Annotated in this window: 34 protein-coding genes and 3 pseudogenes (1 of these 37 cut by a window edge); 19 read left to right on the top strand and 18 right to left on the bottom strand. The window is 71.9% G+C overall.

What is annotated here, in order from left to right; all coding sequences use genetic code 11:
* A protein-coding gene (locus ABT300_RS09335; RefSeq protein WP_502977903.1) for a DUF4129 domain-containing protein crosses the window boundary here: on the bottom strand, window positions 1–367 show its 5' end (the start). 464 nt of this gene lie to the left of the window's left edge; only the first 367 of its 831 coding nucleotides appear in the window; the start codon lies at window positions 365–367; the stop codon falls past the left edge of the window.
* Between the two features lie 4 nt (window positions 368–371).
* Window positions 372–1742 carry a DUF7847 domain-containing protein gene (locus ABT300_RS09330; protein WP_351673672.1) on the bottom strand — a complete coding sequence of 457 codons (1371 nt, stop codon included), beginning with the start codon at window positions 1740–1742 and terminating at the stop codon, window positions 372–374.
* 140 nt (window positions 1743–1882) lie between these two features.
* Here ABT300_RS09330 and mtnA point away from each other — a divergent pair.
* A pseudogene (mtnA, locus tag ABT300_RS09325) lies at window positions 1883–3004 on the top strand (S-methyl-5-thioribose-1-phosphate isomerase); the annotation flags it as partial.
* Window positions 3005–3297: 293 nt separating this feature from the next.
* Here the strand turns inward: mtnA and ABT300_RS09320 are convergent.
* Complete coding sequence (locus tag ABT300_RS09320) at window positions 3298–3828, bottom strand: hypothetical protein (protein ID WP_351673671.1); 531 nt, start codon at window positions 3826–3828, stop codon at window positions 3298–3300.
* 250 nt (window positions 3829–4078) lie between these two features.
* On the opposite strand from ABT300_RS09320, the gene mtrA reads away from it, so the two are divergent.
* From mtrA to ABT300_RS09290, 6 genes and pseudogenes are all read left to right on the top strand, one after another.
* Window positions 4079–4768 (top strand): two-component system response regulator MtrA, encoded by a 690-nt coding sequence (gene mtrA / locus ABT300_RS09315; RefSeq protein ID WP_187281934.1) that lies wholly within the window; start codon window positions 4079–4081, stop codon window positions 4766–4768.
* A gap of 1 nt (window position 4769) precedes the next feature.
* Entirely contained in the window at window positions 4770–6932 is a 2163-nt protein-coding gene (gene mtrB, locus ABT300_RS09310) for an MtrAB system histidine kinase MtrB (protein ID WP_502977902.1), read from the top strand.
* Window positions 6922–8751 carry an LpqB family beta-propeller domain-containing protein gene (locus tag ABT300_RS09305; protein ID WP_351673670.1) on the top strand — a complete coding sequence of 610 codons (1830 nt, stop codon included), beginning with the start codon at window positions 6922–6924 and terminating at the stop codon, window positions 8749–8751. Before mtrB ends, ABT300_RS09305 begins: the two co-directional genes overlap by 11 nt.
* Window positions 8752–9121: 370 nt before the next feature.
* Window positions 9122–9779 (top strand): annotated as a pseudogene (locus tag ABT300_RS09300) (ComF family protein); the annotation flags it as partial.
* Window positions 9780–10629: 850 nt separating this feature from the next.
* Entirely contained in the window at window positions 10630–11322 is a 693-nt protein-coding gene (gene hpf / locus ABT300_RS09295) for a ribosome hibernation-promoting factor, HPF/YfiA family (RefSeq protein WP_319280232.1), read from the top strand.
* A 207-nt stretch (window positions 11323–11529) separates the two neighbouring features.
* Window positions 11530–12285 carry a response regulator gene (locus tag ABT300_RS09290; RefSeq protein ID WP_351673669.1) on the top strand — a complete coding sequence of 252 codons (756 nt, stop codon included), beginning with the start codon at window positions 11530–11532 and terminating at the stop codon, window positions 12283–12285.
* 88 nt (window positions 12286–12373) lie between these two features.
* Here the strand turns inward: ABT300_RS09290 and ABT300_RS09285 are convergent, their stop codons facing one another.
* Complete coding sequence (locus tag ABT300_RS09285; RefSeq protein ID WP_351673668.1) at window positions 12374–13546, bottom strand: winged helix-turn-helix domain-containing protein; 1173 nt, start codon at window positions 13544–13546, stop codon at window positions 12374–12376.
* 219 nt (window positions 13547–13765) lie between these two features.
* Window positions 13766–14347 carry a GNAT family N-acetyltransferase gene (locus ABT300_RS09280; RefSeq protein ID WP_351673667.1) on the bottom strand — a complete coding sequence of 194 codons (582 nt, stop codon included), beginning with the start codon at window positions 14345–14347 and terminating at the stop codon, window positions 13766–13768.
* 279 nt (window positions 14348–14626) lie between these two features.
* Between ABT300_RS09280 and secA the strand changes: the two genes are divergently transcribed.
* Window positions 14627–17467, top strand: coding sequence for a preprotein translocase subunit SecA (gene secA, locus ABT300_RS09275; protein ID WP_351673666.1), 2841 nt, complete (start codon window positions 14627–14629; stop codon window positions 17465–17467).
* Window positions 17468–17619: 152 nt separating this feature from the next.
* On the opposite strand, the gene ABT300_RS09270 is transcribed toward secA, so the two are convergent.
* Window positions 17620–18210 carry an Rv3235 family protein gene (locus ABT300_RS09270; RefSeq protein WP_502977901.1) on the bottom strand — a complete coding sequence of 197 codons (591 nt, stop codon included), beginning with the start codon at window positions 18208–18210 and terminating at the stop codon, window positions 17620–17622.
* Window positions 18211–18566: 356 nt separating this feature from the next.
* Here ABT300_RS09270 and ABT300_RS09265 point away from each other — a divergent pair, with 356 nt between their 5' ends.
* From ABT300_RS09265 to ABT300_RS09255, 3 genes are all read left to right on the top strand, one after another.
* A complete protein-coding gene (locus ABT300_RS09265) occupies window positions 18567–19127 on the top strand; it encodes a DUF6912 family protein (protein WP_351673664.1) in 561 nt (186 codons plus the stop codon).
* Window positions 19128–19302: 175 nt separating this feature from the next.
* On the top strand, window positions 19303–19968 hold the full coding sequence (locus ABT300_RS09260; RefSeq protein WP_351673663.1) for an HAD family hydrolase: 666 nt from the start codon (window positions 19303–19305) through the stop codon (window positions 19966–19968).
* A gap of 763 nt (window positions 19969–20731) precedes the next feature.
* A complete protein-coding gene (locus ABT300_RS09255; RefSeq protein ID WP_351673662.1) occupies window positions 20732–25678 on the top strand; it encodes an NAD-glutamate dehydrogenase in 4947 nt (1648 codons plus the stop codon).
* Window positions 25679–25782: 104 nt separating this feature from the next.
* Here the strand turns inward: ABT300_RS09255 and ABT300_RS09250 are convergent, their stop codons facing one another.
* Together ABT300_RS09250 and ABT300_RS09245 are read right to left on the bottom strand one after the other, a co-directional pair.
* On the bottom strand, window positions 25783–26556 hold the full coding sequence (locus ABT300_RS09250; RefSeq protein ID WP_351673677.1) for an ABC transporter ATP-binding protein: 774 nt from the start codon (window positions 26554–26556) through the stop codon (window positions 25783–25785).
* 82 nt (window positions 26557–26638) lie between these two features.
* On the bottom strand, window positions 26639–27556 hold the full coding sequence (locus ABT300_RS09245; protein ID WP_351673661.1) for an ABC transporter permease: 918 nt from the start codon (window positions 27554–27556) through the stop codon (window positions 26639–26641).
* Between the two features lie 173 nt (window positions 27557–27729).
* On the opposite strand from ABT300_RS09245, the gene ABT300_RS09240 reads away from it, so the two are divergent.
* Entirely contained in the window at window positions 27730–28377 is a 648-nt protein-coding gene (locus ABT300_RS09240) for a TetR/AcrR family transcriptional regulator (protein WP_351673660.1), read from the top strand.
* Window positions 28378–28518: 141 nt separating this feature from the next.
* On the opposite strand, the gene ABT300_RS09235 is transcribed toward ABT300_RS09240, so the two are convergent.
* Window positions 28519–29790, bottom strand: coding sequence for a glycosyltransferase 87 family protein (locus ABT300_RS09235; RefSeq protein WP_351673659.1), 1272 nt, complete (start codon window positions 29788–29790; stop codon window positions 28519–28521).
* 103 nt (window positions 29791–29893) lie between these two features.
* Here ABT300_RS09235 and ABT300_RS09230 point away from each other — a divergent pair, with 103 nt between their 5' ends.
* Window positions 29894–31579 carry a glycosyltransferase family 39 protein gene (locus ABT300_RS09230; protein WP_351673658.1) on the top strand — a complete coding sequence of 562 codons (1686 nt, stop codon included), beginning with the start codon at window positions 29894–29896 and terminating at the stop codon, window positions 31577–31579.
* Here the strand turns inward: ABT300_RS09230 and ABT300_RS09225 are convergent.
* Window positions 31524–32024, bottom strand: a complete 501-nt coding sequence (locus tag ABT300_RS09225; RefSeq protein WP_351673656.1) for a MarR family winged helix-turn-helix transcriptional regulator — start codon at window positions 32022–32024, stop codon at window positions 31524–31526. The genes ABT300_RS09230 and ABT300_RS09225 overlap by 56 nt on opposite strands.
* 115 nt (window positions 32025–32139) lie before the next feature.
* Here ABT300_RS09225 and ABT300_RS09220 point away from each other — a divergent pair, with 115 nt between their 5' ends.
* Window positions 32140–32553 (top strand): organic hydroperoxide resistance protein, encoded by a 414-nt coding sequence (locus ABT300_RS09220; protein WP_351673654.1) that lies wholly within the window; start codon window positions 32140–32142, stop codon window positions 32551–32553.
* 155 nt (window positions 32554–32708) lie between these two features.
* Here the strand turns inward: ABT300_RS09220 and ABT300_RS09215 are convergent, their stop codons facing one another.
* The 8 genes from ABT300_RS09215 to ABT300_RS09180 all read right to left on the bottom strand — a co-directional run bounded on the left by ABT300_RS09215 (window position 32709) and on the right by ABT300_RS09180 (window position 48032).
* Window positions 32709–33317 carry a hypothetical protein gene (locus ABT300_RS09215; protein ID WP_351673652.1) on the bottom strand — a complete coding sequence of 203 codons (609 nt, stop codon included), beginning with the start codon at window positions 33315–33317 and terminating at the stop codon, window positions 32709–32711.
* 105 nt (window positions 33318–33422) lie between these two features.
* Window positions 33423–35711: a bifunctional glycosyltransferase/CDP-glycerol:glycerophosphate glycerophosphotransferase gene (locus ABT300_RS09210; protein ID WP_351673650.1), complete on the bottom strand. Its 2289-nt coding sequence runs from the start codon at window positions 35709–35711 to the stop codon at window positions 33423–33425.
* Window positions 35712–35716: 5 nt separating this feature from the next.
* On the bottom strand, window positions 35717–37963 hold the full coding sequence (locus ABT300_RS09205; RefSeq protein WP_351673648.1) for a bifunctional glycosyltransferase/CDP-glycerol:glycerophosphate glycerophosphotransferase: 2247 nt from the start codon (window positions 37961–37963) through the stop codon (window positions 35717–35719).
* A gap of 154 nt (window positions 37964–38117) precedes the next feature.
* Window positions 38118–40394 (bottom strand): bifunctional glycosyltransferase/CDP-glycerol:glycerophosphate glycerophosphotransferase, encoded by a 2277-nt coding sequence (locus tag ABT300_RS09200; RefSeq protein ID WP_351673646.1) that lies wholly within the window; start codon window positions 40392–40394, stop codon window positions 38118–38120.
* 152 nt (window positions 40395–40546) lie between these two features.
* On the bottom strand, window positions 40547–41374 hold the full coding sequence (locus ABT300_RS09195) for a carbohydrate ABC transporter permease (RefSeq protein ID WP_351673676.1): 828 nt from the start codon (window positions 41372–41374) through the stop codon (window positions 40547–40549).
* Between the two features lie 20 nt (window positions 41375–41394).
* Window positions 41395–42678 (bottom strand): carbohydrate ABC transporter permease, encoded by a 1284-nt coding sequence (locus ABT300_RS09190; protein ID WP_351673644.1) that lies wholly within the window; start codon window positions 42676–42678, stop codon window positions 41395–41397.
* 69 nt (window positions 42679–42747) lie between these two features.
* Complete coding sequence (locus ABT300_RS09185; protein WP_351673642.1) at window positions 42748–44124, bottom strand: ABC transporter substrate-binding protein; 1377 nt, start codon at window positions 44122–44124, stop codon at window positions 42748–42750.
* 170 nt (window positions 44125–44294) lie between these two features.
* On the bottom strand, window positions 44295–48032 hold the full coding sequence (locus tag ABT300_RS09180) for an FHA domain-containing protein (RefSeq protein WP_351673675.1): 3738 nt from the start codon (window positions 48030–48032) through the stop codon (window positions 44295–44297).
* A gap of 385 nt (window positions 48033–48417) precedes the next feature.
* Between ABT300_RS09180 and ABT300_RS09175 the strand changes: the two genes are divergently transcribed.
* The 5 genes and pseudogenes from ABT300_RS09175 to ABT300_RS09155 form a co-directional block, all read left to right on the top strand.
* Window positions 48418–50112 carry a serine/threonine-protein kinase gene (locus ABT300_RS09175; protein WP_351673640.1) on the top strand — a complete coding sequence of 565 codons (1695 nt, stop codon included), beginning with the start codon at window positions 48418–48420 and terminating at the stop codon, window positions 50110–50112.
* A 145-nt stretch (window positions 50113–50257) separates the two neighbouring features.
* Entirely contained in the window at window positions 50258–51508 is a 1251-nt protein-coding gene (locus tag ABT300_RS09170) for a serine/threonine-protein kinase (RefSeq protein WP_351673638.1), read from the top strand.
* 519 nt (window positions 51509–52027) lie between these two features.
* Window positions 52028–55567: a laminin G domain-containing protein gene (locus ABT300_RS09165; protein WP_351673636.1), complete on the top strand. Its 3540-nt coding sequence runs from the start codon at window positions 52028–52030 to the stop codon at window positions 55565–55567.
* A gap of 399 nt (window positions 55568–55966) precedes the next feature.
* Window positions 55967–57070, top strand: a complete 1104-nt coding sequence (prfB, locus tag ABT300_RS09160) for a peptide chain release factor 2 (RefSeq protein ID WP_351673634.1) — start codon at window positions 55967–55969, stop codon at window positions 57068–57070.
* A gap of 271 nt (window positions 57071–57341) precedes the next feature.
* Window positions 57342–57671, top strand: a pseudogene (locus ABT300_RS09155) (hypothetical protein); the annotation flags it as partial.

Raw genomic sequence — 57671 nt, 5'->3', positions numbered from 1 at the left:
CCAGCAGGCCGAGGGTGCCGCCGGGAGTGGCGGTCGAGGCGGTGTCGAACAGGTCGCCGATCCAGTCCCAGAGGGTGTCCAGGGCGCGCTGGATCAGGCCGGGGTCGTTCTGGTGGTACAGGTCCTTGGACAGCTCGCGGCGGGCCGCTTCCCGCGCGGGGTCGCGCGGGACGGTCAGCGGCGGTTCGTCGCCCGAGCGGGCCAGGGACAGCGCCGTGCCGTCGCCTGTCCGCAGCAGGGCCCGCACCGCCTTGTCGGCGGCGCGGCACAGCGTTGCCGGGGCTGCGTCGGTGAGGCCGGACAGTGCCCGCAGGGGCAGGCCGTCCGTGTGCGGTGGCGCTGTGAGAACTCCCCCCGTCGCTCTCACCGCATCAGCCCCCCGGAGTGGCGCCAGGGGCGGGGGAACCGTAGTCCTGGAGGCCTGCGGCGCGGGCCAGGTCGAGGTCGAGGGCTTCGCGGCGGATGCGCTGGTCGATGTAGAGGAGCACGATGACGCCGGCCGCGATCGGGAAGGTGATCATCGAGCCGATGACCGAGCCGACGCCGCTGACGATCAGGTACGTCCACCCGTAGTCGTTGCTCGCTTCGACCATGCCGCCGATGCCGCCGTCGCTCAGGGAGGCCCCGAGGAGCGCGAACGGCACGACGACGATCATCGCGATGATGTTCGCGATGAGCAGGGCGAGCAGCTGGATGCCGAAGACGCGCCACCAGGAGCCGCGGGTGAGCTTCGCGGAGCGGCTGAGGGCCTTCTTGATGCCCTGCTTCTCCAGCATCAGCGCGGGGGAGGCCAGGCAGAAGCGGATGAGCAGCCAGAGCACGAGGACGATCGAGCCGAGGATGCCGAAGGCTTTCAGCGCGGCGCCCCCGTCGGTGTTTCCGGCTGCGCTCGCGAGGATGCCCGGCAGCAGGCAGACGAGGACGATGCCGGCGGCGATCAGCATCAGCAGGAAGATCAGGCCGAACAGCCGGGGCAGCTGCGGGCGGGCCTCGCGCCATGCCTCTTTGAGGGTGACGGACTTCCCGAGCACCGCGCGGCTGGTCACGGTGGTGAGCAGGGCGGTCGCGACCACGGTGCCGATGAGGCTGATGAGGAGGACCGGGCCGGAGGCGCGCATGGCGTCGCCCATGGCGTTGAGCTGTTCGTCGGCGGTGGCGCTCGGGTCGCCGAGGGCCGCGGTGTCCGTGGCGTCGTTGAGGATCAGGCCCTGCAGCAGGACGATGAACACCTCGATGACGATCGCGACGGTCAGGGAGATGCCCAGGACCGTGCGCCAGTGGGCGCGCATGGTGGCGACGGCGCCGTCGAGGATCTCGCCCACGCCGAGCGGGCGCAGCGGGATCACGCCGGGCTTGGCGGCGGGCGGCGGGCCGCCCCAGCCGCCGGGAGGGCCGTAACCGCCGTAGCCTCCGGGGCCGCCGTAGCCGCCCGGGCCTCCGGGGTGCCCGCCCGGGCCGGCGGGCGGGTAGGGGCCCCAGTGGTGAACGGGCGGGGGCGGAGGAGGGGGCGGCGGGGGCTGGGCCGGGTTCTGGGGGCCTGCCGGCGCGGACCACTGGCCCGCAGGCGGCTGTTCCTTGGACCACTTCGTGCCGGGGCTCTGCGGGTTCTCGCTCGCGTCCGGGTGCTCCGCGGACTGATCGTCGGCGGGCCGGGCCGCGGGCTCGGCGGGATGGGACGCGCCGGGCTCCTGTCCGTCGGACGGGGCGGATCCGGGCGAGGCCCAGCCCGGAGTGTCTTTCATCGTCGCTCCTTCACGGTGCCCGACCGCGGGCGCGGCGGCAGGTTGGGAGCCATCGTGCCATGGGGTGCTCACCGGGTGACCGGCCGCGGTACGGGCCGGACACCTTCAATGGTCCGTCGGATAGGGGGCAGACTGAGTTCATGGCTGATCAGTACGCGCAATCCGGCGAGGACAAGCGGCCGGCCGAGATACCTGCGATCCGTTGGGAGGAGCTGCCGGAAGGCCCCGTGCTGGTCCTTCTCGACCAGACGAGACTTCCCGCTGAAGAGGTCGAAACGGTGTGCACGGACGCGTCCGCGCTGGTGGAGGCGATCCGGACGCTCGCCGTGCGCGGGGCGCCCTTGCTGGGGATCGCCGGGGCGTACGGCGTCGCGCTCGCCGCCGCCCGCGGCTTCGACGTGGACGAGGCCGCGAACGCGCTCGCGTCGGCCCGCCCCACCGCGGTGAACCTGTCCCTGGGCGTGCGCCGGGCTCGTGGCGCGTACCGGGCGGAGCTCGCCGGGGGCGGCGACCAGGGCGAGGCAGCACGGGCCGCGCTGGCGGCCGCACGGCAGCTGCACCGGGAGGACGCCGAGGCCAGCGCCCGGATGGCCGCGCACGGACTGGCGCTGCTCGACGAACTCCTGCCCGGCGGCGGGCACCGGGTCCTCACCCACTGCAACACCGGGGCGCTGGTGTCGGGCGGCGAGGGGACGGCGTTCGCGGTGGCGCTCGCGGCGCACCGGGTGGGTCGGCTGCGCCGCCTGTGGGTGGACGAGACACGTCCGCTGCTGCAGGGCGCCCGTCTCACCGCGTACGAGGCGGCGCGCAGCGGCATGGCGTACACCCTGCTGACGGACAACGCCGCGGGTTCGCTGTTCGCGGCGGGCGAGGTGGACGCGGTGCTGATCGGGGCGGACCGCATCGCGGGGGACGGGTCGGTGGCGAACAAGGTGGGGAGCTATCCGCTCGCGGTCCTGGCCCGCTACCACCATGTGCCGTTCATCGTGGTGGCGCCGGTGACGACGGTCGATCTCACGACGCCGGACGGGGCGTCGATAGAGGTGGAGCAGCGTCCGGGGTACGAGGTGACGGAGACCGCGGCGCCGCAGGCGCCGGTGACGGGGGCGGGCGCGGGGATGCCGGTGGCGCCGCTGGGGACGCAGGCGTACAACCCGGCGTTCGACGTGACGCCGCCCGAGCTGGTGACGGCGATCGTCACGGAGGAGGGAGTGATCTCACCCGTGACGGCCGAAGCGCTCGCGGAGCTGTGCGCCAAGGCGGGCAGGGGCGCCGCCGGGACAGAGGCCGAGGTCGAGGCGACGGCCGTGGCCGGGAATGAGGCCGAGGCTCAGGTCGGAGGCGGGGGACTCGGGCAGTCCTGACTCGGGTGGTTCCGACTCGGGCGGTCCTGGCGCGGGCGGCTCTGACTCGGGTTGTTCTGGCCCGGGGGTCCCGATCGGAGCGGTCTGGCCTCGCCCGGGTGATCCGCCGGGTGGGCGGGGCGCCGGTGCGGGCCGTCAGTGTCGGGCGTCGGGGCCGGTTCGTGAGCGGGAAACCGGCGCTCCCTGTCTCGTCAGTCCCATGCGTTGAAGACCGCCCCGCCCCAGGTGGTGATGCCGTAGAGGCGGATCGCGCGCCACTCGGCCTGGGACAGGCCGGAGGTGTCCACGTCGGCAAGAGGCGTGGTGAGCTGCTCTCGGTCGAGCACCACGAACCCGGCGTGCGCGAAGACGTCGGCCCAGGTCGGCGGCGGGGCGAACTCCTCGCCGTACCAGTTCCTGCGCATCCGGGCGAACGCGATCCAGGGGTGGTGGGCGTGGCACAGGACGATGCGCTCGCCTGCGCCTGCGCCTGCGCCTGCGCCTGCGCCTGCGCCTGCGCCTGCGCCTGCGCCTGCGCCTTCGACGACCGACGCGGTGTGGAACGTGGACGGGTATGCCTGTTCCTCGACCTCGCCCACCGTCCCTCCGGCAGCGCGAGCGGCCGCATGCAGAGCGCCCCTGAAGGCCCGTAGGTCGGTCTCGGGGAGGGGGCCGTCCTTCGGCGGACGAAAGCCCGTCGCGCCGCGCGGCAGGCTGGAGCCGGTGTTCTCGTCGTCCGCCATGCAGTCATCTTGCCGCCAGAGCTCCGACGCGCGTCCCACGCCTGGGCACGGCTCCTCGGGGTCCAGGCAAGCGGCGAGGGTCGGGGCACTGCATGCTGGTGCTGCCGAGATCGTCTGGTGGGAGGCGGGCCGACATCTGTGCTGACATCGACGTCTGCGGACCGGGGCAGACAGTGACCGCCCCGTACGACTATCGTCACTGGCCGGTGAGCCTTCTCACCTGCGCCTCCTTCACCGTTATGAGAATGGGATGATGTCGTTTATGAAGGGACGAGTCCTTGTCGTCGACGACGACACCGCACTGGCCGAGATGCTCGGCATTGTGCTGCGTGGTGAAGGTTTCGAGCCGTCTTTCGTGGCCGACGGCGACAAGGCGCTGGCTGCGTTCCGTGAGGCGAAACCCGATCTGGTGCTGCTGGACCTGATGCTGCCCGGCCGGGACGGCATCGAGGTGTGCCGCCTGATCAGGGCGGAGTCCGGCGTGCCGATCGTGATGCTCACGGCGAAGAGCGACACCGTCGATGTGGTCGTCGGACTGGAGTCCGGCGCCGACGACTACATCGTGAAGCCGTTCAAGCCGAAGGAGCTGGTCGCCCGCATCCGCGCCCGGCTGCGGAGGTCGGAGGAGCCGGCGCCCGAACAGCTCGCCATAGGCGACCTCGTCATCGACGTGGCCGGCCACTCCGTCAAGCGGGAGGGCCAGTCGATCGCGCTGACCCCGCTGGAGTTCGACCTGCTGGTCGCCCTGGCGCGCAAGCCCTGGCAGGTGTTCACCCGCGAGGTCCTCCTCGAGCAGGTGTGGGGCTACCGGCACGCCGCCGACACCCGCCTGGTCAACGTACATGTGCAGAGGCTGCGCTCGAAGGTCGAGAAGGACCCGGAGCGGCCGGAGATCGTGGTGACCGTCCGTGGCGTCGGATACAAGGCAGGACCCAGCTGACATGTCGCAGGACAGTGCCGCTTCGGCCCCCGGCCGGTCCGGGGCCCGTCCGGAGCGGCCTGTCGGCCGTGGGACAGCGGGTTCACGCTTCGCGCGCCTCCTCGAAGGCGGGCTGCTGCAGGGCGGGGTGAAGGGCAGCCCCGTCCTCAGGCTGCTGATGCGCTGGATACGCCGGCCGCTGCTGCCGGTCATGCGGCTGTGGCGGCGCAACATCCAGCTGAAGGTGGTCGCCACCACCCTGCTGATGTCGCTCGGGGTCGTCCTGCTGCTGGGCTTCGTCGTGATCGGGCAGGTGCGCAACGGCCTGCTGGACGCCAAGGTCAAGGCATCGCAGAGCCAGGCCACGGGCGGGTTCGCCGTGGCCAAGCAGAAGGCCGACGAGGCCGCGGGCACGCCCGCCGACGGAGGGACCCCGGCGGACGGCCGCACCTCGCAGAACGTCATCGAATGGATGAGCGAGCTCGTGCTGTCGCTGTCCAGCGGCGGCCAGGGCGCCTTCGACGTGGTGACCCTGCCCCCCGGCTTCGACAACGGCGGCGGATACGGACCGCGCGCCTCCGGATACGTCGACCCCAACAAGAGCGTTCCCGAGAACCTCCGCGCGCGGGTCAACACCGGCGCCGGCGCCTTCCAGAGCTACTCCCGCATCGACTACCTCAACGACAAGGAATCCCAGCCCGCCCTCGTCATCGGCAAGCAGGTCAACGACCCCAACGGCGACCCGTACGAGCTGTACTACCTCTTCCCGCTCACCCAGGAGGAGAAGTCGCTCAGCCTGGTCAAGGGCACGCTGGCGACCGCCGGACTCTTCGTCGTCGTCCTCCTCGGAGCCATCGCCTGGCTCGTCGTACGGCAGGTCGTCACCCCCGTGCGGATGGCCGCCGGGATCGCCGAGCGGCTGTCCGCCGGGCGGCTCCAGGAACGGATGAAGGTCACCGGCGAGGACGACATCGCACGGCTCGGCGAGGCCTTCAACAAGATGGCCCAGAACCTCCAACTGAAGATCCAGCAGCTGGAGGACCTGTCGCGGATGCAGCGGCGGTTCGTGTCCGACGTCTCGCACGAGCTGCGGACACCGCTGACCACCGTGCGCATGGCCGCAGACGTCATCCACGACGCCCGGGTCGACTTCGACCCCGTCACCGCGCGGTCCGCGGAACTCCTCGCCGACCAGCTCGACCGCTTCGAGACGCTCCTCGCCGACCTGCTCGAGATCAGCCGCTTCGACGCCGGCGCCGCCGCCCTCGAGGCTGAGCCGATCGACCTCAGGGAGGTCGTGCGGCGCGTCGTCAGCGGGGCCGCGCCGCTCGCCGAACGCAAGGGGACGACCGTCCGCGTCATCGGCGACCAGCAGCCCGTCGTCGCCGAGGCCGACGCCCGGCGCGTGGAACGCGTGCTGCGCAACCTGGTCGTCAACGCCGTCGAACACGGCGAGGGCAAGGACGTCGTCGTCAAACTGGCATCCGCGGGCGGAGCCGTCGCGATCGCCGTGCGCGACTACGGCGTCGGACTCAAGCCCGGCGAGGCCACCCGCGTCTTCAGCCGGTTCTGGCGCGCCGACCCGGCACGCGCGCGTACCACCGGCGGCACCGGCCTCGGGCTGTCCATCGCCCTGGAGGACGCGCGACTGCACGGCGGCTGGCTGCAGGCCTGGGGAGAGCCCGGCGGCGGGTCCCAGTTCCGGCTGACGCTGCCCAGGACCGCCGACGAACCACTGCGAGGCTCGCCGATACCGCTCGAGCCCAAGGACTCCCGCCGCAACCGCGGCGAACTCGACGACGCCGGCCAGCCGCGCCGCGGCGGTGAGAAGAGCGCCACCGTGCCGGTGCAGCCCGCGGGCGAGCAGCAGTCGGCCGCCCGTACACCGCTCGCCCCCCGCACCTCCGCCCCCACCGTCGACCCCACGGCACTGCCCGGCAACGGCGCGCGCGTGGTGCCCCGTACGGGCGCTGCGCCGGGGACGCACACGGGTGGCGGAACACGACACGACGACTCGTCCGGTGACGGGACGACGTCGGCGGGCGGGGCGACAGGCGCCGACGGGCGCGACCGGCACGAGCAGCGGCACGGGCACGGGCACGGACAGAGCGGGACTGCTGCGGACCGGCCGGACTCCGCGGCCGAGAGCGCGGACAAGCAAGGGGAGGCATCTCGTGGGCGCTGAGAAGCGCGAAGGGGGAACCCGGCGCACGCCGGGGCGCGCGACGGCGTACGCCGTCTGCGGAGTCGTCCTGCTGGCCGGGTGCGCCTCGATGCCCGACAGCGGCGACCTGCGCGGAGTCGAGTCCACCCCGGGACAGGACACCCAGGTCCGGGTGTTCGCCATGCCGCCCCGCGACGACGCACAGCCCCTGGAGATCCTCCAGGGCTTCCTGGAAGCGCTCACCAGCGACGACCCCAGCTACTCCACGGCACGCCAGTACCTGACCGGGAAAGCCGCCCAGAAATGGCAGCCCGAACGGTCCACGACCGTCCTCGCGGACGGTCCGGCGACCATGACCGGACCCGCCGGGAACCGGGAGGGCGACGACCGCTCGTACATCCTCTCCGGCTCCAGGGTCGCCGTCGTGGACGCCCAGCAGGCGTACACGCCCGCCTCGGGCGACTACGGCCAGACCATCCACCTCGTCCGTGACAACAAGAACGGGCAGTGGCGCATCGACGCCCTCCCCGACGGCGTCGTCATGGGCAAGTCGGACTTCCAGCGCAACTACGTGTCCGTCAACAAGTACTACTTCGCCTCCGACACCGCCGTCGAGGGATCCGGGCAGCCCGTGGCCGTCGCCGACCCCGTCTACGTCCGCGGACGGGTCGACCCCATGACCCAGATGGTGCGCTCGGTGCTCAGCGGCCCCACCAGCTGGCTGCGCCCCGTCGTCAGATCCGGATTCCCCACCGGAACCGCACTCGCCAAGGGCGTCACCTCGCTGACCCCGGACGACCAGAACAAACTCACCGTCCCGCTGAACGACAAGGCCGCCCACATCGGACAGGCCAAGTGCGACGAGATGGCGGCCCAGCTGCTGTTCTCCCTCCAGAGCCTGACCCCCACCGTCGGCGGGATCGCCCTGCGCGCGGGCGGCAGCCAACTGTGCTCCCTGTCCGAGGACCAGGCCAAGACCGTCGCCGCACGCGGCTCCCGGAGCGACCCCGGCTACCTGTACTTCATCGACGGCCAGCACCGTCTCGTCCGGATGGCGGCCGGCAGCGGCGACACCAAGGCCGACCCCGTCCCCGGAGCCCTCGGCGCCGGCGCCACCGCCCTGCGCTCCGTGGCGGTGGCCCGCGACGAACGCAGCGCGGCAGGAGTGGCCCTGGACGGCAAGGCGCTCTACGTCACCTCCACCCTCTCCGGCAGCGCCGTCGGCAACCCCGTCCTGCAGAGCACCGGCAAGACGGAGTCCGACCGGCTCACCACCCCCAGCTGGGACGCCGAGGGCAACCTCTGGGTGGCCGACCGCAACCCCGCCGACCCGCGGCTGCTCCTGCTGCAGAAGGGCGGAGGGGAGCCGCTGAAGGTCCTCACCCCGGGGCTCGACGGCCGTGTCGACGCCGTGCGCGTGGCGGCCGACGGGGTGCGCATCGCCCTCGTCGTGGACAAGGGCGGCAAGCAGTCGCTGCTCATCGGGCGCATCGAGCGCACCGGCGGCACCGAACCGCCGTCCCTCTCGGTCCAGGAACTGCGTTCCGCGACACCCGAGTTGGAACAGGTCCGGGCGGTGTCCTGGGCCGGGGACAGCCGGCTCGTGGTCGTCGGACGGGAAGCCGGCGGCGTCGAGCAGGTGCAGTACGTGCAGAGCGACGGCTCGATCCCCGAGGCGGGCACACTGCCCGGACTCACCGAGGTCACCAGCATCGCCGCCTCCGAGGACAGCGACGCCCCGCTCTTCGCCACCTCCAAGAACGGGCTGCTGTGGCTGCCCGGCGGAAGCGGATGGCGGACGCTGAAGGAAACCGCCTCGATGGCGCTCTACCCGGGATAGATCTTTTTCGGCTCTCCACGCCTGTCTCGGCTTGCCCTTCGCCCGGGCGTGGAGTTGCGCTTCGAGTTCACCGATCGGCTCCTCGCCTTCGCGTTCCCCGGGTTTCGGCGGTCGCATCCGTTGGACGCCGTCACTGTGCGCTGCTCCGAGGCGAAGGCGAGAGGGCGCCGTTTTCGGCCGCTGTTTTTCGTTTGCGTTGGCCAATTGCGCCGGCCGTCGCCTTCCGCGGAGTTGTCCACGGAGTTGTCCACAGGACTGTCGGACGGTTTTCCACAGGGGTTTTCCACAGGGGTGGTGAATCTCTTCCCGAGTCGGCACAGTGATCCACGTGGAAGGCGTTCGCGGGTGGTGGCAGGAACTGGCCGGCCTGATGCTGCCCGCCGAGTGCGGAGGCTGCGGAAGGGCACGCACAGTGATCTGCCCGCGATGCTGTGCCGCACTGTGCGACACCGCGCCGTTCCGGGTGCGCCCTGCGCCGCAGCCCCCCGGGCTGCCCTCCGTGCACGCGGCCGCCCGGTACGCCGACGAGGTCCGTGCGGTGCTGCTCGCCCACAAGGAACGCGGCGCGCTGCCACTCGCACGACCGCTCGGAGCGGCGCTGGCGGGGGCGGTACGGGCGGGGATGAGGGAGGCGGGGGTGGGGTGGGGGGAGGGGGAGGGGGCCCCGCCCCCAGGAGACGTTCTGCTGGTCCCCGTCCCCTCCGCCCCTGCCGCCGTCCGGGCCCGTGGTCATGATCCGGCGCGGCGGATCGCGCTGGCGGCGGCCGGTGAGTTGCGGCGGGCCGGGGTTCCGGCGCGGGTGGCGGCGGTGCTGCGGCAGCGGCGGGCCGTGGCCGACCAGTCGGGGCTCGACGCCCGGCGGCGGTGGGACAACCTGGTGGGTGCGCTGGCGGTGGCGCCCGGCGGGGCGCGGTTGTTGTGCGGCGGTCCGGTGGTCCTCGTCGACGATCTGGTGACGACCGGTGCTTCGCTGGCGGAGGCTGCCCGGGCCGTCCGGGAGGCGGTTCGGGCGGTCGCACGGGCGGGGCAGACCGGGACCGAGCGCTCGCCGGGGGCGACGGGTCGGCCGGACACGGCTGCGGGAGCGGGGCAGCCGGGGGTCAGGGCGGCTACCGGGGTGGATGTGCCGTCGGGGCTGGGCCCTGGACGACGGGCGAACGTGAGGCCGAGGCAGGGGGCGGGGTCGGGGCCGGGGCTGGGACGACGGGCGGAGCCGGGGTATCGGGTGGAGGGTGGAGGGGACGGGGAGGAGATGGCGAGGGAGGTGTGTGGTGGAGGCGCGGGGGCCGTGTATGCGGGGTTCGCGAGGGAAGGCAGAAGGGAAGAGTCGTCCGGAGCGAGGGAGGAAGCCATCGACGGGACGGACGGGACGTGCGGGGCGTCGGTGCGACCGGCCGGTGCGGCGGGCGTCCGGGGGCCCTCGGGGGCCGCTGGAGGCGCGGGGGCCGCGAGACCCATGGGTCCGTCCGGCGCCGCTCCGTGGCATGCCGGGGGCGCCGGCGTTGTCCTCTGCGCGGCCGTGGTCGCGGCTTCGCCGACTCTTTAGAAATAAACCGGAACTGACTCAGATCTTGCGTCGTTGCAGGTAATGAGAGAGTCAATTCACCTGAACGGAGGTACGCCGCAGTAGAGGGTGACGACATCCGTCCGGGCGAGATATGTTCGGTTGTGAGGGAAAGCCGCAGGCCACACCCTCTCAAATCCGAATGCCGTGCTGCGGTTTTGGTCATCGCCCGCAGCACCTGGGGTGTAGATCTCGTCGATGGGGGAGGAGGAGGTGGAAGTCGCCAAGTCGGAGGTTCCGGTGCTCGCCGGAGCCTGGTGCAAAAGGGAGACGCTCCGCGGGAGAAGCGGAGTGATCCGGGAACGGAGTTCTGCGTGGACATCGTCGTCAAGGGCCGCAAGACCGAGGTGCCCGAGCGGTTCCGCAAGCACGTGGCCGAGAAGCTGAACCTGGAGAAGATCCAGAAGCTCGACGGCAAGGTGATCAGCCTCGACGTCGAGGTGTCCAAGGAGCCCAACCCCCGACAAGCCGACCGGTGCGACCGAGTGGAGATCACGCTTCGCTCGCGCGGCCCGGTGATCCGGGCGGAGGCGGCCGCCAGCGACGCTTACGCGGCACTCGACCTGGCGGCGGAGAAGCTGGACGCCCAGCTGCGCAAGCAGCACGACAAGCGATACACGCGCCGTGGGGCCCGCAGGCTGTCCGCGGCTGAGGTTCCCGACCATGTTCCGGGTGTGGCGACGCTCAACGGCAACGGCCGTCCCGTCCCCTCCGAGGAGTCGGAGAGCGTGCCGACGAAGCGCATCGGATCGATCGAGGTGCAGGGCGACGGCCCCCTCGTGGTCCGTGAGAAGACGCACGTCGCAGCTCCGATGACGCTCGACCAGGCCCTCTACGAGATGGAACTGGTCGGACACGACTTCTATCTGTTCGTCGACTCCGAGACGAAGCAGCCCAGCGTCGTCTACCGACGGCACGCCTACGACTACGGCGTGATCTACCTCGACACCGACCCGATGGTGGCCCAGGCGCACTCACCCGAGGCGGGTGGCGCGCTGGGCGGCTGACGCCCCCGGGTGACGGTTGAGCGGTGTGCCCCTGGAGAGCGCGTGTGCGCCCCCGGGGGCACCCGTGTGCGACCCCTTGGTCGAGTCGCTCTGTCACCGCGTTGTCGTCCGGGCATGGAATCATGGCAGGGCGGCCCAACCGATGGGTCGTTGCCTTGGGTTGGCGATGGCTCAGGACCACGGCCGCAGCCTTCAGGGGGAGGAACGATGGCGGACAGCTTCGGACCGATGCGTGACGAGGGCGCCCACGAGGGTGTCGTCGGCATGGGCCCGGACGCGGGTGATGACGGCACTTCAGGCAAGGAGCCGATCAGAGTCCTTGTCGTGGACGACCACGCCCTGTTCCGCCGCGGCCTGGAGATCGTGCTCGCGGCCGAGGAGGACATCCAGGTCGTCGGTGAGGCGGGTGACGGCGCCGAGGCCGTGGACAAGGCGGCCGACCTGCTGCCCGACATCGTGCTGATGGACGTGCGAATGCCCAAGCGCGGCGGCATCGAGGCGTGCACCTCCATCAAGGAGGTCGCTCCCAGCGCGAAGATCATCATGTTGACGATCAGCGACGAGGAGGCCGACCTCTACGAGGCGATCAAGGCGGGCGCGACCGGTTACCTCCTCAAGGAGATCTCCACGGACGAGGTCGCCACCGCGATCCGCGCGGTCGCCGACGGGCAGTCGCAGATCAGCCCCTCGATGGCGTCGAAGCTGCTCACCGAGTTCAAGTCGATGATCCAGCGGACCGACGAGCGCCGGCTCGTCCCCGCGCCGCGGCTGACGGACCGGGAGCTGGAGGTGCTCAAGCTGGTCGCCACGGGCATGAACAACCGTGACATCGCCAAGGAGTTGTTCATCTCCGAGAACACCGTGAAGAACCATGTGCGCAACATCCTGGAGAAGCTGCAGCTGCACTCCAGGATGGAGGCGGTGGTGTACGCGATGCGGGAGAAGATCCTCGAGATCCGCTGACGACTGCCCCCGCCCGCCCGCCCGCCTGGCCGGCCGAATCGATGCGATTCGTCGGACGCGGCCCCTCGGCCGTCGTGATGCGGTGGGGTCAGGCGAGTGCGCGGGCGAGTTCCGCGGCGAGCGGTTCGCGTAGCTCCGGGGAGTCCACGCGCTCGACGCGCACGTCCGTGCAGTCCACCCAGGTCGCGGCTTCGAGCAGGGCCTGAGCGACCGCCGGGACCGCTTTCCGGCCGTCCAGGGTGACCTGCTTGGCGACGAGGGTGCGGCCCTCGCGGGCCGGATCCACGCGGCCGACGAGCCGGCCGCCGGACAGGACCGGCATCGCGAAGTAGCCGTGGATCCGCTTCGGCTTGGGGACGTAGGCCTCCAGGCGGTGGGTGAAGCCGAAGATCCGCTCGGTGCGTGCCCGCTCCCAGATCAGGGAGTCGAAGGGGGACAGGAGCGTGGTGCGGTGGCGGCCGCGCGGAGCCGTCTCCACCGCGGCCGGATCGGCCCATGCGGGCTTGCCCCAGCCCTCGACCGTGACCGGGACCAGACCGGAGTCGGCGATCACCGCGTCGACCTGTTCGCCCTTGAGGCGGTGGTAGTCGGCGATGTCCGCGCGCGTGCCGACGCCGAGGGACTGGCCGGCCAGGAGGACGAGGCGGCGCAGGCATTCGGCGTCGTCGAGCTCGTCGTGCAGCAGGGCGGCGGGTACGGCGCGTTCGGCGAGGTCGTACACGCGCTTCCAGCCGCGGCGCTCGACGCAGACCACCTCGCCGTACATCAGTGCGCGTTCCACGGCGACCTTGGTGCCGGACCAGTCCCACCACTCGCTGGTCTTCTTCGCTCCGCCCAGGTCCGTGGCGGTGAGGGGGCCCTCGGCGCGGAGCTGCTTGAGGACCTGGTCGTAGGTGCCTTCGGGGAGGTCGTGGTTCCAGTGCGGCCTGTTGCGGTAGGCGCGGCGGCGGAAGGCGAAGTGCGGCCATTCCTCGATGGGGAGGATGCAGGCGGCGTGGGACCAGTACTCGAAGGCGTGGGTGTCGTGCCAGTAGGCGTGTTCCACCGTCTTGCGGCCCACGGCGCCCAGGCGGGCGTAGGGGATCAGCTCGTGGGAGCGGGCCAGGACCGAGATGGTGTCGAGCTGGACCGCGCCGAGGTGGCGGAGCACGCCACGGACGCCGGCCTTGCGGTCGGGCGTGCCGAGGAAGCCCTGTGCGCGCAGGGCGATGCGGCGGGCTTCGTCTGCGGAGAGCTCGGCGGCGGGGCGCGGGGTCGTCATGGTGCGCACGATAGGCGGTGGGTCTGACAGAGGCCGGTGAGCTGGGGTTTTGCGGGGCGGCGGTCGTGCGGCGGTGGCGTGGCGGTCGCGCGGTGCTGGTTCGGGTGCGGCGGTGGCGTGGCGGTCGTGTTGTGCTGTTTTCGGGTGCGGCGGGCGGATCGGGGTTCGGCGGTCGGTGCGGGGTGTGGGCGTTCGTCGGCCCGACGGGATGGGCGGGCGTCAGTCGTCCGACGGGGCGGGTATGTACGGGGCGGTGGACGGGAGTCCCAGGTCCGAGGGGAGCAGGGAGGCGATCCAGCAGTCCCGTCGTACGCCCTTGTTGTCGATGGCTGAGCGCAGGGCGCCCTCCGGGGTGAAGCCGGCGTGCTCCGCCACGGCGAGGGAGGGGGCGTTGCCGACTTCCGCCCGCCATTCGACGCGGTCGACGCCGAGGGCGGTGAAGGCCCAGCGGGTCGCGGTGCGGGCGGCCTCGGTGGTGTAGCCGCGGCCTCGGTGTTCCTTGACGGCCCAGAAGCCGATCTCTGCGGTGCCCGGGGAGCGCATGGTGAGGCTGAGGACGCCGGTGAGGGCTCCGCCTGGGAGGAAGACGCCGAAGGTGAACATCGCGCCGGTGGTCCAGCCCTCCGGTGCGATCAGCTCGACGAAGCTTCGCGCGTGTTCGGGGAGGTAGGGGGACGGGATGGTCGTCCAGCGCTGGATGTCGGGGTCCTGGGCCGCCGTGTAGACGGCTTCGGTGTCCTCGGGTCCGAGGGGGCGCAGGACGAGGCGGGCGCTGGTGAGGGTGACGGGCGGTTGCTCCATCGGCCGATTCTGCGGGGAGGGCGCGGCGGCCGCCATCGGATTGCCTCGTGTGAGCGGGTGATCACAATTCGCGCACTTCGTTTGGCGGACGCGGCACCATCGGCGGCGCCCGGCCGTTGTCCTCTTTGAAGAAGATTTGGGTGAAGCCGCGCAGCGGTTGCAGTCGTCGTCACGGCAGGCCTCCCGGCGTGGTGGGGTCCTCGCATACGATGGCCGTTGCTCAGTGAGTCAAATGGAAACCGTCCGTCCTAGGCCCGACCGGCAAGGAGACCAACCCCCGTGTCCGTCCTCTCGAAGATCATGCGTGCAGGCGAAGGCAAGATCCTGCGCAAGCTGCACCGCATCGCGGACCAGGTCAACTCCATCGAAGAGGACTTCGTCGACCTCTCCGACGCCGAGCTGCGGGCCCTCACCGAGGAGTACAAGCAGCGGTACGCCGACGGTGAGAGCCTGGACGACCTGCTGCCCGAGGCGTTCGCCACCGTGCGCGAGGCCGCCAAGCGCGTTCTGGGTCAGCGTCACTACGACGTGCAGATCATGGGCGGCGCGGCCCTGCACCTCGGCTATGTGGCGGAGATGAAGACCGGTGAGGGCAAGACCCTCGTCGGCACGCTGCCCGCGTATCTGAACGCGCTGTCCGGCAAGGGCGTCCACCTGATCACGGTGAACGACTACCTGGCCGAGCGCGACTCCGAGATGATGGGCCGCGTCCACAAGTTCCTGGGTCTCGAGGTCGGCTGCATCCTGGCCAACATGACGCCGGCCCAGCGGCGCGAGCAGTACGCGTGCGACATCACCTACGGCACGAACAACGAGTTCGGCTTCGACTACCTGCGCGACAACATGGCGTGGGCGCAGGACGAGCTGGTCCAGCGCGGCCACAACTTCGCCATCGTGGACGAGGTCGACTCCATCCTGGTCGACGAGGCGCGCACGCCGCTGATCATCTCCGGTCCGGCCGACCAGGCCACCAAGTGGTACGGCGACTTCGCGAAGCTGGTGACCCGCCTGAAGAGGGGCGAGGCGGGCAACCCGCTCAAGGGCATCGAGGAGACCGGCGACTACGAGGTCGACGAGAAGAAGCGCACGGTCGCCATCCACGAGAGCGGTGTCAGCAAGGTCGAGGACTGGCTGGGCATCGACAACCTCTACGAGTCGGTGAACACGCCTCTGGTGGGCTACCTGAACAACGCCATCAAGGCGAAGGAGCTCTTCAAGAAGGACAAGGACTACGTCGTCATGGACGGCGAAGTCATGATCGTCGACGAGCACACCGGTCGTATCCTCGCCGGTCGCCGTTACAACGAGGGCATGCACCAGGCGATCGAGGCGAAGGAAGGGGTGGACATCAAGGACGAGAACCAGACGCTCGCCACGATCACCCTTCAGAACTTCTTCCGTCTCTACAAGCGCCACAACCACGACGGCAAGGAACAGCCCGGTCTGTGCGGCATGACCGGTACGGCGATGACCGAGGCCGCCGAGTTCCACCAGATCTACAAGCTCGGCGTGGTGCCGATCCCGACGAACCGGCCGATGGTCCGCAAGGACCAGTCGGACCTGATCTACCGCACCGAGGTCGCGAAGTTCGAGGCGGTCGTCGACGACATCGCGGAGAAGCACGAGAAGGGTCAGCCGATCCTCGTCGGCACGACGTCGGTCGAGAAGTCCGAGTACCTGTCGCAGCAGTTGTCCAAGCGGGGCATCCAGCACGAGGTGCTGAACGCCAAGCACCACGAGCGTGAGGCGTCGATCGTCGCCCAGGCCGGCCGTCGGGGCGCGGTCACGGTGGCGACGAACATGGCCGGCCGTGGCACGGACATCAAGCTCGGCGGCAACCCCGACGACCTCGCCGAGGCGGAGCTGCGTCAGCGCGGCCTCGACCCGGAGGAGCACATCGAGGAGTGGGCGGCCGCGCTGCCGGCCGCTCTGGAGAAGGCCGAGCAGGCCGTCAAGGCCGAGTTCGACGAGGTCAAGGAGCTGGGCGGCCTCTATGTGCTCGGCACCGAGCGGCACGAGTCGCGTCGTATCGACAACCAGCTGCGCGGTCGTTCCGGCCGTCAGGGCGACCCGGGCGAGTCCCGGTTCTACCTGTCGCTGGGCGACGACCTGATGCGGCTGTTCAAGGCGCAGATGGTCGAGCGCGTGATGTCGATGGCGAACGTGCCGGACGACGTGCCGATCGAGAACAAGATGGTCACGCGTGCGATCGCGTCCGCGCAGTCGCAGGTGGAGCAGCAGAACTTCGAGACGCGTAAGAACGTCCTGAAGTACGACGAGGTGCTCAACCGTCAGCGTGAGGTCATCTACGGCGAGCGGCGTCGTGTGCTGGAGGGTGAGGACCTGCAGGAGCAGATCCAGCACTTCATGGACGACACGATCGACGCGTACGTCGGCGCGGAGACCGCCGAGGGCTTCCCGGAGGACTGGGACCTGGACCGGCTGTGGGGCGCCTTCAAGCAGCTCTACCCGGTGAAGGTGACGGTGGAGGAGCTGGAGGAGGCGGCCGGCGACCGGGCCGGTCTGACGGCCGAGTTCATCTCCGAGTCCATCAAGGACGACATCCGCGAGCAGTACGAGTCGCGTGAGTCGCAGCTCGGCTCGGAGATCATGCGTGAGCTGGAGCGCCGGGTCGTGCTGTCGGTCCTGGACCGCAAGTGGCGTGAGCACCTCTATGAGATGGACTACCTCCAGGAGGGCATCGGTCTGCGCGCGATGGCGCAGAAGGACCCGCTGGTGGAGTACCAGCGTGAGGGCTTCGACATGTTCTCCGCGATGATGGACGGCATCAAGGAGGAGTCCGTCGGCTACCTGTTCAACCTGGAGGTCCAGGTCGAGCAGCAGGTCGAGGAGGTCCCGGTGGAGGACGCGGCCGACAAGGACAAGCAGGACGTGGTGCCGGCGCAGGCGGGTTCGCGTCCGGAGATCCGCGCGAAGGGGCTGGACGCTCCGCAGCGTCGTCAGCTGCACTTCTCGGCGCCCACGGTGGACGGCGAGGGCGGCACGATCGAGGGTGACTTCGACAGCGACGACGACGAGCCGGTCCGTTCCGCGGCTGACGGTCTCACGCGCGCGGAGCGCCGCAAGCAGGCGAAGGCCGGGCGGCGCCGCAAGAAGTAAGCAGCGCGGTGCGCGGTCGCTGCGGCGGCTGTGCGGCGGTTGTGCAGCGGTTTGAGGGCCGGGTCACCTTTGGGTGGCCCGGCCCTTCCGTGCGCCCAGGGCCGTGTGTCTGTCGGGGCGGGACCAGGGCCGGGGTCGGGGGCGGGGTCGTTTCAGCCGTCGTGGGTGAGGGGCGTGCGGGGGCCGCCGAGTTCCACGGCGGTGCAGCGCCAGCGGCGGTCCGTGCCGAGTTCCAGGCGGAAGGCCATCGCGCGCAGGCGGTCGCCGGCGCCGATGCGGGCGAAGGCCTCGATGGCGCCGGGGCGTGGGACGTAGTAGCCGATGTCGCGGACGACGGCACGGGCGCCGTGAGCGGTGCGCAGGGGGCCGCTTTCGGCGAGGTGGGCGAGGTCGTCGTAGGCCCGGCCGAGGGTGTGCCGGAGCATGTAGTGGACGGGGCGGCGGCCGGTCAGGACGGCGAGGAGGCGGTCCGCGAAGAGGTCGGTGGGGCGGGGCTGGGCGAGAGGGCGGCGCGGGGCCTGGGAAGGGGCCGCGGGGGAGTCGTCGGTGGGCGGGACGGGCGGGCGGTGGCCGGCCGGGGTGCGGGGCGGGGCGGTGCGCGGGGCGCCGCCGTCGGGAGTGCGGGGCGGGGCGCCGGCGGGGCGGCGGGTGTCGCGGCGGCCCGGAGGGCGGGCGCCGGGAGGGCGGGAGCCGCTGGGGCGGGCGCCGGGGTGGTGCGGTGTCCTCGTCATGACCTTGTCCATGGGGGTCCCCGTTCGCTGGGCTCTTGGAGCTGTGCTTCTACCGAGCGGTAACTTGCTGCTGTGGATCTTGTACGGGGTCGTGGCCCGCGGGGGCAAGGAAGCGGCGGGGTGGGTGGCAGGGGCTGGAAGGTTCACCTATCAGGGGTGCGGCAGGACGTCCGGGGCCCGGTGTCATGGGCCTTGGCCGGGTGAATCCGGGGTGCGGGGTTGACGCCTGGAGGGGTGTGGGCGGGGACTCGAAAGGGGACGCCCGCACGTATCCTGAAGGCCCTCCGGAAGGTGCGGAACCGTGCCGCCCGGGGCACCGAGCCCGAGTCGGCGATCCGAGCCGGCGACCACGAGAAGAGCGGCCAGCCATGCGCGTCTACGTCCCCCTGACCCTCCCCGGCCTCGCCGAGGCGCACAAGACGGGTGAGCTGGGAGCCGGGCCGCTCGTCGCGTACGCCGTCACGCCCGCGTTGCGCGAGTGGTACCTCTCCGACGACACCGAGGAGCTGGAGTACGCGGCGCTCGGCAGGGCGGCGCTCGCCTCACTGCGGCTCATGGACGTGGACCCGGGCGCGCCGCGGCGGCGGGTCGTGGTCGCCGTCGACGTGCCGGACCGGACGGTCGTCGTCGGCCCGGGGCGCGGGTCCGACCTTGACGCGTCGGATGCGTCGGGCGCGTCGGGCGCGTCGGAGACGCCTGGCGGGCCGGGCGAGGTGCGGGTGAGCGGCGTCGTGCGGCTGGCCAAGGCGGCCGCGGTGCACCTCGACGCGCCGGAGGCCGAGGCGGACGTGACCGCGGCCGTGCGGGCGCTCGCCGCGGCGGACGGCGGGGACGACGACGCGCAGGCCGTCGTGGACGCGGCCGAGGACCACGAGCTGCTCTGGTTCGCCCCGCAGGAGATCGCGAGCCTCCTGGGCTCCGGAGCCTGAGCGCGGCGCCACCCCGAGCGCCGAGGCCCGCCGGACGTACCTCGGCCCATAGGCGCCTGCGGGCGTGCCAGGCGGCCTCGGCCTGCCCGGCCCCTCCGAACCACACCTCGGTGCGCCCGTACCTCCGGGGCCGGGGCTCACTTGGCTGTCGGTGGCGGCGGGTACTTTTGCAGACATGGGGAAGCAGCAAGCGGCGCACATCGTCTGGGACTGGAACGGCACGCTGTTCCACGACAACGACGCGATCATCGGGGCGACGAACGCGGCGTTCGTCGAGTTGGGGCTGGAGCCGATCACGCTGGAGCAGTACCGGGCGCTGTACTGCGTGCCGGTGCCGAAGTTCTACGAGCGGCTGATGGGCAGACTGCCCACCGACGCCGAGTGGGAGCTGATGGACGGGGTCTTCCACCGGTACTACGCCGAGCACCGGGTGCGGTGCGGGCTCACCGAGGGCGCGGCGGAGCTGCTCGCGGGGTGGCGGTCGGCGGGGCACAGTCAGTCGCTGCTGAGCATGTACGTGCACGACGAACTCGTGCCGCTGGTCCGGGGGTTCGGGATCGAGCCGCACTTCGTCCGGGTCGACGGGCGGATCGGCCCATCCGGGGGCAGCAAGGCCGAGCACATGGTGCGGCATCTGGCGGCGCTCGCCGGTGTGGAGCCGGCGCGCACGGTGGTGATCGGGGACGCGGCCGACGACGCGGTGGCCGCGCTGCATGCGGGGGCGAAGGCGGTGCTGTACACCGGTGGGTCGCACAGCCGGGCCAGCCTGGAGGGGGTCGGGGCGCCGGTGGTGGACACGCTGGCGGAGGCGGTGGAGACGGCGGGGCGTATCGCCGCGTAGGCCTCCGGCGGTGGGGCGGATCCTGCGGGGGCTCGGGTGAGCGGGGTGGGGTGGGGGTGGGGGCCCAGGGTGTCTCGCCCCCGCCGCCCCTACCCGTCCCGTCCAGGGGCTCCGCCCCTGCGCCCCGGGGGCTGGCTGCGTCGCGGTGCACCCCTGGTGGGCTGCGTCCGGGGCGGGGTTGCACCTCCGGGCGGGGCTTCGCCCCTGCGCCCCGGGCGGGGACTGCGTCCCTCCCCAGTGGGGACTGCGTCCCCTGCGCCCCTCCCCAGTGGGGACTGTGTCCCCTGTGGGACCTTTCTCGATCTGGCCGGGGTCCGGGTGGGGCTGTTGGTTCTGTGCAGAACGTCAAAGTTCTGGTCCTAGATTTGTACACATACGGCTCATGACGGGGGGCCCGTGGGGAGCGATAGCCTTGGTGGCGTGATCAGCGCGATATCTCGCGGGGGCGCTGTTGCCCCTGCCCTGCGCCCGGTGTGTGCGGACCATCTCCGCGACCGGGCGGCGGTCGCTGGTCGGCGCGGGCGGGAGAGGGGCGCGAGGCGCCCCGGGACGCCGTACACACCCGGTGGGACAGGCGTGACGTGGAGAGCAGCGTCACACGCCGGAGTGGTGTCGAGAATGGCCGATAACCCCCCGCTCATCTCACCTTGCGGCATAGCGTCGGAGCAGACCGGAGACCCCGGCCCGTGGCGTCGAGCCGCAGGGGAAGAGCCCGTACTTCCTTCTACGTCACGCAACGGCGCGCGACAGGAGTCAGAGGACAATGCAGACCAAGCTGGACGAAGCCAAGGCCGAGCTGCTCGACAGGGCGGCGCGGGTCGCTGAGAACAGCCCGGTCGGGGGGCATCTACCGACTGGGACGACGGGCGAGGGCACTCCGGGCACCCCGGACCACGCCGCTCTGCTCGCGTTCCTCCAGCGCTACTACCTGCACACCGCCCAGGAGGACCTGAGCGACCGCGACCCGGTCGACGTCTTCGGGGCGGCGCTCTCCCACTACCGGCTGGCCGAGAACCGGCCGCAGGGCACCGCGAACGTGCGGGTGCACACGCCCACCGTCGAGGAGAACGGCTGGACGTGCAGCCACTCCGTCGTCGAGGTGGTCACCGACGACATGCCGTTCCTGGTCGACTCCGTCACCAACGAGCTGACCCGGCAGGGGCGGGGCATCCACCTGGTCATCCACCCGCAGGTCATGGTGCGGCGCGATGTGACCGGCAAGCTGATCGAGGTGCTGAGCGTCCCGCCGGCCGCCGGGAAGCTCCCGCACGACGGGCACGTCGAGTCCTGGATCCACGTCGAGATCGACCGTGAGACGGACCGTGCCGACCTCAAGCAGATCACCGCCGATCTGCTGCGCGTCCTGTCCGACGTCCGGGAGGCCGTCGAGGACTGGGAGAAGATGCGGGAGACGGCGCTGCGCGTCGCCGACGGGCTCCCCGAGGAGCATGTGCCCGGCGATCTGGCGCGGCCCGAGGTCGACGAGGCCCGCGAGCTGCTGCGCTGGCTGGCCGCCGACCACTTCACCTTCCTCGGCTACCGGGAGTACCAGCTGCGGGGGGACGACTCGCTGGCCGCCGTCCCCGGGACCGGGCTCGGCATCCTGCGCTCCGACCCGCATCACGCCGACGGTGACGACCACCCCGTCAGCCCGTCCTTCGAGCGGCTGCCGGCCGACGCCCGGGCCAAGGCGCGGGAGCACAAGCTGCTGGTGCTGACCAAGGCGAACAGCCGGGCCACCGTGCACCGGCCCTCCTACCTCGACTACGTCGGCGTGAAGAAGTTCGACGAGGCGGGCAACGTCATCGGCGAGCGGCGTTTCCTCGGCCTGTTCTCGTCCGCCGCCTACACCGAGTCGGTGGCGCGGGTGCCGGTCGTGCGGCGCAAGGTCGCGGCGGTGCTGGAGGGCGCCGGGTTCTCGCCCAACAGCCACGACGGACGCGACCTGCTTCAGATCATGGAGACCTACCCGCGCGACGAGATCTTCCAGACGCCGGTGGACGAGCTGAGGTCCATCGTCACCAGCGTCCTCTACCTGCAGGAGCGGCGGCGGCTGCGGCTGTACCTGCGGCAGGACGAGTACGGGCGCTACTACTCGGCGCTGGTCTACCTGCCCCGTGACCGGTACACGACGGGCGTGCGGCTGCGGATCATCGACATCCTCAAGGAGGAGCTGGGCGGGACGAGCGTCGACTTCACCGCCTGGAACACCGAGTCGATCCTGTCCCGGCTGCACTTCGTGGTCCGCGTCCCGCAGGGCACGGAGCTGCCGGAGCTGTCGGACGCCGACAAGGAGCGCATCGAGGCGCGGCTGGTCGAGGCGGCGCGCTCCTGGGCCGACGCGTTCCAGGAGGCGCTCAACGCCGAACTCGGCGAGGAGAAGGCCGCGGAGCTGCTGCGGCGCTACAGTCACGCCTTCCCCGAGGGGTACAAGGCCGACCACACGCCGCGTGCCGCGGTCGCCGACCTCGTCCACCTGGAGCGGCTGACGGAGGAGCGGAACTTCTCGCTGAGCCTGTACGAGCCGGTGGGCGCCGCGCCCGGCGAGCGCCGCTTCAAGATCTACCGCAAGGGTGACGCGATCTCGCTGTCGGCGGTGCTGCCGGTGCTGAGCCGGCTCGGCGTCGAGGTGATCGACGAGCGGCCGTACGAACTGCGCTGCGCGGACCGCACGCACGCCTGGATCTACGACTTCGGTCTGCGCATCCCCAAGGCGCTGGCCGGTCCCGGCGGCGACTTCCTCGGCGACGACGGGCGCGAGCGGTTCCAGGAGGCGTTCTCGGCGACCTGGACGGGCCAGGCGGAGAACGACGGGTTCAACGCGCTGGTGCTGGGCGCGGGGCTGAGCTGGCGGCAGGCGGTGGTGCTGCGCGCGTACGCCAAGTACCTGCGGCAGGCCGGGTCGACGTTCAGCCAGGACTACATGGAGGACACCCTCCGCACCAACGTGCACACCACCCGGCTGCTGGTGTCGCTGTTCGAGGCGCGGATGTCGCCCGACCGGCAGCGCGCCGGGCTCGAGATCGTCGACGCCCTGCTCGAGGAGCTCGACGCGGCGCTCGACCAGGTGGCCTCGCTGGACGAGGACCGCATCCTGCGTTCCTTCCTGACCGTCATCAAGGCGACCCTGCGCACCAACTTCTTCCAGAAGCGCGCGGACGGCCGGCCGCACGACTACGTGTCGATGAAGTTCGACCCGCAGGCCATCCCGGATCTGCCGGCGCCGCGGCCCGCGTTCGAGATCTGGGTGTACTCGCCGCAGGTGGAGGGCGTGCACCTGCGGTTCGGGAAGGTCGCGCGCGGCGGTCTGCGCTGGTCCGACCGGCGTGAGGACTTCCGTACCGAGGTGCTCGGGCTGGTGAAGGCGCAGATGGTGAAGAACACCGTCATCGTGCCGGTGGGCGCCAAGGGCGGGTTCGTCGCCAAGCAGCTGCCCGACCCGGCGGCAGACCGTGACGCGTGGCTCGCCGAGGGCATCTCCAGCTACAGGACGTTCATCTCGGCGCTGCTCGACATCACCGACAACATGGTCGGCGGGGAGGTCGTGCCGCCGGCCGACGTCGTGCGGCACGACGAGGACGACACGTATCTGGTGGTGGCCGCCGACAAGGGCACGGCGACGTTCTCCGACATCGCCAACCAGGTCGCCGAGTCGTACGACTTCTGGCTCGGGGACGCCTTCGCCTCCGGCGGCTCGGCCGGCTACGACCACAAGGGCATGGGCATCACGGCCCGCGGCGCCTGGGAGTCCGTGAAGCGGCACTTCCGGGAGCTGGGCGTGGACACGCAGACCGAGGACTTCACGGTCGTCGGCATCGGTGACATGTCCGGTGACGTGTTCGGCAACGGCATGCTGCTCAGCGAGCACATCCGGCTGGTCGCCGCCTTCGACCACCGGCACATCTTCATCGACCCGAAGCCGGAGGCGGCGACCTCGTACGCCGAGCGCCGCCGGCTGTTCGAACTGCCGCGTTCCAGCTGGGCCGACTACAACGCCGAACTGCTCTCCGCGGGCGGCGGGATCTTCCCCCGTACGGCCAAGGCGATCCCGGTCAACTCCCACATCCGGGAGGCCCTCGGCATCGACGCGGGCGTCGCCAAGCTGACCCCGGCCGACCTGATGAAGGCGATCCTGCGGGCGCCGGTGGACCTGCTGTGGAACGGCGGCATCGGCACGTACGTGAAGTCCGCCGCGGAGTCGAACGCGGACGTCGGCGACAAGGCCAACGACCCGATCCGGGTGGACGGCGCCGATCTGCGCGTCAAGGTCGTCGGCGAGGGCGGCAACCTGGGTCTGACCCAGCTGGGCCGGATCGAGTTCGCGCTGCACGGCGGACGCATCAACACGGACGCCATCGACAACAGCGCCGGCGTGGACACCTCCGACCACGAGGTGAACATCAAGATCCTGCTCAACGGCCTGGTCGGCGAGGGCGACATGACCGTCAAGCAGCGCAACAAGCTGCTCGCGGAGATGACCGACGAGGTCGGCGCGCTCGTCCTGCGCAACAACTACGCGCAGAACACGGCGATCGCCAACGCCCTCGCGCAGTCCAAGGACATGCTCCACGCCCAGCAGCGCTTCATGCGGCACCTGGTGCGGGAGGGGCATCTGGACCGGGCCCTGGAGTTCCTGCCCACCGACCGGCAGATCCGCGAGCGTCTCGGCGCCGGCCAGGGTCTGACCAGCCCGGAGACGGCCGTCCTGCTGGCGTACACCAAGATCACGGTGTCGGACGAGCTGTTGCACACCTCGCTGCCCGACGACCCGTATCTGCGGTCGCTGTTGCACGCGTACTTCCCGACGGCGTTGCGCGAGCGGTTCCCCGAGGGCGTCGACAGTCACCCGCTGCGCCGTGAGATCACCACGACCGTCCTGGTCAACGACACGGTCAACACGGGCGGTACGACGTATCTGCACCGGCTGCGCGAGGAGACGGGCGCTTCGCTGGAGGAGATCGTGCGGGCCCAGACCGTGGCCCGGGCGATCTTCAGCTCGGCGCCGGTGTGGGACGCGGTGGAGGAGCTCGACAACCGGGTCGAGGCCGAGGTGCAGACCCGGATCCGGCTGCACTCGCGGCGGCTCATCGAGCGCGGCACCCGCTGGCTGCTGAACAACCGGCCGCAGCCGCTGCAGCTCGCCGAGACGGTCGACTTCTTCGCCGAGCGCGTCGAGCAGGTGTGGTCGCAGCTGACGAAGCTGCTGCGGGGCGCGGACCTGGAGTGGTGGCAGCGCATCCACGACGAGCTGACCGCGTCCGGCGTCCCGGACGAGCTGGCGACGCGGGTGGCCGGGTTCTCCTCGGCGTTCCCGGCGCTGGACATCGTGTCGGTGGCCGACCGCATGGGCAAGGACCCGCTGGACGTCGCCGAGGTGTACTACGACCTCGCCGACCGTCTGCAGATCAGCCGGCTGATGGACCGGATCATCGAGCTGCCGCGCGCCGATCGCTGGCAGTCGATGGCCCGCGCCTCGATCCGCGAGGACCTGTACGCGGCGCACGCGGCGCTGACCGCGGACGTCCTGGCGGTCGGCAACGGCACGTCGACGCCCGCGCAGCGGTTCACGGCGTGGGAGGAGAAGAACGCGGCGATCCTGGGCCGGGCGCGCACCACGCTGGAGGAGATCCAGAGTTCGGAGACGTTCGACCTGGCCAACCTGTCGGTGGCCATGCGGACGATGCGCACCTTGCTGCGGACGCATTCGTAGCCGGTGAGCGGCACGCCGTAGGCGGTGAGCGGCAGCCGTGGGCATGCGCGAAGGGCGCCCCCGAGTCGATCGGGGGCGCCCTTCCCGTGGGTGCTCGGGGGCGGTTACTTCGCCGCGGGCTTCTTCTTGCCGTCCCCGGTGAAGGCCTCGTACGCCTTGATGACGTCCTCCGCGGGGCCGTCCATGCGCAGTTCGCCGCGCTCCAGCCACAGGGCCCGTTCGCAGGTCTCCAGGATCGAGCTGTTGCTGTGGCTGACCAGGAACACCGTGCCGGCGTGCTCGCGCATCTGGCGGATGCGCTCCGCGGAGCGGCCGCGGAACTTGGCGTCGCCGGTGGACAGCGCCTCGTCGATGAGCAGGACGTCGTGGTCCTTGGCGGCGGCGATGGAGAACCGCAGCCGGGCGCCCATGCCGGAGGAGTACGTGCGCATCGGCAGGGAGATGAAGTCGCCCTTCTCGTTGATGCCGGAGAAGTCGACGATCTCCTGGTAGCGCGCCTTGATCTGTTCGCGCGTCATGCCCATGGCCAGGCCGCCGAGGTAGACGTTGCGCTCGCCGGTCAGGTCGCTCATCAGGGCCGCGTTGACGCCGAGGAGGGAGGGCTGGCCGTCGGTGTAGATCCGGCCGCGCTCCACCGGGAGCAGGCCGGCGATCGCCTTGAGCAGGGTGGACTTGCCGGAGCCGTTGGTGCCGATCAGGCCGATGGCCTCGCCCTTGTAGGCGACGAAGGAGACGCTCTTCACGGCGTGCACGGTGCGCACGCCGGCCGCCTTGTCGGCCTGCTTGCGGCGCACGATGCGGTTGAGGGCGGCCGTCGCGCTGCCCTTGCCGCCGACCGTGCCGTTGACCCGGTAGACGATGTCGACGCTGTCTGCGATGACCGTGGGGGTGCGCTCGTCGGCGACGGCCTCGGGGGCCCGCTCGTCGGCGGGGGCGCGGGTGTCGGTGCGGTTTGCGATGTCAGCCACGTCCGTACGTCTCCTCGGCCTTCCAGAAGTAGATGAACCCGCCGACGCCGGCGACCAGCGCCCAGCCGGTGGCGACCAGCCACACGTGCGGCGGCAGCTGACTCGCGTGGAAGGTGTCGATCAGCGCGAAGCGCATCAGGTCGATGTAGACGGCGGCGGGGTTGGCCCGCAGCAGCTCGGCGGCCCAGGAGGGCATGCCGTGGTGGGCCTTGACCAGGTTGTCGAGGCTCCACATCACGCCGGACATGTACATCCAGGTGCGCAGGACGAACGGCATGAGCTGCGCGATGTCCGGTGTCTTGGCGCCCAGCCTGGCCATGATCATGGAGACGCCGGCGTTGAAGACGAACTGGAGCGTCAGGGCCGGGATGACCAGGAACCAGGAGAAGGCCGGCGGGACGCCGACGCCGAGCAGGATGAACACCAGGGCGGCCATCGAGAACAGCAGCTGCTGCAGTTGCTGCAGGCAGAACGAGATCGGCAGCGCGGCCCGCGGGAAGTGCAGGGCGCGCACCAGGCCGATGTTGCCGGAGATGGCGCGGGTGCCGGTCATGATCGAGGTCTGGGTGAACGTCCAGACGAACACGCCGGTGACCAGGAACGGGATGAAGTCCGCCACGCCCCGCTTGGTGTTCAGCAGCACACCGAAGATGAAGTAGTAGACCGCCGCGTTCAGCAGGGGGGTCATCACCTGCCAGACCTGGCCCAGCTTGGCCTGGCTGTAGGTGGTGGTGAGCTTGGCGGTGGCGAACGCGGTGATGAAGTGGCGGCGTGCCCACAGCTGGCGGATGTACTCCGGCAGCGTGGGCCGGGCGCCACTGACCGTGAGGCCGTGTCGGGCCGCCAGGGCCGCGAGGTCGCCGTGGGGCGCGGCCTCCGTGCGGGGCGGTGTGTGGAGGACCTGACTCACATCCGCTGCTTTCACTCGGGGAGGGGGGCTCGGGCGGCGGCGCTCCCGTGGTCGTCCGATCGTTTCCTTACGCTTTTCTTCACGTTTTCTTACGTCGGGACGGGACCGTATCGTCGCAACGTGAGAGTAGGCCGATTGGACGTCGGAACGCAACCGTTTCGTCGTAACGCCCTATGCTGGGTCGCATGACGACGAACGCGACGAACGCCGACGGACCGGGGGCGCGCCCGCGCCGCCGGGCCCCCGCGGGCGCGGCCGTGCTCCGCGAGGATGTGACGGAAGCCATCCGGGCAGCCGTCTTCGAGGAGTTGGCGTCCGTCGGGTACGCCCGGATGTCCATCGAGGGCATCGCCCGCCGGGCCGGCGTGGGCAAGACCGCGGTCTACCGGCGCTGGCGTTCCAAGCTGCACCTGGTCCTCGACATCGTCTCGGTGATCGCCGTGCAGGGCCTGCCGGCCCCGGAGACGGGCAGCCTCGAGGGCGACCTGCGCATGCTGTACGAGGTGACCTCGCGGGCGCTGCGCCACCCGGTGGCCTCGCAGATCATCCCCGACCTGCAGGCCGAGGCGGCCCGCAATCCCGACATCGCCGAGGCCCTGCAGAAGGCGCTGAAGGAGGGCCAGGAGGGCGTCGCGCTGAAGATCGTGGCGGCGGCGGCGGGGCGCGGTGAGATCCGTGCCGGGCTGAACGAGGAGCTGGCGCTCGACCTGATCTCGGGCCCGCTCTACTGGCGTTCGGTGGTGATCCGCAGCCCGAAGCTGCCCAAGGGGTATCTGGGGTCGCTGGCCCGGGCGACCGCCGAGGCGATCAAGGCGCTGTGACGCCGGAAGGCGGCACGGCCCCCGGCCCCGAGGCCGGTAGGTCCGAGGCCGGGGGGTCCGAGCCGACCGGCCGGGCCCTCCGTGCGGGCCGACCCGCTGCGGGGCGTTCCGGACCGAGGGGCGTTCCGGGTCGGGGACTGTTCACAGGGCTGCCGGTGTCCGTCCGGCGGGGGCGACCCGGTGGGGGAGTGCCGCGTCGGGGAGGGGGCCGGAGCGCGGGCGGGGGAGTGGGCGGGTGGAGCGCCACAGGCGGGCGAAGGACAGGGCGGCGGCCGCGGTCAGCAGGCCGTTGCGGGTGAGCAGCAGCGCCGTGCCCGTCCAGGTGCAGCCGGTGACCTCCGCGTAGTGCAGGGGGTAGATCGCCGAGGTGACGGCGGCTGCGGCCAGCAGCAGCACGGCCGCCGGGCGTTGGACGGTGTGCCGTGACGTCAGGCAGACGGCGGCCAGGCCCAGCAGCCAGACCAGGTACTGCGGGCTGATCACCCGGCTCGTCACGGTGAGCAGCAGGACGGCGCTCAGCGCGGCGTCGTAGGGCGTGGCCTCGGTCCAGCGGCGGGCCCCGAACCGCCACAGCGACACCAGGGCGAACGCGAGGACGGTGAGCGCGAGACAGGCGTGCGCGAGGGTGGAGACGTACGGGCCGACGAACTCCATCGCGCCGTACCGGTAGCGGACCGTGCCCGGCCACCCGGCGTGCGAGGCGACGGAGAGCAGCGTGCCGCCGAGGGACTCGATCTGCACGCCCCGTCCGCCCTGTTGCAGCAGGAAGGCGAGCGGGTCGCGGAACGCCAGGGCGAGCAGCGCGAGCGTCGCGGCGGCCGTCGCCGCGGCCGCCCGCCACGCCGACCCGGTGTCCCGCCCCGGGGGGACGCCCAGCAGCGCCAGCGCAGGCCATGCCTTCACCAGCGCTCCCAGTGCCGCGAGCGCCCCGCACGCGCGCGCGGAGCGCTTCAGCGTCAGCAGGGAGAGCACGGCGAGGGCCGTCGCCTGCACGTCGTAGCGCACGAGCGGCACATGCAGCAGCAGCGGCAGTCCGCACGTCCACAGGTGGGCCCCGAGCGGGGATCGGCCGGGGCGGGCTCCGGCGCGGGCCAGCGCCAGCGCGGTCACCGCGTCGGCGGCCAGGACGAGGGCGACGAACCCCTGGAAGTACGTCAGGCCGGGCAGCAGCGCGGGCGACAGCAGGACCGGGCCCGCGCCGGGCGGGTACTGCCACAGCGGGTCGTGCGCCGGGAAGGCGCCGTGCGTGAGGACGCCGTACCAGTGGTGGTACAGCCCCCACACCTCCCGCGCGACCCGGTAGCCGCCCCAGGAGGGCTGGGCGCTGTGGGCCAGCAGCCACAGCGTCAGCGCCCGGGTGGCGAGCCAGCCGACGGCGACCGCCAGGAGGTGACGCTTCGTCGAGGTGTCCATCACGCCGGATGCTAATGGCGGTGAATATTGCTTTTGGGCTAATTTGCACTTCATGTGATGGTCAGTCCCCGTGATGGACGCACCCGCCGCGCAGAATCGGCCCGTGGTGAGTGCACGCTCGCGGCCGACGCGCCGTACCGAGGCCCTGGCCGTCGCCGTCCCGGCGGCCGTCATGCTCGCGGTCGGTCTGTGGGGGCTCGACCGCGGCGGCATGTGGCGCGACGAGGCGGTCACCTTCCAGGTCGCGCGGCGGACCGTGCCGCAGATCTGGCGCTTGCTGCACGGGGTGGACGCGGTGCACGGCCTGTATTACCTCGTCATGCACGTCGTCCTCGCCGCCGCGCCCGGTGAGGTCGTCCTGCGGCTGCCGTCCGTGTGCGCGGCGGCCGCCGCCGCGGGCCTGGTCGCCGCGCTCGGGGTGCGGCTGGCCAGGCCCCGGGTCGGCCTGTGGGCGGGCCTGCTGTACGCGGTGACCCCGCTCGTCGGTCACTATGCGCAGGAGGGCCGCTCGTACGCGCTGGTCGCGGCGGGCGCGGCCGGGGCGACGCTGCTGCTGGCGCGGGCGCTGGACGGCGGGTCCGGGCGTACGCGGCCGGCGCCGGGCGGCGGGCCGTCGCGGGTGTGGTGGGCGTACGCAGGCGTCGTCGCCGTGACGTGCCTGCTGCACGAGCTGGCGGTGCTCGTGCTGTGCGCGCACGCGCTCACGCTGGCGCTGCTGCGGTCGCCGCGGGCGGTGTGGCGGCGCTGGGTGCGCGCGGCCGGCGCGGCGGTCGCCGTGCTGCTGCCGCTGGCGTTGGAGTCGCGGAGGCAGTCGCGTCAGGTGGAGTGGCTGCCGGCGCCGGACTGGGGGAGCGCCGAACGGCTGCTGCGCGGCTTCGCCGCAGGTCCGGAGGGCGCGGTGTTCTGGGGATGCGTGACTTTGATGGCGGTGGGGCTGCTGTCGGGGCGGACGGCGGCCGTCATGGCGCCGGTGATGCTGGCGCCGCCGGCGGTCCTGATGCTGTTCTCCCAGGTCATGCCGCTCTATCACGAGCGGTACGTGCTGTACGCCCTGGCGGGGGCGCCGCTGCTGATCGCCGCCGGGGCCGATCTGGCGGTCGGCCGGCTGGCCGCCCTCGCCGGACGCCCCTCGCGCTCGCGGGCCGTCACCGCGGCCGGCGTGCTGGCGGTGGCGTTCGTCTTCGTCCACCTGCTTCCGCTGCACCGGTACTACCGCACCCTGGCGCACCGCCCCGACAACCTCGCGGCGGTCTCCGCGCTGGCGGCCGGCGAGGTCCGCCCCGGCGACCCGGTGCTGTTCCTGCCGGCGCTCGGGCGGCGGGCGGCGCTCGCGTATCCGGAAGGGTTCCGCGGGGCGCGGGATCTGGCGCTGAAGGCGCCCGGAGCCCGGTCCGGCACGCTGTACGGCCGTGAGGTCGGCCCGCGCGAACTGCAGCGCAGGCTCGCCGCGGTGGACCGGCTGTGGGTGGTCGCCGAGCCGTGGGCGCTGCGCTCGCGGTGGTTCCCGGGCGACCCGACCGAGCGTCTGAAGCTGGTGGCCGTGGAGGAGCGGTTCACTCCGCGGTGGGAGGGCGAGCGGTCCGGCGTGACCCTGCGCCTGTACGTCCGCCGCGGGCCGGGCGCGGCGTCGGCGGCCGGCCCCCCGCCGTCGACGGGCGTCGCGGGATCCGGTGGCCGGCGGGCTTGTGGCGTCGGGCGCTCGGCGGCGTCCGGCGTCGGGTTCCGGCCACGCCCTAGCGGTCTCCCGGCGTCGCGTCCTGGGCCGTCGCCGTGTCCAGGGCGGCGGTGAGCACGTCCAGGCGGTCGCGCAGTTCGCCGATCTCGGTGAGGTCGAATCCGGTGGCGGTGACGATCCTGCGCGGCACCTCCACGGCCCGGTCGCGCAGCGCGGCGCCCTCCTCGGTCAGCCGCACCTCCACGGAGCGCTCGTCGCGGGCGCTGCGCTCACGGCGTACCAGACCGGCCGCCTCCAGGCGCTTGAGCAGCGGCGAGAGCGTGCCGGAGTCCAGGCGCAGGTGCTCGCCCAGCCGCTTGACGGGCAGCGTGCCCCGCTCCCAGAGGACCAGCATCACCAGGTACTGCGGGTAGGTGAGCCCGAGGTCCTTGAGGATGACGCGGTAGACGCCGTTGAAGGCACGCGACGCGGCGTGCAGGGAGAAGCAGATCTGGCTGTCCAGGCGGAGCCAGTTCTCCGTGGCGTCGTCGTGGCCGGCGGGCGGCAGTGGGGCGGTCATGTCTCCAGGGTAGCTCTTACGCGCCATTTGGTTGTGCCCAATTGAATTGTGTGCTCTACTTCTCGGCGTGAGGCGGCCGGACCGGGCCGCCGGATCGACGAGAGGGATGGAATCCATGGACGCGCTCTACACCGCTGTCGCCACCGCCACCCACGGCCGCGAGGGCCGCGCCGTCTCCTCCGACGGCAAGATCGACCTGGCGCTGGCCATGCCCGCGGAGCTGGGCGGCAACGGACAGGGCACCAACCCGGAGCAGCTGTTCGCCGCCGGTTACGCCGCCTGCTTCGGCAGCGCCCTCGGCCTCGTCGGCCGTCAGGCGAAGGTGGACGTCAGCGACGCCGCCGTGACCGCCGAGGTCGGCATAGGCAAGCAGGGCGAGGGCTTCGCGCTCAAGGTGACCCTGCGCGTCGAGCTGCCCGAGTCGGTGGACGAGGCGACCGGCCGCAAGCTCGTCGAGCAGGCCCACCAGGTCTGCCCCTACTCCAACGCCACCCGTGGCAACGTCCCGGTCGAGCTCGTCATCGAGTAGTCGCCAGGGGCCGCCGAGCCCCCGGAAGTCCCGTGGCCCCCGGACGGAGCGCTCCCGCTCCCTCAGGGGGCCGCTCGCGTGCGGCGGGCGCGTCCTGCAGGCGTGTGGCGGCGCGCTGGTCCGGCGGGTGTGTGCAGCGGGCGTGTGCGGCCGCGCTACCAGCGCCCCCCGGGCGTCGCCCCGACATACGGTCCGCAGCACGCGACGGCCAGCGGAACCGCCGCGGTGAGCGCCCACCGGCCCCACACGGCGGCCCGCCGCTCGCGCTCCCAGCCGGCGACGATCGCCGCCGCGCCGACCGCCGCCGCGGCGCACGCGACCGGATCCACCAGCAGGATCAGCCCGTACAGGGCGCCCAGCCACGCGTACCCCCAGCAACTCCTGAGGCCGCTCGGGCCGAGATAGCGGACCCGGCAGCGCACCGCCCCCGCGCGCGCGGCCGTCGACGCCCAGACCCAGAAGGCGAGCCCCACGGCGAGCGTCGAGGGATGACCGAGGTCTCCGGCGGCCGCCGTCCAGCCGAGGTGACCGCGCCACACCAGAGCCATGGCGACCAGGCCCAGCGCCGCCGCCCAGGGCCGGCCCGTCAGCACGCGCGCGAAACGGCCGATGCCGGTCAGCAGCACCAGCAGGTGGAACGGACCCGCCGCCGCCGTGCGGCTCAGCGGATCGTGCCAGTACGCGAGGGACATCGCCGTCCAGAGCAGGACGCCGGCGAACCGGTAGCGCGTCAGGGGCCAGGGGGTGCGGACAGTGGGGCGCATGCCACGCGCCTTCCCTCTCACGGTGCGTTGTTCTCGGCGGCTAGGCCGCACGGAGGATGTCCCTGTCCGAGGCGGCGACGCGGCGCGTCCCCCGGCGGGCCGGTGTCAGCGCAGTTGCGGCCGGCGCGCCGAGCGGTCGACGGCCTTCGGGATCCGGACGACCCCGCCCGCCTCCCGGCCGACGCCGGCGCCGCCGTCACCGCCGCCTCCGCCCGTCGTCGCCTCCGGCGGCTCGCCCAGCAGGAACCGCCGGACGACGCGCTCCGCGGCCCGCCCGTCGTCGTACTCGCAGAAGCGCTCCCGGAAGGCCGCGCGCAGCCGGGCCGACTCCTCGTCCCGCCAGGCGCCGGAGGTGAACGCCTTCGCCAGCTCCTGGTCGGACCGGGTGACGTGCCCCGGCGGCTCGGCGGTGACGTCGAAGTAGGCGCCCCGGGTCGCCCGGAAGGCCGCCCAGTCGTCGGCGTGGATCACGATCGGCCGGTCCAGGAGCGCGTAGTCGAACATCAGCGCCGAGTAGTCGGTGATCAGGGCGTCGGCGGCGAGCAGGACGTCCTCGACGTGCGGCTCGTCCGTGACGTCCGTCAGCGCGCCGCGCCGGTGCAGGTCGCGCAGGACCAGCGCCCGTTCGTGATGCCGGGCCAGGCTCGGGTGCAGACGCACCAGCAGCCGGTGTCCGGGGCCGAGCGACGCGGCCAGCGCCTCCAGGTCGACCCGCAGGGCATACCGGCCCCTGCGGTAGTCCCGCAGCGTCGGCGCGTAGAGGACGACCGTCTCCGAGGCGTCGACGCCGAGCCGCCCGCGCAGCTCGGCGGCGCGCTCGGCCCCGCCGCTCACCAGGACGTCGTTGCGCGGGCTGCCACTGCGCAGCGACGCGAAGTGGCAGGGGTAGGCGCGCTGCCAGACCTCCTCGGAGTGCCGGTTCGCGACCAGGCTGACGTCCCACCGGTCGCTGCGCCGGAGCATGCCGCGCACGTTCGTGCCGTGCCGGGCGCCCGGACGGTCGAGGAGGTCCAGCGCCATGTGCTTCAGCGGCGTGCCCCGGTGAGTCTGCACATGCACCGAACCCGGCCGTTTCACCAGGTCTCCGGGCCAGTTGCAGTCGTTGAACCAGTGCGCGGCGCGCGCCATCACCCGGTAGTAGCGCCAGGACCCCGTCGTGACGCAGTCGACGCCCGGCGGCGCCTGGTCCAGCGCGTCGGGCTGCACCACCCACACGCCCCGCACCCCCGGCGCCAGTTCCGCGGCCCTGGCGTGGATCGCCCGCGGGTCGCCGTTCACGGCGCGGCTGTGTCCGGCGGAGTACACGGCGAGCCGCGGATCGAGCGGCCGCCGCAGCTGGAAGCGATACCAGGACCGCTTGACGCGCCGGGCGACCAGGGCGCGCAGCCGGCTCGCCGTGCGGGAGGCCGCCGTGCCGCCGCGCCGCCACAGACCGAGGCCGAGGTGGGCGCGGTGATGGAGGGCGAGCGCCAGCAGGCGGATCTCCGCGCGGCGGCTGTCCGGCGGCGGCGTGAACCCCGGCGGCACGTGCCGCCGGTAGAAGGCCCGGATGCGCCGGTGGAACTCCTTGCGGTCGGCGCGGAGCACCCGTTCGGGGCGGGCCACGGTGAACAGCATGTGGTCCAGGGCCCGTTCGAACAGCAGCGGCCGCGCCCAGTCGAGGCCAGGCCGTTCGGCGAGGAACGCGAACAGGCCCTCGTACTGCTCGAAGATGTCGAAGTGCTTGCGCCCGGGAGTGCGGGTGATCGCGCCCTGCCGTCGCTGCCGGTACTCGACGCCCACCCGGTCCAGACAGGCGATCCGCTCCGCGGTGACCATGGTCTGGTAGGTGACGGGCGCGTCCTCGTACAGTCCGGGCCGGTACTGGAAACCGTGTCCGAGGAAGAAGTCCCGGCGGTAGGCCTTGTTCCAGGCGACCAGGAACAGCCGCAGGTACTCGGGACAGCGGCGGACGTCGAACGTGTCGGCGCCGGCCTGCTCGAGGAGTCCCGCCGCGTCGCTGCGGCCCGCCCAGCCCCACCAGTGCGTGCGCACGTGGTCGAAGACCAGGATGTCGGGGTCGCGGGTCTCGTCGAGCCGGTCGGCGACGGCCCGCAGCAGGCCGGGGGTGTAGCGGTCGTCGCTGTCCAGGAACAGGACGTAGTCGCCGGTGGCGTGGGGCAGGCCCGCGTTGCGGGCGCGGCCCAGGCCCACGTTCTCCGGCAGGTGGACGGCCCGCACCCGCGGGTCGCGCGCCGCGTACTCGTCGAGGATCGCGCCGCAGCCGTCGGGCGAGCAGTCGTCGACGGCGATCACCTCGAGGTCGCCGAAGGACTGGCCGAGCACGGAGTCGAGGCATTCGCGCAGGAAGCCCTGCACCTTGAAGACGGGGACGATGACACTGAAGCGGGGCACGAAGGTCAGCTCCTCGAAGAGGTCGTCACGGCGGCGGGCGCGGGCGTGCGCCGGGCGAGCGGAACGGCGGGCTCGATGCGCTCGGCGGGCTCCCCGAGCAGCACCCGGCGCACGACGCGCTCGGCGGCGCGTCCGTCGTCGAACTCGCAGAAGCGTGCGCGGAACCGGGCGCGCAGCTCGTCCGCCTCCGCTCCGGCCCAGCGGCCGGAGCGGAACACCTCGGCCAGCTCCTGCGGGGTGCGGGCGACCGGCCCGGGCGGGGAGCCCGGGAAGTCGAAGGTGACGCCGCGCGTCTCGCGGTACACGTCCCAGTCGTCGGCGTACACGACGACCGGCCGGTCGAGGTTGGCGTAGTCGAAGACGATCGACGAGTAGTCGGTGACGAGGGCGTCCGCCGCGAGACAGACGTCCTCGGAGGAGCGGTGCGCCGTGACGTCGATGATCCGCCCGTCACGCGGACGGGCCCGGTCGTCGTCGTGGAAGTAGTGCGCGCGCAGCAGGATCACGAAGTCGTCGCCGAGGGCGTCGCAGAGCGCCCCGAGGTCGAGCCGGGAGTCGGAGCCGGCGTCGTGGTCGCGGTGGGTGGGCGCGTACAGGATCGCGATGCGGCCCTCCGGGACGCCGAGCCGCCCGCGCACGCGGCGCACGTCGTCCGCCGACGCGGTGTAGTAGACGTCGTTGCGCGGATAGCCGTACTCGAGCATCTCGTACGAGGACGGGAAGGACCGCTCCCACACCTCGGTGGACAGCCGGTTCGAGCTCAGGTTGAAGTCCCAGCGGTCGACCCGGCCGAGGAGCCGCTCGAAGCTGCCGGTGGCGGCGGCGACCACCGGATGCTCGGCCTGCTCGACGCCCATCTTCTTCAGCGGCGTCCCGTGCTGCGTCGACAGGTGCACGCTGCCGGGGCGTTTGACGACGGCTCCCTCGAAGTTCGCGTTGTTGACGAGGTACTTGGCGCGGGCCAGCACCTGCCAGTAGCGGCGGCTGCCGATGACGGCGTGCTCGACGACGTCGGGCACGGTGTGCGCCTGGTCGGCCTCGACGAGGAACACCGAGCGGATGTGCGGGGCGAGTTCGGCGGCCTTGGCGTGGATCGCGGCCGGGTTGCAGGCGTAACCGCGGCCCCAGTACGCGCAGTACACGGCGAGATCGGGGTCGATGCGGCGGCGCAGCTGACGCCGGTAGTACAGGCGGGTGCGCAGCCCCCGCGCGCGCGGGACGCGACGGGCGGCCGACGTCGCCCTGCGGTTGGCCCCGCGCAGTGCGCGGAACGCCGTGTACGCCCCGGCCGCCAGCAGCCGGTGCTGCACCCCGAGGCTCCCGGCCGGCCTGCGGTGACCGGCCGGCCGGTGACGCCGGTACAGCCGGCGCGCACGGCGGAAGAAGGACCGGCGGCTGCGCCCCGGCAGTCGCGCCGGGTGCGCGGCGGTCTTCAGGACGGCCGCGAAGAGCTGGTCGAACAGCGCACCCGACCGGTCCTCGGACAGCCCGTGCTCCTCCGCCCGGGTCAGCACGAGAGCGGCCTGGTCCAGGAGGTCCTGATGGTGCCCGCCCGGCAGGTTCAGCGGGTCGCCCTGCCGCCGCAGCAGACGCCGGACGACGACGGAACGCGTCACGGCGACCCGGCCCGCGTGCACGGTGGCCAGACCGCCGAAGCCGACGTCCGTGAAGCTGCCCTCGGGGAAGACGAGCCGGTGCTCGTCGAGGAAGGAGCGCCGGTAGAGCGTGCCCCACACCGGGAGCCGCAGCCCCGTGAGCCGGGGGGCCTCGTCGGGTGCGAAGGCGCCGGCCGGGGTCCTCGCGGGGAGCGCGGCCGACGGAGCGTCCTGGCCGCCGTCCCACCAGTGGACGCGCGTGTGCTCGGCGTACAGGACGTCCACGTCGCCGGTCTCGGCGAGCCGGGCGTCCAGCGCGGCCAGCGCGCCCGGGGCGAGGGTGTCGTCGCCGTCGAGGAACAGCACGTACGCACCGGTCGCCGCCCGCCTCCCGGCGTTGCGGACGCCGGCGAGACCCGACGCGGGCGGCGCCTGCACGGGGACCACCCGGGAGTCGCGCGCCGCGTACCGGGCGGCGATGCCCGCGGCTGCGGCGTCGGGCGCGTCGGCGACCGGGATCAGCTCGAGATCGCCGAAGGACTGGGCGAGCACGGAGTCCAGCGCCAGGGACAGCCGGCCCTCCCCCAGCCGCGTATCCACTCGACCGGGGGGACCGCCGTCCCCGTAGGACGGGACGATGATGCTGAAGCGGGGCATGCTGCTCTTTCTCCGTCTGTTCGGTGAGGTGCCTGGTGCTCAGGCCGTGCGGACCCGGCCGGGGCGCCCGGTAGGGCGCCAGGTGGGGGGCCGGGTCGGGGTCGGCCGCGTCGAGCCGGTGGACATGGCGGGACTCCCGATGGGCGAACGGCGTTCAGCGGCGTTCGGTGACGGCCGGCGGACCGGAGGGATGCGGCACGGTGGTGAGCGGCGCACGCCCCGACGCGGGCAGCGCCTCCGACTGCGCCGCGGACGGCGCCGGACGGCGCGCGGCGAGCGGCACGGCCGGCGCCACGGCCGTCTCGCCCAGCACCACCCGCCGTACGACGCGCTCGGCGGCGCGCCCGTCGTCGTGCGGGCAGAACCGCTCACGGAACGCGGCCCGCAGCTGCGCCGAGCGGGAGCCGCGCCAGTGCCCGGTGGTGAAGATGTCGATCAGCTCGTCCTCGCTGCGCGCGACCGCGCCCGGCGGGAAGGACCGCAGGTCGAAGTAGGTGCCGCGGGCCGCCTCGTACGCCTCCCAGTCGTCGGCGTGGATCACGATCGGCCGGTCCAGGTTGGCGTAGTCGAACATGAGGGACGAGTAGTCGGTGAGCAGGGCGTCCGAGGCCAGGCAGAGCGACTCCACGCTCGGGTGGTCGCTGACGTCGATGACGCCGGGCGTGCCGCGCTCGAGCGGGCTCTCCTGCCAGTAGTGGGCGCGGGCCAGGACGACGAAGCGCGGCCCCAGCCGGCGCATGACGCGCTCCAGGTCGAGGTGGCAGCGCTGGACGCGGCGGTAGTCGCGGTGGGTGGGCGCGTACAGCACGGCGACCTTGCCGCGGGGGATGCCGAGGGACTCGCGCAGCCGGGCCACGTCCGCGCCGGTCGCCCGCAGCAGGACGTCGTTGCGGGGATAGCCGTACTCGAGGGTCTCGTAGCGGCCCGGGTAGACCCGCTCCCAGGTGAGGGTGGTGTGGCGGTTCGCCGACAGCACGTAGTCCCACTTGTCGACGCCCCGCAGGAGCTCCGCGAAGTCCATGTCGCGGGCGGCCGCCGGACGCTCCTGGAGGTCGAGGCCCATGTGCTTGAGGGGGGTGCCGTGCTGGGTCTGCACGAAGACCTGGCCGGGACGCTTGACCAGCCGCCGGTCGAAGTTGACGTTGTTGACGAGGTACTTGGAGCGGGCCAGCGCCGTCCAGTAGGCGGCCGTGCCGGGGCGCACCTGACGCGGACCCGGCGGGACGGCCTCCCGGTGCTCGGGGCGGGCCACCCACGCGGTGCGCACCTGCGGTGCGAAGGCGCGGAACGCGGCCTCCAGCGCGCCCGGGTTGCAGCTGTGTCCGCGGCCCCAGTAGGCGGCGAACACGGCCCGGTCGGCGCGCAGCGGCAGCCGCAGCTGCACCCGGTAGTGGGCCTGCAGAACGGCCGCCTTGAGGGCGCGGGCGAGCTTCGACACGGCCTTGTGGGTGCGCCGGCGCACGGTCATGGACGCCTGGAGCGCCCGGTAGACGCGGTGCACGCCGAAGTGGACCAGGGTGTGCCGCAGCCGCGAGCGCAGCGGGACCGAGGCGCCCGGGGTGCGGTAACGGCGATAGTGGGCGCGGGCCTTGCGCAGGAACTCGGCGCGCGAGCCGCGCGGCAGGCGCTCGCGCTTGGTGAACACCGTGGAGAGGTGGTCGACCATGCGGCGGAACAGCACCGGCCGCCACTGGGCGAGTTCGGGGCGCTGCTCGAGGAACGCGAAGACCCGGTCGTACTGCTCGAAGACGTCGAAGTGGCCGCGGCTCGTGGTGGACAGGATGTTGCCCCGGCGGCGCTGGCGGTAGTGCACGCACACCCGGTCCAGCGTCGCGATCGACTTCGCCGACAGCAGCGCCGGATACGTCCACGGGGTGTCCTCGTAGTAGCCGGGCGGGAAGACCAGGCCCACGCTCTCGACGAACTCCCGCCGGTAGGCCTTGTTCCAGGCCACCATCAGCACCCGCAGCAGCCCGGGGCGGTCCGCCAGCCGGAACGGAGCCGGGCCCTCCTCGCCGAGCTGCCCGGCGAACTTGTTGCGGACCGACTCACCCGTCCAGTACGTGCTCGCGTAGTCGTAGACCAGGACGTCCGGATCGCCCGTCTCCCGCAGCCGGTCGGCGATCGCGTGCAGCGCGCCCGGGGTGAGCGTGTCGTCGGAGTCGAGGAACACCAGGTAGTCGCCGGTCGCCCGCTCCAGGCCCGCGTTGCGGGCGCGCCCCAGACCGACGTTCTCCGGCAGGTGCACGGCGCGCACCCGCGTGTCCCGGGCCGCGAACTCGTCGATGATCTCGCCGCAGGCGTCCGGCGAGCAGTCGTCGACGGCGATCACCTCGAGGTCGGCGCAGGACTGGGACAGCACCGACTCGAGGCACTCGTGCAGGTACGCCTGAACCTTGTACGCGGGAACGATGACACTGAACCTGGGCAAGGGACATCCATGGGTCGGCGCGGGCGGTAGACAGGGCCTTGCCCGGAAACGGCCGATGGAGTGACGCGGTTACGGTTTCTGTGGCATACGGGGGAATTCGGGGTGAACGAAGCAGGGCGGACGGGTGACACTGTCCGCCCTGCCGTGCGCGGCTACTTGACCGCGCCCGCCATCACCCCCGACACGAACTGCCGCTGGAACGCGAAGAAGACGGCCAGCGGGATCACCATCGAGATGAACGCGCCGGGCGCCAGCACGTCGATGTTGTTGCCGAACTGCCGTACCTGGGTCTGCAGGGCGACCGTGATGGGCTGGCTGCCGGCGTCGCTGAACACCAGCGCGACCAGCATGTCGTTCCACACCCACAGGAACTGGAAGATGGCCAGCGACGCGATCGCCGGACCGCCGAGCGGCATCACGACCCGGGCGAACAGCCGCAGTTCGCCCGCCCCGTCGAGACGGGCCGCCTCCAGCAGCTCGCGCGGGATCTCCGCGAAGAAGTTCCGCAGCAGGAACACCGCGAAGGGCAGCCCGAACCCGACGTGGAACAGCACCACGCCCATGATCGACCCGAACAGGCCGATCTTGCCGAACAGTTCGGCGATCGGGATCAGCGCCACCTGCACCGGCACCACCAGCAGCCCCACGACGGCGAGGAACCACCAGTCGCGGCCGGGGAACTCCATCCACGCGAACGCGTATCCCGCGAGCGAGCCGATGACGACGACCAGGACCGTCGCCGGCACCGTGATCAGCACGGTGTTGACGAGCGAGTCGGTGATGTCGCCGTTCTCCAGCAGCTTCTGATAGCTGTCGAACGTCAGCTGGGACGGCTTGGCGAACACCTCCCACCAGCCGCTGGCGCTCATGTCCTCGGGGGGCCGCAGCGAGGAGATCAGCAGCCCCACCGTCGGCACCAGCCAGAACAGGCCGACGACGATCAGGAAGGCGCGGACCAGCCCGCCGTTGAGCTTGTCCATGACCCAGGCGAGTCGCTTCGTCACCGCCGCACCTCCCGTCGCAGCCGCCGCACGTTGAACCACATCACCGGAATCACCAGGAGCAGCAGGAACACCGCGATCGCGCTGGCGACGCCCGGCTGGTCCTCGGAGAAGCCCTTGCGGTACAGCTCCAGGGCGAGCACGTTCGCGTCGTCCTGCGAGGAGCCCGGGGCGATGATGAACACCAGGTCGAACACCTTCAGCACGTTGATCATCAGAGTGACGGCGACGACCGCGAGGACCGGCGCGAGAAGCGGGACGGTGACCCTGCGGAACACCTGCCACTCGTTGGCGCCGTCCACGCGTGCCGCTTCCAGCAGCTCGCGCGGCACCCCGGCCAGCCCGGCCGCGATCAGCACCATCGCGAAGCCCGCCCACATCCAGATGTACGAGCCGATGATCGCCGGCGTGACCAGCGAGGGGCCCAGCCAGTCCAGGCCGTTGTACGCCTCCGTGAAGTTGCTCGCGGGGAGCCGCAGCAGGGCGCCGTCGGCCGCGGCCGGAAGCGTGAAGGTGCCGTCGGCGGCCGCTTTCGTCGACGCGACGACCTTGCCGTCCTTCACCGCCTCGATCCGCATCCCGGTGTAGCCCAGCTCGGAGGGGTCGGGGACGCCGAGCCTGCCGACGCCCTTGCCGCGGGTGAAGTCCTGCCAGGCGGTGCCGGTGACCTTCCCCGGCTCGGGCCGCGCCGCCACGGCCCCCTTCGCCCCGCCCGGCATCTGGTCGGGCGCGACGCCGACCAGGGGAAGCGAGACCGGGTCTCCGGCGCGCACCGCCGACCGGGTGACGAAGCCGCCGCCCTTCTCGGACCGCAGCGGCGAGTCGCGGCCCGGGTGCGCCTTCGGGAACGCCGACGCCTCGGCGAACGTGTCGTGCACGCCCACCCACACCGCGTTGGCGACGCCCTTGTCCGGGTCCTGGTCGTAGACCAGCCGGAAGATGATGCCGGCGGCGAGCATCGAGATCGCCATCGGCATGAAGACGACCAGCTTGAACGCGGTGCCCCAGCGCACCCGTTCGGTCAGCACCGCGAAGATCAGACCGAGCGCGGTCGCCACCGTCGGCGCGAACACCACCCAGATCACGTTGTTCTTCAGCGCGGTGCGGATGCCGTCGTCCGTGAAGAGGGCCCGGTAGTTGTCGGCTCCGGCGAAGCCGTCGCCGGACTGGTCGTAGAAGCTGCGCACGACCGAGTACCCGATGGGGTAGACCACGAGCGCGCCGAGCAGCACGAGGGCGGGCAGCAGGAACAGCGCCGCCACCGTCCTGCGGGTGCCGGTCACGCTCCTGCGCGTGCGGGGAGGGGCGGGGGCTCCGGGAGCCCCCGCCGTCGCGGGCGTCGTCACGCCGCGTCAGTTCCCGTACGCCGCGGCCGCGCCCGACTCCAGCGTCGCCTGGGTGCCGGCCACGTTCGTCGGGTTCTTCAGGAAGTCCTGCAGCGCCTTCCACTCGCCCTTGCCGGGCGTGCCGCCGAAGGCCTGCGGGGCCTGGTCGGACATGTCGAAGCGGAAGTCGTCGCCGGCCGCGATCAGCGCCTTGGCCATCCTCTGCTGCACCGGGTTCGGGTACGCCGACTCCGGCACGTTCTTGTTGGGCGAGAGGTAGCCGCCCAGCTTCGCCTGGATGGTCGCCGCTTCCGGCGAGGCCAGGAAGGTGGCCAGCGCCTGGGCCGCCTCGGAGTCCTTCAGGATGACCGCCGCGTCGCCGCCGGAGACCACCGGCGAGCTGCCGCCGACCGCCGGGAACGGGAACACCTTCGCGCCCGTGCCGACCTTCGCACCGGCCTGCACGATGTTGACCTGCGCGAAGTCGCCCTCGTAGACCATGGCCGCCTTGGGCTGGTCACCGCCGGAGAACGTCTGCGTCACCGACGTCGGGAAGTCGGTCTGCAGCGCCCCGGCCGCGCCGCCGGCGATGTAGTCCTTCTTGCCCCAGACCTGCGCCAGCGTCGTCAGCGCGGCCTTCACCGACGGGTCGGTCCACTTGATCTCGTGCTTGGCCAGCTGGTCGTACTTCTCCGGGCCCGCCTGCGAGAGGTAGACGTTCTCGAACCAGTCGGTCAGGGTCCAGCCGTCCGCGCCGCCCACCGAGAACGGCGTGACGCCGGAGTCGTAGACCGTCTGCGCGGTGCTGAGCAACTCGTCCCACGTCTTCGGTTCGGACGCTCCCGCGTTCTCGAAGACCTTGGCGTTGTACCAGATCAGCGACTTGTTGGCGGCCTTGTAGTAGACGCCGTACTGCTTGCCGCCGATCTTGCCGATGTCCTGCCAGCCCTGCGAGTAGTTCTTCTGCAGCTCCTTCAGGGCCGTCGCGCCCAGCGGCTTCGCCCACCCCTTGTCCACGGCCTGCTTGATGGCGCCCGGCTGCGGGAGCATCGCGACGTCCGGCGGCTGCCCGCCGGCGACCTTGGAGCCGAGGAAGTTGATGATCGGGTCCTGGGCGGGCACGAAGGTGACCTTGGCGCCCGTGCGCTTCTCGAACTGCGCGAGGACCTTCTTGAAGTTGGCCTGCTCGGCGCCGGTCCAGACGGCGGCCACCTCCAGGCTCTTGCCGTCCAGCTTGGGAAGGGTGACGGAGGCGCCGGTCTCCTCGGCCGTCGTGCCGCCGTCGCTGCTCTTGTCGTCGTCGCTTCCGCAGGCGCCGAGCGAGAGCGCCAGGGCCCCCGCCAGGAGCGTGGCCGCCGCCCTCACGGTCCTGCGTGTCCGGATGGTGTTGCTCGTACTGCGCATCACTGCCCCGTTCTTCGTTCGTCGTCGAACGTTGAGCGCTGTCCCGTGGCAACTGGTCTACGCCGGGTGCTGGGGGTCGGCAAGAGCGCCCACGCTGTCAAGCGGGGGATCGTGACCGCGTCGTGATCGTGAGCGCCGCCCGCGGGGCGGCGCGCCTCGGCGGCCGGGCCTCACACCCCCGACGGGCTGGACCGGGCGGTGTGCCGGCCGGCCGCCCTCTCCAGGGCGCTCGCCAGGAGGGCCAGGTCGGTGGGGCCGTTGCCCAGTTCCCGCACGGGTCTGCGGGTGGGCGGATCGCCCATGCGGCGCCAGTCCACGGGGACCACGGTGGGGCGCTGGGTCGCCGTGCGGGGGATGCGGCCCGTGACACGGCCGCCCTGGAAGGGCGTCGGACGGCCGTCCGCGCCGTGGAGGCGGCCACGGCCCGGCGCCGGTTCGTCCGGTCCGGAGCCCGGCGCGTCGAGGGTGATGCGCACGGTGGCGCGGCGGGCCGGCTCGGACTCCGCGGTACGGCCGCCGGGCCCGGTCGCGGCCACCAGATGGACGCCGAGGCGCTCGCCCTCGCGGGCCACCGCCTCCAGCGCCCGCATCACCGAGCCGGCGGCGGGCCGGCCCGGGGAACCCAGGGCGGGGGAGACGAGCGCGTCCAGGTCGTCGACGACGACCACCAGACGGGGCAGCGGGGGCGGCGTCTCGGCCCGCTGCCGGGCCGCCGCCCCGGGCCGCAGCCGGAGCGTCGCGCTGGACGGGCTGTCCAGATCGGCGGCGCCCGCGCCCGCCCCGACGCCCGCGCCCGCCCCGGCCGGGGGCGCTCCCGGGGTGCGCTGCGGGACGACACGGCCGGAGACCGCGCGGTGCATGTGCCACTGCGCGAAGTCGGAGCGGTCCAGCAGCTCGGCCCGCCGCTTCAGCTCGGCGCTCAGCGACTGCGCGAACTCCCGCATGTGGACCGGGTCGTTGGCGGTGAGATGGGCGCTGACGTGCGGGACGTCCGTGCACACCCGCAGGCCGTCGCCGGCGCCGCCCTGGCCCACGGTGTCGCGGCCGTCCAGCAGGATCACGCCGAGCCGCTCGGGCCGTTCGGCGGCGGCCAGCGAGGCGACGAACGCCCGGAGCAGCTCGGTGCGCCCGCTGCCGCCCGGCCCCTCGATCAGCACGTGCGGGCCCTCGGCCACGAGGTCGACGCCGACCGGGCCGCGCGGGCCCGCGCCGAGCACGGCACGCACCCGTCCGCCCAGCGCGGCGGTGTCGTCGGCCGCGTCCGCCCAGCGGGCCATCAGGGACGCGGGCGTCGCCCGGGCGAGACCCAGCTCGTCCAGCAGCCGGGCCGACGGCGGCAGCGGCGCGGACACCCGCGGGTGCCCCTCGCCCGCCCCCGCGCCGTCCGGGCGCAACGGCGCGAGCGCCCGCGCGAAGCGCTCGGCCCAGGCGGCGGAGACCGCGTCCACCGCGCCGACCGTGCCCGGTCCCACCGGGCCGGGCCGCTCCGTCCGCGCTCCGGCCGGCGCGACCCGCAGCAGCCGCAGCGCCGTCGCCACGTCCCCGCTGAGCAGCGCGACCGCCCCGCACGCACGGAACGTGGGCGCCGCCGCGCAGGCCGCCTCGTAGGTGTCGGTCACCGGCGAGGAGGGCGAGGCGGCGGGCGTCTCCGCCAGGCACACCACGTGTATCCCGGCGCGCGGACCGGCCGCCGCCAGCCGTGCCACCGCCTGCCGCAGATCGGCGCCGCCGGGATCGCCGTCCACGACGACCACCGTGTACGGGCCGGGGAAGCCGCCGAAGGCAGGGTCGTCCGCCACCGCCCAGGAGGGGCGGCGGACCGTGTCCCGGGGCGGGGACGCCTGTCCGGGGACCGGCGGGGACGCCTGGCCGGGGACGACCGCCCGCGAACCGCCCGGTCCGCCCGCGCCGCCCGGTCCGGCCGCGTCGCCCGGTCCGCCCGCGCCGCCCGGTCCGGCCGCGTCGCCCGCCCGTCCCGCGCCGTCGGTTCCGCCCGCGTGGTCCGCGAGGCAGTCCTCCAGGCGGCGCAGGAGTTCGTCCGTGCGGGCCGCGGCCTGGTCGCGGTCGTAGGCGAGGAGCAGCCGGCAGTCCTGTCCGTGCCCGGGGCGCAGATGGGGCAGCCAGCCCAGCCAGGACCACTCGGCGGTGCGCTCCTCCTCGGAACGCCCCCGGTCCGTGCTGATCAGGACGATCTCCAGGGCGTCGGGGGAGTGCAGCGCGGCGAGCTGGGCCAGCACCGCGCGCGCCAGCCCGGACAGCCGCGGGCGCGGCCCGGCCAGGCCGAGCGCGCCGACCTCGCGCAGATCCGCCGTGACCGGCACCGCGGGCAGCAGACCCGAGCCGTCGGGCGCCGCCCGGTCGGCCGTGCCGAGCCGCACGGTGAGCGCCTCCGGGTGCCCCGGCCCGCGCTCCCACAGCCGGGGGCCGGGGCCCAGCGCCGTCAGCAGCAGCGCCGCCGGGTCGGGCCAGGTCTCGGGCGCGGCGGGCACGGCGGCCGAAGGCCGGTCCTCGGCCGCTGCCGTCTCCCCGTCGGGCGCGCCGGCGGCGGACTCGTCCTGGCCGCCGCCGCGGCCTCCGGCCAGCCGTCGCGCCCAGGCGGAGAGGCCTCCGCGGCGGCGCACGCCCGCCGGGACGTCGGTACCGCGCAGGGGGGTGCCCTTGCGGCCGGCGCCGGCGTGGTCGACCTCCCCGGGGTCGCCGGAGGCGTCGCCGAAGGAGGGGAACGAGGAGAAGGCGCCGTCGGCCGAGGCGGAGTCGTGCCGCGAGCCGGCGCCGGTGTCATCGGCGCCCGAGGTCGCGGGGTGGGCGGTGTGCGGTCCGCGGGCGCCCTCGTCGTGCGCGGCCGGGAACGCGCCGATGCCCGCGTGGCCGCCGTGGGTGGCGGCGGAACCCCCGCCCGCCGCGCGCGCGGAACCCTCGCCCGCGAACCGGCTCTCGATGCGCGGCGCCGCGCCCTGGCCCGGTACGACGGGGGACGCGCGGGGGATGTCCCGGGCGCCCCGCAGCCGTTCGCCGCGGGCGTCCCCCGAGGCGCTCCAGTCCGCGGCGCCGTACGCGTGGCCGGTCTCACCCGACGGTCCCGCCGGTTGCGTCGACTGCGTCGGCCCCACCGCTCCTGTGGCGCTCGGCGGACCCCCCACGCCCGCGGGAGCGCCGCCCGAAGGCCCGGTCATGGGGACGTCGCCCGAAGACCCGGCGGTGGATCCGGCCGCCGTGTCCCCGTCCCGGCAGGGCACCCGTACGTGCCCCTCGCCGTCCGGCGTCGTCGCCACCCGGGGGCCCGGGCCGCCGGGCGGGGCCAGCCGCAGGGCCGACTCGCCGACCCGCAACAGGGCGCCGGGGGCGAGGCGCACGGGACGGGTCTGCACGCGCGTGCCGTCCAGCGCGGTGCCGTTGGTGGAGCCGAGGTCGGCGACCGTGACCCGCCCGTCGGCCGAGAGCGTCACCGCGCAGTGCAGCCGGGAGACGTCCGGGTCGTCCAGCGGGATGTCGGCGTCGGCCGAACGGCCCACCCGGACCTGGCCGCCGTGCAGCAGGTGCACTCCGCCCGCGTCCGGCCCGGCCACCACGTGCAGGCGGGCCGGGGCCTCGTCGACCTCGGGATGCGGCTCGGGGTCGGCCGGCGCGCCCAGGGACAGCACCGCGCCGTCGATCAGCGGGGGCTCGCCGAGAGTGCACCGGCGGCCGTCGAGCCGCTCCACGCCCGCGTACAGCACGACCGCCGCGGCGGACGGCGACGAGGCGGAGCCCTCCCCGCTGACGGCGGCGGCCAGCGCGGACGCCACCTCGGCCAGGGCCGTGCCGGCGGGAGCGGTGACCAGTACGTCGCAGCTCGCGGCCCGGGCCCGGGCGTCGGCAGGCGGGCCGGGCGGGCCCTGCGGGTCTACGACGGTCAGCCGGATCTGCATCGCCGTCAGCGGTCCCTTCTGCACGGGCGCGGGCTTCCCCCCCACCCCACACGAGCACAGCGGCCAGTACTGCAGGCATCCTCGCACCTGTCACTGACAACGCGCCCACCAGCCGGGGACAAGTGATCTTGATTGGTCGGCTCTGCCCGTAAAAGTGCCGGACAAGTGGCCCGCCGACGATCAGTTGAGATCGGTCACGTCCGGCTCGGGCAACCAAGACGACCGGGCAAAACGTCTTTCCTTCGAAATGCGACGACCGCCCGGTGTCAGCACCGCGGCACTACAGTGGGTCGGAACACCGTCAGGACAGCCGAGCGGGACCGGGAAGCCCGGCGGATCGGCGGGACTGGCAGGACTGGCAAGCAAGCAGCAGGGAGCGCATGACGTGCGGCCGGTAGGCAGCAAGTACCTGCTCGAGGAGCCGCTCGGACGCGGCGCCACGGGCACCGTCTGGCGAGCCCGCCAGCGCGAGACCGCGGGCGCCGAGGCGGCCGTGGCCGGCCAGCCCGGGGAGACCGTCGCGATCAAGGTCCTCAAGGAGGAGCTCGCGAACGACCCCGACGTCGTGATGCGCTTCCTGCGGGAGCGGTCCGTGCTGCTGCGCCTGACCCACCCGAACATCGTCCGGGTCCGCGACCTGGTGGTCGAGGGCGACCTGCTGGCGCTGGTCATGGACCTCGTCGACGGTCCCGACCTGCACCGCTATCTGCGCGAGAACGGCCCCTTCACGCCGGTCGCCGCCGCCCTGCTGACCGCGCAGGTCGCCGACGCGCTCGCCGCCAGCCACGCCGACGGCGTCGTGCACCGCGACCTGAAGCCCGCCAACGTCCTGATGATGCAGAACGGCGGGCAGATGCACCCGCTGCTCACGGACTTCGGCATCGCGCGCCTCGCCGACTCCCCGGGCCTGACCCGGACCAGCGAATTCGTCGGCACGCCCGCGTACGTGGCCCCGGAGTCCGCCGAGGGCCGCCCGCAGACCTCCGCCGTCGACATTTACGGCGCCGGCATCCTGCTGTACGAGCTGGTCACCGGCCGTCCGCCGTTCTCCGGCGGCTCCGCCCTCGAGGTCCTGCACCAGCACCTGAACGCCGAGCCGCGCCGGCCCTCCACCGTCCCCGACCCGCTCTGGACGGTCATCGAGCGCTGCCTGCGCAAGAACCCCGACGACCGTCCGAGCGCCGAGAACCTCGCGCGCGGGCTGCGGATCGTCGCCGAGGGCATCGGCGTGCACGCCAACTCGATGCAGATCGCCGCGGCGGACGGCGTCGGCCATGTGCTCGCGCCCGACCCGGCGCCCGCAGCCGTGCCCGGCGGCGGCTACGACCCGAACGCCGCCACCAGCGTCCTGCCGCACACGGGCGGCCCGGCCGGCGCCGCCGACCCCACCGCCGTCCTGCCCCACACGGGCGGTCCGCACGGCGCGGCCGACCCGACGGCCGTCCTGCCGCCGGTGCCGCCGAACCAGTACGGCGGGCCGACGCCGCCGCCCGAGCAGCCGCACCCCTGGCAGACCCAGATGCAGGGCGCCCGCGACCGCAACGAGCAGACCCAGGTCCAGCAGTACCTCGACCCGGGCGAGGACCCGCTGCGCCGCCGCCCCCAGCGGCAGGTGTCCCGCCAGCCGCAGCAGCCGCCCCAGCCCTACCAGCAGCAGCGGCCGCCGCAGCGCCCCCAGCCGCAGGCCGGCTACGGGTACCCGGGGCAGCCGCAGCCGCAGCCGCAGCAGCAGTACGCGCCGGCCCAGCAGCCGCAGCAGCAGCCCCAGCGGTACGCGCCGGCGCCCACGCCCCAGCAGCAGCCGCGCCAGCGGCCGCAGGCCGAGCCCCGGCAGCCGCGCGAGCCCCGGCAGCGCGGCGCCAACCCGATGAAGATCCCCGGGCTGGGCTGCCTGAAGGGCTGCCTGTTCACGATCGTCATCCTGTTCGTGGCCGGCTGGCTGGTCTGGGAGCTGACCCCGCTGCAGGACTGGATCGGCACGGGGCAGAGCTACTGGAAGCTCATCAGCGGCTGGTTCCACGACATCACCGGATGGATCAGCGATCTGGGCTCGAGCTCCGGCGGCAGCGGCGCCGGCTGACCGTCCCGCAGGCTCCGAGCCGACCGCGAGTCCGACATGAGTCTGTGGACTTGTCGACATCCGGCGGGTGATTTCCGTCTCCGCGGTGAAGGTTGGCTCTCAGGACGCGTACTTTGATGGGCAACACGCGTCTGTAGGAGCAGCCTTGGCACGGAAGATCGGCAGCCGGTACACCGCCCACCAGATCCTGGGACGGGGCAGCGCCGGCACGGTGTGGCTGGGCGAGGGACCGGAGGGGCCCGTCGCCGTCAAGCTGCTGCGCGAGGACCTCGCCTCCGACGAGGAGCTCGTGGGGCGCTTCGTGCAGGAGCGCACCGCGCTGCTCGGCCTGGAGCACCCCCATGTGGTGTCCGTCCGCGATCTCGTGGTCGACGGCAACGACCTGGCGCTCGTCATGGACCTGGTCCGCGGCACCGACCTGCGCACCCGCCTCGAACGCGAACGGCGGCTCGCGCCGGAGGCCGCCGTGGCGATCGTGGCGGACGTCGCCGAAGGGCTGGCCGCCGCCCACGCGGCCGGGGTCGTGCACCGCGACGTCAAACCGGAGAACGTGCTCCTCGACATGCAGGGCCCGCTCGGCCCCGGCGGCTCCCACCGCGCGCTGCTGACCGACTTCGGCGTCGCTAAACTGATCGACACCCCCAAACGGACCCGCGCCACCAAGATCATCGGCACGCCCGACTACCTGGCTCCGGAGATCGTCGAGGGCCTGCCGCCACGCGCCTCCGTCGACATCTACGCGCTGGCCACGGTGCTCTACGAGCTGCTCGCGGGCTTCACCCCGTTCGGCGGCGGCCACCCGGGCGCGGTGCTGCGCCGGCATGTGACGGAGTCCGTCGCCCCGCTCCCCGGCATCCCGGACGAGTTGTGGCAGCTCATCGTGCAGTGCCTGGCGAAGGCGCCGGCGTCCCGGCTGCGGGCGTCCGAGCTGGCCGCCCGGCTGCGCGAGCAGCTGCCGTCGCTGGCCGGGATGCCGCCGCTGGACGTGGACGAGCCGGACGCCGAGCCGGAGGGCGGCGAGTCCGACGACGTGACGCCCGCCGCGTCCGCCGCGCCCGCCTCCGCGCGGCGGGAGCGACGGGGCTCGGTCCCGCTGGTGCCGGGCGCGAAGCCGGACTCCAACCGGGACACCCACACGTCGATGCGGGTGCCCGCGCCGGACGAGCTGGCGGGCGGGGCGCACGGCACCGCGCGGGTGCCGAGGGCCGCCGGGGCGCCGCGTCCCGGCTCGGCACGCAACCGTTCCGCCGCCCGCCGCCGACGCATCACGCTGAGCGTGGCGGCGGCCGCGCTGGTCGCGGCAGCCGGCATCGGCACCTGGGCGCTCACCTCGGGCGACGACGCAGGAGCCACCCCGCAGGACACGAAGAGCAGCTCTGCAACGGCGACGCCCTAGGGAAGTTCGCGAAGCGGTCCTTTGAACGCCGAAAGGCGGAGGCGAATTCACTGGATCTCCCCGGCGGCTGAATGGGGAGCGGATGGATGTGCCACACCGCCCGCGCTGGTCCGCTCAGGGCTGCTGCTCGCGTCTTTGCGTACGCCGGCCGACGCTCGGCCGGACGGGTGGGAACGGGCGCGTCGCGCTGACCTGGCGCGGCATCTTGCCAGACGGGTTACTCGCGTCCTTACTGCACCCACCAGCGGTGCAGGGCGCTCTGGTCACGGCGGGAGCGCTGCGCTTGGTGATGTCACCTTGACGGGAGGTAACTGAGAGGCCTTGGATGTGGGGACTTGAAGATCACGTGACTGTGGGGGCGTCTCAGTGCGAATTAAGCGGGGCGGCAGAGGCTCGACAGAATGTCATGCCCATGCCTTACTGGGGGGTTTCGGGGCGGTATCCGTCACTTGCGTTGCGCTACTGGCGGTTGGTGTCGCACCCGTTCAGCGGGCGTCCGCCTTTCCCCTTACGGGTACAGTGGGTGCTCCCAACGAGGCGCAGCAGGCGTTGGCGCAGGCGGAAAAGTCGGGTCGACAGGTCGAGGTGAAGGGCGAACGTTCCGAGCGGACAACCGTCTATGCGAATCCTGACGGCTTCAGCTTCACGTTGCAGGAGTCCGCAGTTCCCGTTCGTGTGGCAAAACCGGGAGGCGGTTGGAGGGCTCCGGATGCAACGCTGGTGAAACGTACCAACGGCGTGGTGGAACCCAAGGCATCCGCTGTGGGCATGGCCTTCTCAGGCGGAGGCGCGCAGAAGCCGCTCGCCCGGATCGAGGACGAGGGAAAGTCGCTGGAACTGCGGTGGCCCGGGACGCTTCCGGAGCCGCAGATTGAGGGGTCCAGCGCTCTGTACGTGGAGGTGTTGCCGGGTGTGGACCTGAAGGTGAACACGACGCCGGAGAGCTTCCAACCAGTGTTTGTGGTCAAGACGGCCGAGGCAGCGACGAGCGAGAAGTTGAGAAAGCTCACGTTCGGGCTCAAGACGGTGGGCTTGGAAGTGCGCGAAGGGGCGTCCGGCAACTTCACGGCTGTCGACGACAGCGGCCGTACAGTGTTCAAATCACCGCCGGCCCAGATGTGGGACTCGGCAGGTATGGCCTCCGGGCCGCAGACGCAGTTGATGGCGGTCGGACGAGCCAGGACCGATGAGCCGCAGTCGGCCGACCGGTCGGAGACGACGCCGTCGGGTTCCGGATCCGAACCGGGGCAAGGCGACAACGTGGCCCGTATGGAGGTCGCGATAGCCAAAGACTCGCTTTCGGTTATCCCGGACGCGGAGATGCTCACTAAATCCAAGGAATCGGCATTCCCCCTGTTCATAGACCCGACCATCACCTGGGGTCAGTCGGAACGCACACTACTGCGTAGCGACGGCTACGAGTCGTACGGTTGGAACAACGGTGACGACGATCTCGGGAAAGGCGTCGGCAAGTGCGGCACCTGGAACGGCTATTACTGTGGCCCGGGCTATACACAGCGCCTGTATTTCGAGTTCTCGCCTGCCAGCCTGAAGGGCAAGAAGGTTCTGGACGCCACTTTCAGGGTGACGGAGCCCTGGGCGTTCCAGTGTGATCCGCGTTGGGTTGACCTGGTTCGGACGAACAACATCTCATCCTCCACCACGTGGTCGACACGGCCGGCGGAGCTGGACCTCATGGTGGACCGCAATGTCTCAGCCGGTCGCGGCTCGCTGTGCGACCCAGATTCGCCGGATGCGCCCATTGAGTTCAACGACAGCGCGGAGGAGAAGAACGAGAACTTGACGCCGACAGTGCGCGACTTCGCTGCGGGCAAGTTCTCCATGCTCACGCTCGAGGTCCGGGCGCACGACGAGTCTGACGCCTCGGCGTGGAAGCGGTTCAAGAACGATGCCGTAATCGCAGTGAAGTACGTGGGGCTGCCAGCCCTGCCCACCGAGGTCGGTGTGACCACAGGCTCTTCATATGTGTGCTCGAGCAGCTCGGCGTCTCCGAATATGGTGTCCGACCCAACGCCGCAGGTGCAGGGCAAGCCAAGGACTGCCTCCGGCGGTTCGGCCGGCGCGAGTCTTCGGATCCGGTGGCGGACGGAGAAGTACGACGGTACGACGTGGACTGTCGCCCACACGGACATCGACGGTCCGACATCCGGCTATGTCGGAGATTCAGTCAAGCAGTCGAGAAGCTTGCCGACGCTGCAGGAAGGAGTCCTCTACCGGCTGAAGGCCGTGACACTCTCGCACTATGAAGACGGCAGTAACCGCTTGAACTCCGGTTACAGCACGCCCTGTTACTTCAAAGTCGATCCGACCGCGCCTAAGGCTCCGATGGTGACCATCGGTTCCCCGTATACCGAGTGCACGGCCAACGCCTGTACGGGCCGAGGTGGACCGGGCGTGAAGGGCACGTTCACGTTCGCGCCTGCGCCGGGGGAGACGAATGTCGCGGGCTACCAGTACAGGTTGTCTGGTGAGGAGGCGTGGTCGGCTGACCAGATGGGCTTGACCAAGACGATCACCTTCGCGCCGGATAAGTCAGGCCTGACCACGCTGTATGCGCGAGCCAAAGACAGCGTCGGCACCGGCCGCTACGGCGCGGAGATGGCAGTCGACTTCCTGGTGAGTGCGGGCGAGGGGCCGGTCGGGCGGTGGCACTTCGCAGAGGCGAGCGGTGCTGCGTTGGACTCGGCGACATCCGATGGCGAGGACAACGCCACGCTGGCGGGTGGCGCAGTGCGCGACGACAAGGGGCGCCGTGGAGTGATCACGAAGGACTCCAGTGGCCTTCCGCTGGAGACGCCGGTCACTGATGCCGGCTTGTCCTTGAACGGGTCCACTGCCTACGCCCAGACGAACGCCCGTGTTCTCGAGACCCGCTCGGCCTTCACTCTTTCTGCCTGGGTACGGCTGGAACGCGACGACCGCGATGCCGCTGTGCTCTCGACGAGGGACAGCGTCAGCAGCCCGTTCCTCCTGGAGTACGAGGCGCATAACAAAACCTGGTGCTTCGGCATCCGGCAACCGGGTGCCACCGACATGTATACGGGGCAATATGCGGTCTACCCGGCACAGATCGGCGTGTGGACGCACCTGGCCGGCACCTACGATCCGTCGACGGGCAAGCTGATGCTCTATGTGGACGGCCGACGGCAGTACCAGGGCCAGAGCGTGGCAGGCTCGTACCCGTCGACCGCCCCACTGAGTTTCGGACGGCACGAGTTCAGCACGGGCCCCGGGTATTACTTCCAGGGGTCGATCGACGAAGTCGCCGTCTGGCAGCGGGCGCTGACTGCACGAGAGATCGCTGAAGAGGCCCGACTGCTGGTGGCGGGTGACACGTTTGCAGGCGTCGAACTGGTGGCGGACTGGAACGCCGAACGTGGTTCGGGTCCGACCATTCCCGACAGCACTTCCGGCTACGGCAAGAGTCTGACTCTGACGGCTGGAGCCACGCTGGAGGAGGGCGCTGCCGTGTTCGACGGGGTCGACGACGCGGCGACCACAACCGGCCCGGTGGTCAACGAGCACGGTGCGTTCACTGTGACGACTCTGGTTCAACTGGATCCCGCGAAGATCCTGGCCAAGAATGTCGGCTATGTGGGGCAAGTGCTGGGGCAGCGCACCGCGGACGGGTCTGCTTGGGGGTTCTTCTACCAGCTCACCGGCAAACCGACGGTATGGGATGAAGAGGCTCTGGAGGAGCGGACCGTTCCTGTTGGGCACTGGCACTTCGGACGTATCAACGATGACGGCAGTTTCTCGTCCGTTGTCTCCGACGACGTTGCCGAGTTGGGCAGCCCGGTGCGACTGACCGGTACGTATGACTCCTTGGAGGGAACGGTCAGTCTCTACCTCGGACACAACCAGAACGGCAGCGCCCGATCCTTCACGGTCAAGCTCGGCAGTGGTGACTTCACGATCGGAAAGGGATTTGCCGCCGGTGCCTGGAAGCATTATCTGCCCGGTCGGATATGGGAGGTGCGCCTGTGGGCGGGAGCGATGGCCAGCAGCGCGCAAATCGATGAGAGCGTCGGCGACTGAATAAGGCCTGGGGAGGGCAGCCAAGGTTGCCCTCCCCGGGAATCGAATAAGGAACATGTGCTGCGGAGGAAATGCTCTTCCACTCATACGCGGATGGGCGGTGATGTCGGGTGCTTTCGCGGCGGTTCATCACCGCCTGATTGTTTTCAGTAAATTCTTCAGTCGTCCCGTACTCGCTATGGCTGGATTTTGACGAACGGGACCGAATGGATGGGGTGAGAGGGCCGTCTGGGGTAATGCGATTGGTCGCGGCTACCGGCGGGAGGCTTCGGCTATTCAGGTAGAGGAAGCTCTCAGATGCACTTCTCGGGTTCGAGGAGAGCCCGGTCGCAGGGTCAGGCTTCCCGAGGGCGGTGCTCACCGGAGCCCGTCGGATGCCGGGTCCGTTAGGCTGGAGGCGTGGCAGTCGTCGATGTATCCGAAGAGCTCAAGTCCCTCTCCTCGACCATGGAGTCGATCGAGGCCGTTCTGGACCTCGACAAGCTGAGGGCAGACATCGCCGTGCTCGAGGAGCAGGCGGCCGCGCCGTCCCTGTGGGACAACCCGGACGAGGCGCAGAAGATCACCAGCAAGCTCTCCCACCTCCAGGCCGAGGTCAGGAAGGCCGACGCGCTGCGCGGCCGGATCGACGATCTCGCCGTGCTGTTCGAGATGGCCCAGGAGGAGGACGACCCGGACACCCTCGCGGAGGCCGAGTCCGAGCTCACTTCCGTCAGGAAGGCGCTCGACGAGATGGAGGTGCGCACGCTCCTCAGCGGGGAGTACGACGCCCGTGAGGCGCTCGTTAACATCCGCGCCGAGGCGGGCGGCGTCGACGCGGCCGACTTCGCCGAGAAGCTGCAGCGCATGTACCTGCGGTGGGCGGAGCAGAAGGGCTACAAGACCGAGGTCTACGAGACGTCGTACGCCGAAGAGGCCGGCATCAAGTCGACCACCTTCGCCGTGCAGGTGCCGTACGCCTACGGCACGCTCTCCGTGGAGCAGGGCACGCACCGCCTCGTGCGCATCTCGCCGTTCGACAACCAGGGCCGTCGGCAGACCTCCTTCGCGGGCGTCGAGATCCTCCCCGTGGTCGAGCAGACCGACCACATCGAGATCGACGAGTCCGAGCTGCGCGTCGACGTGTACCGCTCGTCCGGTCCGGGCGGCCAGGGCGTCAACACCACCGACTCCGCGGTGCGTCTGACCCACCTTCCCACCGGCATCGTCGTCTCCTGTCAGAACGAGCGGTCGCAGATCCAGAACAAGGCGACGGCCATGAACGTCCTCCAGGCGAAGCTGCTGGAGCGGCAACGCCAGGAGGAGCGGGCCAAGATGGACGCCCTCAAGGACGGCGGCAGCTCCTGGGGCAACCAGATGCGTTCGTATGTCCTGCACCCGTACCAGATGGTCAAGGACCTGCGCACCGAGTACGAGGTCGGCAACCCCGAGGCCGTGTTCAACGGTGAGATCGACGGGTTCCTGGAAGCCGGAATTCGCTGGCGCAAGCAGCAGGAGAAGTAGGTTTGTCGACACAGCAACCGCCCCTGATTCAGGGGCGGTTGCTTTTTACGTCACATTCACAGCACCAACATCACGCAAAGCGCCCTGACTTGGACATTGCGTACGCAACGGCCTTGACGCTGCTTTGAAAAATGGGGAGGGTGCAGTGTGGCATGCGTATCTCCGGGGCGCATGTGAACCGGGGGGATTCAGCTAGATCTCAGCTACCCCCGTCGATCACAGCCCCCGGCGCGGCCTCATCGACGATTCAGCTACTGGGGGTAGCAACCATATGACGAAGAAGACGCGCATCCGGGTCGCGCGCATAGCCGCCGGCGCCGTGATCGCCGCGGGCGCCTCGCTGACGGTGGCGGGCGTCGCCTCGGCCACCGGCAACGACGGCGGCCTCAGCGGTCTCGTGTCCACGTCCGGCGGGGGCGACGTCACCCCGCAGACGGGCGACGAGCCCTGCCCGATCGCGGTCTGCACGGACGGTGGCTCCGAGAACGGCGGCTCGGGCAACGGCGGCTCCGAGAACGGCGGCTCGGGCAACGGCGGCTCCGAGAACGGCGGCTCGGGCAACGGCGGCTCCGAGAACGGCGGCTCGGGCAACGGCGGCTCG

It is taken from the genome of Streptomyces sp. NPDC001027, from assembly GCF_040299045.1.
Lineage (GTDB): Bacteria > Actinomycetota > Actinomycetes > Streptomycetales > Streptomycetaceae > Streptomyces.
Note: the sequence above shows the minus strand (reverse complement) of the source record. Positions and strands in the feature narration are given on the sequence as shown.

Bases quoted from the DNA above. Each gene is read 5' to 3' on its own strand.
- ABT300_RS09330 (WP_351673672.1), bottom strand. From the start codon at position 1,742: ATGAAAGACACTCCGGGCTGGGCCTCGCCCGGATCCGCCCCGTCCGAC.
- ABT300_RS09320 (WP_351673671.1), bottom strand. From the start codon at position 3,828: ATGGCGGACGACGAGAACACCGGCTCCAGCCTGCCGCGCGGCGCGACG.
- mtrA (WP_187281934.1), top strand. From the start codon at position 4,079: ATGATGTCGTTTATGAAGGGACGAGTCCTTGTCGTCGACGACGACACC.
- mtrB (WP_502977902.1), top strand. From the start codon at position 4,770: ATGTCGCAGGACAGTGCCGCTTCGGCCCCCGGCCGGTCCGGGGCCCGT.
- ABT300_RS09290 (WP_351673669.1), top strand. From the start codon at position 11,530: ATGGCGGACAGCTTCGGACCGATGCGTGACGAGGGCGCCCACGAGGGT.
- ABT300_RS09285 (WP_351673668.1), bottom strand. From the start codon at position 13,546: ATGACGACCCCGCGCCCCGCCGCCGAGCTCTCCGCAGACGAAGCCCGC.
- ABT300_RS09280 (WP_351673667.1), bottom strand. From the start codon at position 14,347: ATGGAGCAACCGCCCGTCACCCTCACCAGCGCCCGCCTCGTCCTGCGC.
- ABT300_RS09270 (WP_502977901.1), bottom strand. From the start codon at position 18,210: ATGGACAAGGTCATGACGAGGACACCGCACCACCCCGGCGCCCGCCCC.
- ABT300_RS09265 (WP_351673664.1), top strand. From the start codon at position 18,567: ATGCGCGTCTACGTCCCCCTGACCCTCCCCGGCCTCGCCGAGGCGCAC.
- ABT300_RS09260 (WP_351673663.1), top strand. From the start codon at position 19,303: ATGGGGAAGCAGCAAGCGGCGCACATCGTCTGGGACTGGAACGGCACG.
- ABT300_RS09255 (WP_351673662.1), top strand. From the start codon at position 20,732: ATGCAGACCAAGCTGGACGAAGCCAAGGCCGAGCTGCTCGACAGGGCG.
- ABT300_RS09240 (WP_351673660.1), top strand. From the start codon at position 27,730: ATGCTGGGTCGCATGACGACGAACGCGACGAACGCCGACGGACCGGGG.
- ABT300_RS09235 (WP_351673659.1), bottom strand. From the start codon at position 29,790: ATGGACACCTCGACGAAGCGTCACCTCCTGGCGGTCGCCGTCGGCTGG.
- ABT300_RS09225 (WP_351673656.1), bottom strand. From the start codon at position 32,024: ATGACCGCCCCACTGCCGCCCGCCGGCCACGACGACGCCACGGAGAAC.
- ABT300_RS09220 (WP_351673654.1), top strand. From the start codon at position 32,140: ATGGACGCGCTCTACACCGCTGTCGCCACCGCCACCCACGGCCGCGAG.
- ABT300_RS09215 (WP_351673652.1), bottom strand. From the start codon at position 33,317: ATGCGCCCCACTGTCCGCACCCCCTGGCCCCTGACGCGCTACCGGTTC.
- ABT300_RS09205 (WP_351673648.1), bottom strand. From the start codon at position 37,963: ATGCCCCGCTTCAGCATCATCGTCCCGTCCTACGGGGACGGCGGTCCC.
- ABT300_RS09195 (WP_351673676.1), bottom strand. From the start codon at position 41,374: ATGGACAAGCTCAACGGCGGGCTGGTCCGCGCCTTCCTGATCGTCGTC.
- ABT300_RS09185 (WP_351673642.1), bottom strand. From the start codon at position 44,124: ATGCGCAGTACGAGCAACACCATCCGGACACGCAGGACCGTGAGGGCG.
- ABT300_RS09180 (WP_351673675.1), bottom strand. From the start codon at position 48,032: ATGCAGATCCGGCTGACCGTCGTAGACCCGCAGGGCCCGCCCGGCCCG.